Origin of the sequence: uncultured Clostridium sp., from assembly GCF_947039605.1 — a bacterium.
Classification (GTDB): domain Bacteria; phylum Bacillota; class Clostridia; order Clostridiales; family Clostridiaceae; genus Sarcina.
In genome coordinates, this window is the sequence record NZ_CAMQZG010000029.1 from 1 (window position 1) to 43490 (window position 43490).

General features: G+C 27.4%; 41 protein-coding genes, 1 tRNA gene and 1 pseudogene. 14 read left to right on the plus strand and 29 right to left on the minus strand.

Features of this window, described 5'->3' with window-relative positions; translation table 11 throughout:
- From Q0V24_RS11335 to Q0V24_RS11345, 3 genes and pseudogenes are all read left to right on the plus strand, one after another.
- Window positions 1-207 (plus strand): annotated as a pseudogene (locus Q0V24_RS11335) (hypothetical protein); the annotation flags it as partial.
- A gap of 217 nt (window positions 208-424) precedes the next feature.
- Window positions 425-1813: a tRNA (N6-isopentenyl adenosine(37)-C2)-methylthiotransferase MiaB gene (gene miaB / locus Q0V24_RS11340; RefSeq protein WP_297521557.1), complete on the plus strand. Its 1389-nt coding sequence runs from the start codon at window positions 425-427 to the stop codon at window positions 1811-1813.
- A 79-nt stretch (window positions 1814-1892) separates the two neighbouring features.
- Entirely contained in the window at window positions 1893-2495 is a 603-nt protein-coding gene (locus Q0V24_RS11345) for a Uma2 family endonuclease (protein ID WP_297521559.1), read from the plus strand.
- 71 nt (window positions 2496-2566) lie between these two features.
- On the opposite strand, the gene Q0V24_RS11350 is transcribed toward Q0V24_RS11345, so the two are convergent.
- Window positions 2567-3262, minus strand: coding sequence for a hypothetical protein (locus tag Q0V24_RS11350; protein ID WP_297521561.1), 696 nt, complete (start codon window positions 3260-3262; stop codon window positions 2567-2569).
- Between the two features lie 189 nt (window positions 3263-3451).
- Between Q0V24_RS11350 and mutS the strand changes: the two genes are divergently transcribed.
- From mutS to Q0V24_RS11375, 5 genes are all read left to right on the plus strand, one after another.
- Window positions 3452-6154, plus strand: a complete 2703-nt coding sequence (gene mutS / locus Q0V24_RS11355; protein ID WP_297521563.1) for a DNA mismatch repair protein MutS — start codon at window positions 3452-3454, stop codon at window positions 6152-6154.
- A 17-nt stretch (window positions 6155-6171) separates the two neighbouring features.
- Window positions 6172-8136: a DNA mismatch repair endonuclease MutL gene (mutL, locus tag Q0V24_RS11360; RefSeq protein WP_297521564.1), complete on the plus strand. Its 1965-nt coding sequence runs from the start codon at window positions 6172-6174 to the stop codon at window positions 8134-8136.
- A gap of 14 nt (window positions 8137-8150) precedes the next feature.
- Window positions 8151-9080, plus strand: a complete 930-nt coding sequence (gene miaA, locus Q0V24_RS11365; RefSeq protein ID WP_297521565.1) for a tRNA (adenosine(37)-N6)-dimethylallyltransferase MiaA — start codon at window positions 8151-8153, stop codon at window positions 9078-9080.
- A gap of 108 nt (window positions 9081-9188) precedes the next feature.
- Complete coding sequence (locus tag Q0V24_RS11370) at window positions 9189-10469, plus strand: methionine gamma-lyase family protein (protein WP_297521566.1); 1281 nt, start codon at window positions 9189-9191, stop codon at window positions 10467-10469.
- A 22-nt stretch (window positions 10470-10491) separates the two neighbouring features.
- Complete coding sequence (locus Q0V24_RS11375) at window positions 10492-10854, plus strand: YccF domain-containing protein (protein ID WP_297521567.1); 363 nt, start codon at window positions 10492-10494, stop codon at window positions 10852-10854.
- Between the two features lie 75 nt (window positions 10855-10929).
- Here Q0V24_RS11375 and lexA read toward each other — a convergent pair whose 3' ends face one another.
- Window positions 10930-11541, minus strand: a complete 612-nt coding sequence (gene lexA / locus Q0V24_RS11380) for a transcriptional repressor LexA (RefSeq protein WP_297521569.1) — start codon at window positions 11539-11541, stop codon at window positions 10930-10932.
- Between the two features lie 196 nt (window positions 11542-11737).
- On the opposite strand from lexA, the gene Q0V24_RS11385 reads away from it, so the two are divergent.
- Window positions 11738-12631 carry a hypothetical protein gene (locus Q0V24_RS11385; RefSeq protein WP_297521571.1) on the plus strand — a complete coding sequence of 298 codons (894 nt, stop codon included), beginning with the start codon at window positions 11738-11740 and terminating at the stop codon, window positions 12629-12631.
- Window positions 12632-12712: 81 nt separating this feature from the next.
- Entirely contained in the window at window positions 12713-13093 is a 381-nt protein-coding gene (locus Q0V24_RS11390; RefSeq protein ID WP_297521572.1) for a hypothetical protein, read from the plus strand.
- A gap of 31 nt (window positions 13094-13124) precedes the next feature.
- Here the strand turns inward: Q0V24_RS11390 and Q0V24_RS11395 are convergent, their stop codons facing one another.
- From Q0V24_RS11395 to gshAB, 3 genes are all read right to left on the minus strand, one after another.
- Window positions 13125-14102, minus strand: a complete 978-nt coding sequence (locus Q0V24_RS11395; protein WP_297521631.1) for a tyrosine recombinase XerC — start codon at window positions 14100-14102, stop codon at window positions 13125-13127.
- Window positions 14103-14699: 597 nt separating this feature from the next.
- Window positions 14700-15596 (minus strand): exonuclease domain-containing protein, encoded by an 897-nt coding sequence (locus Q0V24_RS11400; protein WP_297521574.1) that lies wholly within the window; start codon window positions 15594-15596, stop codon window positions 14700-14702.
- A gap of 62 nt (window positions 15597-15658) precedes the next feature.
- Window positions 15659-17992, minus strand: coding sequence for a bifunctional glutamate--cysteine ligase GshA/glutathione synthetase GshB (gene gshAB / locus Q0V24_RS11405; protein WP_297521576.1), 2334 nt, complete (start codon window positions 17990-17992; stop codon window positions 15659-15661).
- A 259-nt stretch (window positions 17993-18251) separates the two neighbouring features.
- On the opposite strand from gshAB, the gene ilvA reads away from it, so the two are divergent.
- Window positions 18252-19454 (plus strand): threonine ammonia-lyase, encoded by a 1203-nt coding sequence (gene ilvA / locus Q0V24_RS11410; RefSeq protein ID WP_297521578.1) that lies wholly within the window; start codon window positions 18252-18254, stop codon window positions 19452-19454.
- A gap of 63 nt (window positions 19455-19517) precedes the next feature.
- Here ilvA and Q0V24_RS11415 read toward each other — a convergent pair whose 3' ends face one another.
- From Q0V24_RS11415 to Q0V24_RS11440, 6 genes are all read right to left on the minus strand, one after another.
- Window positions 19518-22751 (minus strand): DEAD/DEAH box helicase, encoded by a 3234-nt coding sequence (locus Q0V24_RS11415; protein WP_297521580.1) that lies wholly within the window; start codon window positions 22749-22751, stop codon window positions 19518-19520.
- Window positions 22752-22848: 97 nt separating this feature from the next.
- Entirely contained in the window at window positions 22849-23769 is a 921-nt protein-coding gene (locus tag Q0V24_RS11420; protein ID WP_297521582.1) for a S8 family peptidase, read from the minus strand.
- Window positions 23770-23888: 119 nt separating this feature from the next.
- Complete coding sequence (gene purB / locus Q0V24_RS11425) at window positions 23889-25319, minus strand: adenylosuccinate lyase (protein ID WP_297521584.1); 1431 nt, start codon at window positions 25317-25319, stop codon at window positions 23889-23891.
- Window positions 25320-25477: 158 nt separating this feature from the next.
- On the minus strand, window positions 25478-26572 hold the full coding sequence (locus tag Q0V24_RS11430) for a 6-phosphofructokinase (protein WP_297521586.1): 1095 nt from the start codon (window positions 26570-26572) through the stop codon (window positions 25478-25480).
- A 157-nt stretch (window positions 26573-26729) separates the two neighbouring features.
- Entirely contained in the window at window positions 26730-27611 is an 882-nt protein-coding gene (locus Q0V24_RS11435; protein WP_297521588.1) for an undecaprenyl-diphosphate phosphatase, read from the minus strand.
- A gap of 222 nt (window positions 27612-27833) precedes the next feature.
- On the minus strand, window positions 27834-28811 hold the full coding sequence (locus Q0V24_RS11440) for a type I phosphomannose isomerase catalytic subunit (protein WP_297521590.1): 978 nt from the start codon (window positions 28809-28811) through the stop codon (window positions 27834-27836).
- A gap of 229 nt (window positions 28812-29040) precedes the next feature.
- Here Q0V24_RS11440 and Q0V24_RS11445 point away from each other — a divergent pair, with 229 nt between their 5' ends.
- On the plus strand, window positions 29041-30396 hold the full coding sequence (locus tag Q0V24_RS11445; RefSeq protein WP_297521592.1) for a Mur ligase family protein: 1356 nt from the start codon (window positions 29041-29043) through the stop codon (window positions 30394-30396).
- Window positions 30397-30422: 26 nt separating this feature from the next.
- Window positions 30423-31154 (plus strand): type 1 glutamine amidotransferase, encoded by a 732-nt coding sequence (locus tag Q0V24_RS11450; protein ID WP_297521594.1) that lies wholly within the window; start codon window positions 30423-30425, stop codon window positions 31152-31154.
- A gap of 28 nt (window positions 31155-31182) precedes the next feature.
- Here Q0V24_RS11450 and Q0V24_RS11455 read toward each other — a convergent pair whose 3' ends face one another.
- The 3 genes from Q0V24_RS11455 to Q0V24_RS11465 all read right to left on the minus strand — a co-directional run bounded on the left by Q0V24_RS11455 (window position 31183) and on the right by Q0V24_RS11465 (window position 33463).
- Window positions 31183-31470, minus strand: a complete 288-nt coding sequence (locus Q0V24_RS11455; RefSeq protein WP_297521597.1) for a hypothetical protein — start codon at window positions 31468-31470, stop codon at window positions 31183-31185.
- Window positions 31471-31747: 277 nt separating this feature from the next.
- A complete protein-coding gene (locus tag Q0V24_RS11460) occupies window positions 31748-32746 on the minus strand; it encodes a GGGtGRT protein (RefSeq protein WP_297521599.1) in 999 nt (332 codons plus the stop codon).
- Between the two features lie 24 nt (window positions 32747-32770).
- Window positions 32771-33463: a hypothetical protein gene (locus tag Q0V24_RS11465; RefSeq protein WP_297521633.1), complete on the minus strand. Its 693-nt coding sequence runs from the start codon at window positions 33461-33463 to the stop codon at window positions 32771-32773.
- A 230-nt stretch (window positions 33464-33693) separates the two neighbouring features.
- Here Q0V24_RS11465 and Q0V24_RS11470 point away from each other — a divergent pair.
- Window positions 33694-33775, plus strand: a tRNA-Leu gene (locus Q0V24_RS11470).
- A gap of 112 nt (window positions 33776-33887) precedes the next feature.
- On the opposite strand, the gene Q0V24_RS11475 is transcribed toward Q0V24_RS11470, so the two are convergent.
- The 15 genes from Q0V24_RS11475 to Q0V24_RS11545 all read right to left on the minus strand — a co-directional run bounded on the left by Q0V24_RS11475 (window position 33888) and on the right by Q0V24_RS11545 (window position 42734).
- Window positions 33888-34229: a hypothetical protein gene (locus tag Q0V24_RS11475; RefSeq protein WP_297521601.1), complete on the minus strand. Its 342-nt coding sequence runs from the start codon at window positions 34227-34229 to the stop codon at window positions 33888-33890.
- A gap of 3 nt (window positions 34230-34232) precedes the next feature.
- Window positions 34233-34487, minus strand: coding sequence for a hypothetical protein (locus Q0V24_RS11480; protein ID WP_297521603.1), 255 nt, complete (start codon window positions 34485-34487; stop codon window positions 34233-34235).
- Between the two features lie 16 nt (window positions 34488-34503).
- A complete protein-coding gene (locus Q0V24_RS11485; RefSeq protein ID WP_297521605.1) occupies window positions 34504-35319 on the minus strand; it encodes a hypothetical protein in 816 nt (271 codons plus the stop codon).
- 226 nt (window positions 35320-35545) lie between these two features.
- Window positions 35546-36466 (minus strand): hypothetical protein, encoded by a 921-nt coding sequence (locus Q0V24_RS11490; protein ID WP_297521607.1) that lies wholly within the window; start codon window positions 36464-36466, stop codon window positions 35546-35548.
- The gene (locus Q0V24_RS11495; protein WP_297521609.1) at window positions 36453-36629 is read right to left on the minus strand and encodes a hypothetical protein; all 177 of its coding nucleotides are present in this window, start codon (window positions 36627-36629) and stop codon (window positions 36453-36455) included. Before Q0V24_RS11495 ends, Q0V24_RS11490 begins: the two co-directional genes overlap by 14 nt.
- 230 nt (window positions 36630-36859) lie before the next feature.
- A complete protein-coding gene (locus Q0V24_RS11500; RefSeq protein ID WP_297521611.1) occupies window positions 36860-37063 on the minus strand; it encodes a helix-turn-helix transcriptional regulator in 204 nt (67 codons plus the stop codon).
- Between the two features lie 83 nt (window positions 37064-37146).
- Window positions 37147-37410, minus strand: a complete 264-nt coding sequence (locus Q0V24_RS11505) for a hypothetical protein (protein WP_297521613.1) — start codon at window positions 37408-37410, stop codon at window positions 37147-37149.
- Window positions 37400-37738, minus strand: coding sequence for a hypothetical protein (locus Q0V24_RS11510; RefSeq protein WP_297521614.1), 339 nt, complete (start codon window positions 37736-37738; stop codon window positions 37400-37402). Before Q0V24_RS11510 ends, Q0V24_RS11505 begins: the two co-directional genes overlap by 11 nt.
- On the minus strand, window positions 37738-38169 hold the full coding sequence (locus tag Q0V24_RS11515) for a hypothetical protein (protein ID WP_297521616.1): 432 nt from the start codon (window positions 38167-38169) through the stop codon (window positions 37738-37740). The genes Q0V24_RS11510 and Q0V24_RS11515 overlap by 1 nt, the downstream gene beginning before the upstream one ends.
- Window positions 38162-38734, minus strand: coding sequence for a hypothetical protein (locus tag Q0V24_RS11520; protein ID WP_297521618.1), 573 nt, complete (start codon window positions 38732-38734; stop codon window positions 38162-38164). Before Q0V24_RS11520 ends, Q0V24_RS11515 begins: the two co-directional genes overlap by 8 nt.
- A 294-nt stretch (window positions 38735-39028) precedes the next feature.
- Window positions 39029-39715 carry an N-acetylmuramoyl-L-alanine amidase gene (locus Q0V24_RS11525; protein ID WP_297521620.1) on the minus strand — a complete coding sequence of 229 codons (687 nt, stop codon included), beginning with the start codon at window positions 39713-39715 and terminating at the stop codon, window positions 39029-39031.
- Window positions 39716-40129 (minus strand): phage holin family protein, encoded by a 414-nt coding sequence (locus Q0V24_RS11530; RefSeq protein WP_297521622.1) that lies wholly within the window; start codon window positions 40127-40129, stop codon window positions 39716-39718.
- A 133-nt stretch (window positions 40130-40262) separates the two neighbouring features.
- Window positions 40263-40616, minus strand: a complete 354-nt coding sequence (locus Q0V24_RS11535) for a hypothetical protein (RefSeq protein WP_297521624.1) — start codon at window positions 40614-40616, stop codon at window positions 40263-40265.
- Window positions 40617-40757: 141 nt separating this feature from the next.
- Entirely contained in the window at window positions 40758-42254 is a 1497-nt protein-coding gene (locus Q0V24_RS11540; protein ID WP_297521625.1) for a phage tail spike protein, read from the minus strand.
- Window positions 42255-42263: 9 nt separating this feature from the next.
- Window positions 42264-42734, minus strand: coding sequence for a hypothetical protein (locus Q0V24_RS11545; RefSeq protein ID WP_297521627.1), 471 nt, complete (start codon window positions 42732-42734; stop codon window positions 42264-42266).
- Between the last annotated feature and the right edge of the window lie 756 nt (window positions 42735-43490).

Consider the following 43490-nt stretch of genomic DNA (forward strand, 5'->3'; position numbering starts at 1 on the left):
AAACTTAATATAAAAATCTTTGAAAGTTATAATGATGAATATTTTGAATTTATAGATAATTGTAAACAAGGTAAAATACATTTATATGATGTAATAATTACTCCAATAACTGATTATAAAGTCGGTGAAGTAAGTTTTCATACAATTAGAGCATTAGATTCTATTAATTTTTTAACAAGTTATAAAGTGTATAAAGCTATAAAATAAAGGTTTTTTCACTACTTTATAGAATTTATTATATAAACTAAAAATAGGTAAATGTGGTTAAAGTGGTGAATGAAATAAAAGAAGGAATGAGTGTATCAGAGATTCAAGCAGTTTTAAAAGTTAGTGAAAAAACTATATATGATAAATTAAATGTAATCTTTAATTTTAAAAATGCATATTAATATATAAATTTAAAAGTTATGGTGAGGTATATTATATGAATTTAAAGTTTAAAGAAAATAAAAAAATAGAATGTTTAATTAATGAAAAAAATATAAAAATTGATACTAAATACTTCTTTATTGAAACATGGGGATGCCAAATGAATGAAGAGGATTCTGAAAAACTTGCTGGTATGCTAAAGATTCTAAATTATAGTAGTACAAGTATAAAGGAAGAGGCCGATATAATTATTTTTAATACTTGTTGTATTAGAGAGAATGCAGAGAATAAGGTTGTAGGTAATCTTGGAGAGCTTAAAAGGTTGAAGGTTAAGAATCCAAGTTTGGTTATTGCTATTTGTGGTTGTATGATGCAGCAAAAGGATAGTGCTGATAAGATACTTCAAAAGTTTCCTTTTATTGATATAATTTTTGGAACTCATAATGCACATAAGTTTCCTGAGTATTTAAATAGGGTATTACAACATGGGACAAGTATAAAAGAGATTGTAGATAAAGAAGAGGGTATTATAGAGGGTATTCCTATTGAAAGAAAAAGTTTAGTTAAGGCTTTTGTTACTATTATGTATGGATGTAATAATTTTTGTACTTACTGTATAGTTCCGTATGTTAGAGGAAGAGAGCGAAGTCGAAAGTCTGATGATATAGCAAATGACATTATTAAACTTGTTAGTCAGGGTTATAAAGAAGTTACTTTACTTGGGCAAAATGTTAATTCATATGGTAAGGGACTTGAAGAGGATATAGATTTTGCTAGGCTTCTTAGAAGGTTAAATGAAATTAATGGACTTGAGAGATTAAAGTTTATGACTTCACACCCAAAGGATATTTCTATGGATGTTATACGCGCTATAAGAGATTGTGATAAAATTTGTGAGCAAATACATCTGCCAGTTCAAAGTGGCTCTAATGGCATTTTAAAAGCTATGAATAGACATTATACAAGAGAACAGTATTTAGATATTATAAATAACATAAAAAAAGAAATCCCAAGGATAGGAATAACTACTGATTTGATTATTGGATTCCCTGGTGAAACTGAAGAGGATTTTAAGGATACCCTAGCTTTAGTTAATGAAGTTAAGTATGATTCATCATTTACTTTTATATATTCTAGAAGAAATAATACACCTGCTGATAAAATGGAAAATCAAATCCCAGAGGATATAAAACATGATAGGTTTAATAGAGTAATTGAGGCTATAAACAAACACTCAAAAACTATAAATCAATCATACTTAAATGAAGAGGTTGAAATATTAGTAGAAGATTTAAGTAAAAACAATGATGAGAACCTAAGTGGAAGAACAAGAGAAGGTAAACTTGTTAACTTTAAAGGAGATAAATATTTAATAGGAAGTTTAGTTAAAATAAAAATTGAAGAGGCTAAATCATTCTCTTTATTTGGAAGTTTAATACAGTAGTATACTTATAATAGTTAAAGACAAGAATAAGATATTAAAGTATAATTTATTTAAAGAATAATCTATAGGAGGTACTTTAATGTCTAATTTAGATAGAGATTATGAACTTGAATTTCTTGTTGATGGAAATTTAGAGGCATATAAAAATTTAGAAAAAACTCATAATGGTAAAGTTGAATATGCTAATGGTACTATACTATTATCTTCAAATACTTCAATAAACCATAATTTAATTATAAAAAGACTTTTAATAGAAACAGATAGATATTTTAGAAAAATACCATGCGAAACATTTTCAGAAGCCATAGAAATTATTATGGATAAGTCAAATAGAAAATATAACTTCAAGCCAGATGTCTTTGTAATGTGCAAAGAAGAGGGAAAAGATGATTTTAATAGAAAAGGTCAATCTCTTATTGGTATCCCAAGTCTTGTATTTGAAGTTGTATCACAAGGGAATGCTAACCATGATACTTTATACAAAAGAAAAGCCTATGCAGAATGTGGGGTTAAAGAGTATTGTTTAGTTTATCAAGATGGAAAAATAGAACAACTTGAGCTAAAAAGTAATGAATATTATGAGATAAATGCAATTTATAATATAAAAGATACTTATAAATCACTTGTATATGAAGGCTTGGAATTTAATCTTGAAGATATATTTTATGATTTAAAATATTAAAAAGATTAATTTATATAGAAATTAATAGTTAAAAGCAACATTAACGATAATAAATGTTAATGTTGCTTTTTTTATTTTTTTAATGATTTTATTTTGAAATATTCTTTTATAAGGCAAACTATAGAATAGATAAATGCACTTATACCTATTGTTGGAAAGAATATCATAGCTATAACTGGTGGGTTAATAGTTAGTAGTTTATTTTGGAAATATAGTGAATTACACAAACCTAATATTCCTAGAATAAAAGCTGGGAATAGATATAATGAAATTAATTTCCTGTTTTTTAAATTATATTTGTCTATTGAATTACTGAATAATATTTTTGTTAATCCAATAATTCCAAGCATCATTATTGAACTCATTATATCGCTTAGATGAGACCTTTTATAAAACTCATTGTCAATTACAATACTATCATTTGAATATCTAATACTCACCTCATCCCCTATATAATTTGCCATTTTTTGTGCTTTAGCACTATATATAGGAATCTCTATAACCTCATCTGAATTTGTGACACTAATAATAGGTATGTAGTATGTAGATTCTCCACCTTTACTTGAATATTCTTTAACTATTTCATAGTGAACAATTTTTCCATTTATCTTTTCTCCAAAGTATGTAGTACCTAATAATTTTAGTGATGTTAGTATTGATGGAATTAATATAATCAGCATAAATATAATACCAAAATTATTTTTAAGTACTGTAGCTTTAGTTTGTTTTCTAGGATATTGTGGCTCTAGTGAAAAAATAGTAATCAACTCCTTTTAGAACTAGTATAAAATATTCTTTCTAAGATAAGACTTTATTTAAAAGTAAGTTAATATTTTTTATTGTAACTTATAAAAGTTCTTTTATAATACATCAAATTTTGCATTTACATAGAAATTAGATTTTATTTAGTGTAAAATAAATTATTAGTAAAGAAAATAGAATGGAGGCGGATTTTAATGGCTTTAACTCCTATGATGGTCCAATATTTTGAGGTTAAGGATAGATACAACGATTGTATCTTATTTTATAGATTAGGTGATTTTTATGAAATGTTCTTTGATGATGCAAAGGTAGTATCAAGAGAACTTGAGCTTGTTTTAACAGGTAGAGAATGTGGGCTTGATGAGAAGGCAGCTATGTGTGGTGTTCCATATCATGCAGCAAAAACTTATATATCAAGACTTATAGCAAAAGGTTTTAAGGTTGCTATATGCGAGCAAATAGAAGACCCTGCAAAAGCTAAGGGAATAGTTAAAAGAGATGTTGTTAAGGTTATAACTCCTGGAACATTTTCTGATGAGAATGGTTCAGAGTACAAAAATACATATATATCAACAGTCTTTATAGGGAAAGATGCTATATCAATAGCCTCTTCTGATATATCTACAGGAGAGTTTAAGGTTACATCATTTGATAATAATATATCTATTATGCTTGATGAATTATCTAAAATATCGCCAAAAGAAGTTATTGTTGATTCAAATATCTCTGATGAAGATTTAAAACAGATAGAGATAGCAACACTTGCTCTTATTACAAAGAAGAATTATATAGATTTTGCTTGTGATAAAAATGATTTAGTAAGTACATTTAAAAATATAGATATGGAAGAACTAGATGCGGCTGGTATTGTATCATCTAGTGTTTTACTTAGTTATATATATGATACTCAAAAAATGAATTTATCTAATATTAATACATTAGATATTTATTATGTTGTTAACTATATGAGTATAGATAGTAACTCTAGACGAAATTTAGAACTTGTTGAAAATTTAAAAGAGAAGTCAAAAAGAGGTAGCCTTATATGGGTTATGGATAAATCTGCAACAGCTATGGGTGGAAGAACTCTTAGAAAATGGATTGAAGAGCCTCTTATAGTTAAAAAGAGAATTGAAACTAGACTTGAAGCAGTTGAAGAACTTACAGGAAATGTATATTTTAATGAAGATTTAAGAGATGTTTTAAAGAGTATTTATGATATAGAGAGAATAGTTGGTAAAATATCTACTCAGAATGTAAATGGTAAGGATTTAAACTCACTTAGAATATCTTTAGATAAACTGCCTATGGTAAAAGATTTCCTATCTAAATGTGAGTCTAATGCTTTAAAAGGCTATCATTCAGCATTAGATGTTTTAGACGATATAAAAACCCTTTTAGAAGAGGCTATATTAGAAGAACCTGCTATTTCAATAAAAGAGGGTAACATAATAAAAACTTCTTATCATGATGAAGTTAAGTCACTAAGAGAAGCAAAAACTAATGGTAAGCAGTGGATTGCAGATGTAGAAGCTAGAGAAAGAGAATTTACTGGTATTAAATCTTTAAAAGTTGGTTTTAATAGAGTATTTGGATATTATATAGAAATATCTAAATCAAATTATGATTCTATACCAGAAGGTAGATATGTAAGAAAACAAACTCTTTCAAATGCTGAAAGATTTATAACTCAAGAACTTAAAGAGATGGAAGAACAGATACTTGGAGCAGAAGAGAAACTTGCTTCTTTAGAATATGATTTGTTCATTGATGTTAGAGATAAGGTTGAACTTGAAATACTACGACTTCAAAAAGCTGCAAAGCTTGTTGGTGAACTTGATGTTCTTTCAACCTTTGCACTTATTGCAATTGAAAATAATTATATAAAGCCTACTATAAATAATAAAGGTTTTATTAATATAGTAGAGGGTAGACACCCTGTTGTAGAGAAAGTAATTAATAAGGGTGAATTTATTTCTAATAATACAGATTTAGATACTAAAGATAATCAAATGCTTTTAATTACAGGACCTAATATGGCTGGTAAATCAACTTATATGAGACAGGTAGCACTTATTACTATCATGGCTCAGATTGGTTCTTTTGTACCTGCTACAAGTGCTGATATATCTATATGTGATAAAGTATTCACTAGAATTGGTGCATCTGATGATCTTGCTGGTGGTAAATCTACATTTATGGTTGAGATGTGGGAAGTTTCTAATATTCTTAAAAATGCTACATCTAATAGTTTAGTTTTATTAGATGAAGTTGGAAGAGGTACTTCTACTTATGATGGACTTAGTATTGCTTGGTCTGTTATAGAGCATATTTCAAATAAGATAGGTTGTAAGACTTTATTTGCAACTCACTACCATGAGCTTACAAAACTTGAGGGTATTATAAAGGGTGTTAAAAATTATTCTGTTTCTGTTAAAGAGATTGATGATAATATAATATTCCTTAGAAAAATTGTAGAGGGTGGAGCAGATCAATCTTATGGAGTTGAGGTTGCAAAACTTGCTGGTATACCACAAGATGTTATATTAAGAGCAAAAGAAATATTATTTGGTTTAGAAGATCACTCTATACAGATTAATGTTGTTAATGAACCAACTGTAGTTTATAAAGTACCACAAGAAGAAGTTGTTAGTACAAAAGTAATTGAAGTTGAAGAGATTGTTGAGAAAGTTATTGAAAAACCTAAAGTTGAAGTAAAGAAAGCTAAAAAAGAAGAAACTGTTCAAGAAGCTTTTAATTTACAACTTGGTTTTGATCAGATAGAGAAAGATAATATCATCAATGAAATTAAAGATATAGATCTTACATCTATTAATATGATGGATGCTATGAATATACTTTATAAATTATATGGTGATGCTAAAAAGATAAAGTAATTTAAGGAGGGTTTAATTTGGGAAGAATTAATGTATTAGATCAACATACATCTAATCAAATTGCAGCAGGAGAGGTTGTTGAAAGACCCTCTTCTGTTGTGAAAGAATTAGTAGAGAACTCAATAGATGCAGGTAGCAAAAACATTACTATTGAAATTGAAGAGGGTGGAACTTCTCTTATAAAAATAATAGATGATGGTGTTGGTATTTTTAATGAAGATGTTAAAAAAGCCTTTTTACCTCATGCTACATCAAAAATTCAAAATGTTGATGATATTTTTAGAATAGATACTCTTGGTTTTAGAGGGGAAGCTCTTCCATCTATTGCTGCTATATCTAAAGTTAATATGAAGTCTAAGACTGCTATGGAAGAAACAGGTTGGGAAGTTAATGTTGATGGTGGTACTTTTACTATAGATAATGAAGTTGGAGTTAATAATGGTACTGTTATAGAAGTTAGAGATTTGTTCTTTAATGTTCCAGCTAGAAAGAAGTTTTTAAAATCCTCTTCTAGAGAGGGGGCTACTATAAATGATATTGTAAGTAGAATAGCACTAGCTCATCCTGATATATCATTTAAGCTTTTTAATAATAGTAAACAAGTAGTTCATACTTATGGTACAGGAAATCTTCTGGATTCTATAAGAAGTCTATATGGTAAGAACACAGCAGATGAAGTTCTTTATTTTGAATATGCTACTGATACAGTAACTATTCATGGATATATAGGTAAAGATACTCTTGCTAGAAAATCTAGAAATAATCAAACTGTCTTTGTTAATAAAAGATATATAAAGAATAGAACTATCTCTGTTGCAGTAGAGAATGCGTATAAATCATTTAACACTGGTGATAAGTATCCTTTCTTTGTTTTATTTATAGATGTATACCCAGAGTTTATAGATGTAAATGTTCATCCTACTAAATCAGAAATTAAATTTAGAAATGATAGAGAAGTTTTTTCTACTGTTTTTAAAGGAATACATGATGTATTAAGTAAGGATATAAGAGATGAATTCAATGGTGGAAATGATTTCTTAGAAGATACTAGAGCAAAAGAACTTGAGAGTGAGCAATTTTCATTTGAAAAAAGATTAGAAGAGTTAAATGCTATGGAGCTTAAACTTAAAAACACAGAAAGTTTATATAAAGAAAGAGTACCTGTAGATGTTCCTGTTAGCATAAATGCTAATGACTCTATAGTGCCTTTTGTATATAGTAGTAATATCTCTGAGGATGCACCTAAGGAAGATTTTAATGCAACTGAGCATATAAATACTTCTGAATTTTCTAATGGTTTAGAAGTAGATAGAGCAAATCTAACATATGAATTAAATAGTTCTGGTGAGTATGTTAATGAGAGTACTGATACTTACACAAAAGAAGATGCAAGTACACCTAAATTTCCAGTGCTAGATATTATAGGTCAATATAATAAAACTTATATAATAGCTCAAAAAGAAGGGACTTTATATCTTGTAGACCAACATGCCGCGCATGAGAAGTTTTTATTTGAGAAGTATCTTAAATCTATAGAAAGAAATGACTTATTGATTCAACCGTTAATGGTTCCTTTAGTTATAGAATTATCTTTAAATGATTATGGATACTATGAAGAGAATAAAGATATCTTTGAAAATTCAGGATTTAAAGTAGAAAGTTTTGGTATGAGTTCTATAAAACTTAGTGAAGTACCCTATTTCCTTGGGAAACTTGATGCAAAAGGATTCTTTTTATTAATATTAGATAACCTTAAAAATCTTGGTAGTGGGAAAACAGTAGAAGTAAAGTATAATAGAATAGCAACTCTTGCATGTAAGGCAGCTGTAAAGGCTAATGATATATTATCAGATAGTGAGATGAAACAATTACTATATGATATAAGATTTTTAGATGACCCTTTCCATTGTCCTCATGGAAGACCTACAATTATTAAATTTACTAGCTATGAAATGGATAAGATGTTTAAAAGAATAGTCTAAGGAGAATACAACAAATGAATAATAAAATATTAGTTATAGCAGGACCTACTGCTGTTGGTAAGACAGATATCTCTATACAACTTGCTAAAAGACTCAATGGAGAGATCATATCTACTGATTCTATGCAAATATATAAAAAGATGGATATAGGGTCAGCTAAAATATCTATAGAAGAAATGGATGGAGTTCCACATCATTTAATAGATTTTATAGACCCAAGTAATGAATTTAGTGTTTCAGAATTTCAAAAACTAGCAAAAGAAGCTATAGAGGATATACATAGAAGAGGGAAACTTCCTATTCTTGCTGGTGGTACAGGGTTATATATAAACTCTGTAGTATGTACTATGAATTTTGCAGAGGGTGAGAAAGATGAAACTTATAGAAGAGAACTTGAAGAGTTAGCTTTAGAAAAAGGTAATGACTATATACACTCATTATTAAAAGAAATTGATATAGATAGTTATAACTCTATACATCCTAACAATGTTAAAAGAGTTATTAGAGCTTTAGAAGTATACAAACAAAGTGGAAAGCCTTTTAGCGCATTTAAAGAAGAAAATAGCATTTATAAATGTGATTATGATGTTTACTATTATGCTCTTAATATGGCTCGTGAAAAGCTTTATGAGAGAATTAATAGAAGAGTTGATATAATGATGGATAAAGGGCTTATTGAAGAGGTTAAGATGCTTTCTGATATAGGATTTACATCAGATAATCAATCAATGAAAGGTATAGGTTATAAAGAGATTCTAGCTTATATCAATGGAAATATTGAACTTGAAACTGCTATTGAGATGGTTAAACAGGGAAGCAGAAACTATGCCAAAAGACAACTTACATGGTTTAAAAAAGACCCAAGAACTGTCTTTATAGATAAAGATTTATTTAATAATGAAAATGAAATAATTAATAAGATTATTAATGAAATAAATGATTAATTTTCTAATTAACCTAAAATAGGTAAACTTTCTACAAGTTTGCCTATTTTTATTGGCTATGATAATATTAATAAAGAATTAAAATAATATTTTTCGGGGGTGTTTCTTTTGTTAAAGGAGACTATTAACTTATTAAAATCAACTTATAATCTTAAAGATGAAACAGTTGATTTATATGATAGAGCAATGAATGATGTAATCGAAAGTTTTAAAATTTATGATGATATACGAGAGTATAATCAAGTGAAAGTTTTAAATGCTTTTCAAAATAATAGAGTTTCAGATACTCATTTTACAAACTCAACAGGATATGGATATGGGGATACAGGTAGAGATACTTTAGATCTTGTATATGCTGAAATATTTAAATGTGAAAAAGCGCTTGTAAGACCTCACTTTGTTAGTGGTACTCATGCTATAGGAGCAGCTTTATTTGGAAATTTAAGACCAGGAGATACTATACTTGCATCTACTGGAAGTCCATATGATACTTTACATACTTTAATTGGTATTAACAAAAATGAGAGAGTTGGTTCGCTTAAAGAATACGGTGTTTCATATAAGCAAGTAGATTTAACTGAAAATCACAAGATAGATATCGAAGCTGTTAAAAAAGTTTTAACAGAGGACAAATCTATAAAACTTGTACATATGCAAAGATCTACTGGTTATGGATGGAGAAATGCATTTTTAGTTGAAGAGTTAGAAGAGGCTATTAAGGAATTTAAATCAGTAAATCCAGATGTAATAGTATTTGTAGATAACTGTTATGGTGAATTCTTAGATATCAAAGAACCTACAGAAGTTGGTGCAGATTTAATGGCTGGATCACTTATAAAAAATATAGGTGGTGGAATAGCTCAGACTGGTGGATATATAGTAGGTAAAGCTGAATATGTTGATCAGGCTTCATATAGACTTACAACTCCTGGAATTGGTGGAGAATGTGGTGCTACTTTTAATATTATGAGAGAATTCTATCAAGGATTATTCATAGCTCCTCATGTAGCTATGGAAGCAGTAAAAGGAGCTATATTCTGTTCTAGAATAATGGAACTTGCTGGATTTGAGGTTCTTCCTAAATATAATGATAGAAGAAGTGATATAATTCAGGCTATAAAGTTTAATGATAGAGAGAAATTAATTAAATTCTGTAAGGGAATTCAAAAAGGGTCACCTATAGATTCATTCGTTGAATGTGAGCCATGGGCAATGCCTGGTTATGAAGATGAAGTTATAATGGCTGCTGGGGCATTCATTCAAGGTTCTTCAATAGAATTATCTGCTGATGCACCAATTAGAGAACCTTTCATAGCATATTTACAAGGTGGTTTAACATTTGATCATGCTAAAATAGGTGTTTTAATCGCTTTAAATAATATTCTTTAGTCCTTAAAGAAAGGAGATTGTTATGAATTTTATTGGTAATATTCTTTGGTTTATTTTTGGTGGCTTTTGGCAGGGGCTTGGTTGGCTTGGAATAGGTTTATTATGGTGTATAACTATAGTAGGTATTCCTGTAGGGCTTCAATGCTTTAAACTTGCAGGCCTTCAATTTTTCCCATTTGGAAAAGAAGTTGTAACTATTGATGATGGTTCAACAAGTTTTCTATTGAATGTCTTGTGGTTAATTTTTGGTGGACTTGGTCTTGCATTTGCAAATCTAGTAAGTGGTATTATTCTATGTATAACAATAATAGGTATACCGTTTGGATTGCAATCATTTAAGCTTGCAAAGTTATCTTTAATGCCATTTGGAAAAGAAGTACATTGATTTAAAAAGCTCTAGCATTTGCTAGAGCTTTTTTGCACAAAAAAACATGGGATATTTTGCACCCCATGTTTTCTCTTAATATTCTCTATAAAGGCCAGCAAGTTTTCCAAGTACAGAACATTCAGTAACTATAATTGGATCCATTGTTGAATTTTCTGGTTGTAATCTGTAATAGTTTTTTTCTTTGAAAAATCTTTTGATAGTAGCTTCACTATCAATAAGAGCAACTATTATATCCCCATTTTCAGCTACATTAGTTTTCTCTATTATAGCAAGATCTCCATCGTGTATTCCAGCTTCAATCATACTGTCGCCAGATACTCTTAAAATGAATAAATCTTTATTTGTACTTTTCACATAGTTTAATGGAATCTGAAAAGTATCTTCTATATTTTCAACCGCAAGTATTGGTTGCCCAGCAGTAACTTTACCAACTATAGGAATATCAAGTAATTCTTTTTTTCTTTCAGTGAATTCTATTATTTCTAAAGCTCTAGTTTTAGTGCTCTCTCTATTAATATAACCCTTTTTTTCTAATGTTTTTAAATGTCCATGAACTGTTGATGTTGATTTTAGTGAAACAGCAACACAGATTTCTCTTACTGATGGTGGAAATGATTTATCTTCTACATATGATTTTAAAAAATTATAAATTTCCGTTTGCTTTTGACTAATTGGTTCTGTCATATCATACACCTCTTCGTATTATTGTGAACATTATAACATAATAAATATTATATATCAAACCTATGTTCGGTTTTAAATTTGACTATTATGTTTAAATTTATTAGTTATTGCTAATAATTAAATTGTGAAATATAATATTAATAATAAGTATTACATTACATATTATACAAAAAGTAATACATAAAAAGGAGTTTTTATGGCTAAAGTTGAAAATAAAGAATTAAAAGTTAAATCGTTTAGAGTTGATGAGGGCACATTTGCTAAATTCAAAGATATAGCTTCAAATGAATTTGGTAACCAATCACAATGCCTCGAAGCACTTGTGAATATTTATGAAACTGAAGAATCTAAATCAGTATTAGTTGGAAGAGAACTTGAAATAGAGAGTTTTCAAGATTATATTAATAAAATAAGCAGATTATTTGTCACTTCATTACAACTAAGTTCTGATGCTGAAGATAGAGCAAAAGAGGGATTTTTAAAGAAACTTGATGCTAAAGATGAAGCTTTAACTATATTAAAAGCCAAACTTGATAGCACTAAAGAGGATTTTATAGAGTTAAAAACTTCAAATAAAAATTCTAAATTAGAATTATCTGATAAAGAAAAGAAAATCGAAGAACTAGAAAGTGCTAAAAATATACTTTCACAACTTTCTAATAGAAATTATGATTTAGTTATCAAATTAGAAGGTGAACTTGATGAATATAAATCAAAAAATGAAGAGCTTAGTTTACTTAAAGAAACTTTTAAACTTAAAGATAAAAGTATTACAGATTTATCAAAAAAACTAACTGATATAACAAGTGAAAATAATTTATTAGAAGTGAAAGTATCAAACTTAACACTTAATATTAATGAATATAAAGACTTAATTAATACAAAAAATATAGATATAAAAGCATTACAAGCCCTTATAGAGTCAATTAAAAGAGAATATTTAACTGAAATTACAACATTAAAATCTAACTTTGAAGAAGAACTTTCAAAAAAAATTATAGAAAATGAAAGTTTACTTAGAAGAGAATTTGAATTAGACAAAAGAGAATTAGAGCTAAAAATCAAAGAATTAGAATTGAAAATAAAATAAACCTTTTATAAATATTGTTTTTTTGTTATAATAGATATTTCACAGAAATAAACCCAATTATAAAAAAGGTGGTTTGATAAGATGAGTAGAGATTCAAAAGTAGAAGACTTAAATGAATATATAGATACTAGTGATTTATCTAGTAGAGCGATAACTATAGATGCTATAGCTACAGATCAGTTAGAAAGTGAATTTTTAAACGATGAAATAACTAGTGATGTTGAAGAAATTAATGTTGATAGTTCAAAATATCAAGAATACGAAAAAGCTTTAAAAGACTTACTTGGCGATACAGAAGAAGAGTATGTAGATGCCTTTGAAAATATAGTTTACTTAGCTGATTTAGATGGAATAGAGGAGTATGATTTAGATGGATCAACTCAAGAAATATTCCCAGGTGTTAGAGCTTTAAAGAAAAAAGATAGTGAAGAAGAAGTAGATAACGATACAGATGAATGGTAAAAAATAAGAGTTTGGATATATATCCAAACTCTTATTTTTTTATTTTTGAAAGAGGATTTGAGTTAGCCGCTTTTCTAAGTTGTTCATCATCAACGTGGGTATAGATTTGAGTTGTTGATACATTTTCATGTCCAAGAATTGATTGCAATGCCCTTATATCAACTTCTCCATACTTATACATCAAGGTTGCAGCTGTATGCCTAAGCTTATGTGGTGTTATTTTTTTAGATTGTATATCTGAATTCTTAACATGTTTTTTCACTAAAAGTTCTACAGTTCTTTTATTTAAAGGTTTATTCTGCTGTGATATAAATAAATATTTCTTATCTATTAGTGAAACTTTAGTTAAATCTCTAACTAGAATATAATCATCAATAGCTCTAATGCAAGAGTCATTTAAATAAACAGTTCTCTCTTTATTTCCCTTTCCGATAACTAATAGTGTATCCTTATGTATTTTGTCAGTTTGAATATTACAAAGTTCAGAAAGTCTAAGTCCACAATTTAAAAAGAGTGTTATTATACAATAATCTCGATTATAATGTTTAGAATTTTTATCTAAAGTATTCAAAAAATCTAAACTTTCATTTAAATCTAAATATATTGGAAGTCTTTTTTCAATTTTAGGACTCTCAAGTTCATCAGCTGGATTATTTTTTATAACCTTTAATTTTGAATGTAAAAATTTAAAGAAAGATTTTAGTGTAGCAACTTTACGCGCTTTTGCATATGAACTATTATTTCGTTCTTTATCTACAAAATTTAAAAAAGCATATAAATCCCTTAATTTTATTTTATTTATAACATCTATATCTACATCTGAAATATCAATGTTTTGAAACTCTGAAATATCTTTAATTTCTATCAACTTAAAATGAAGTTTTAAAAATTGAAAGAATAATCTTAAATCAGATTTATAAGCTATTACTGTATTTTTAGATTTGCCTTTTATATTTTCTAAGTAATTAAGAAAATCATCCATTTCTTCTGGCAATTCATTAAAAATCATTTTTTTAGTTCTTACCACTTTTATTGTCGGTATATTTTTCTTTACTTTAGTTTTAAGTTGTTTTAGGTTTAGTTCTTTTATCCATTTTTGAATACTTCTAACTGAAATATTATAAACATTTGATAAATCGACTGTAGTGAAATTTTCGATTTCAAAAAGAATGAATACATCAGATAATATACTTTCATAATTTCTTGAAATTTGTTTTTTCTTAAAATCGATTAGTATTTCTTCGAATCTTTTTGATTGTTTTTCAGTAAAGTTTGTTTCATCTAAAATTATTTGAATCTCTTTTATATAGTTATAATTAGCAAATCTATTTATTTTAGTCATAAAATCCCCCAGTTCGTTATGTTATTAATATTATATCATAACGAACTATCTAAATATAGTATTTTAGCTATTTAAGGTTACTTTTTTACATATATAAATAACTTCGTGAAATGTATATTTCACGAAGTTATTTAAAAACGAACTAATAAGAAAAATGAGTTATTCTCTATTTAACTCATTTTTCTTATATAACTCCCTATAATACAAAAACATGTAACACTTATAGTATTACATGTTTTTGTATTACGTAATTTTATTTTTAAATCATTTTATATATTCTAAAAATTCTTCTTCAGTTAATATAATTAATTCTAATCCAGATGCAATTAACCTTTTAGCATTTCTAAGCTTAGATGTTAAAAATTCTTGATTTAGAGATAAGTTAGTTACTAATATATCTGTTTTAGCATTTACAGTGCTAGAAACCTTACCTCCTAAAAAATTAACTTTTGAAGTTGCCTTAGCTCTAGACATAGATTTTAATTGACCAGTAAAAACTAATGTTTTATTTTCAAAAAATTTTGTTGTTAGATTCTCATTCTCAATTAGAGAAACGTGTTTTTTTATGATTTTTATGTCATATTTAACTGGAACTGAATTATTGTTATCAAATACTAATCCTGGCATTATTCCTAATTTGTTTTTAATGTCTGAAAATTTTTCTATTTTTAAATACTCACATACATCAATAAATATTTTTGCAGCTATCATAGAATCATCATCTGCTCTATGATGTGTAAAATCTAATTTTAGCATTTCTCCAAGTGTAGAAAGTTTATTATCAGGAAGTCCTTCATACACTCGTTTAGATATATCCACAGTACATAAATAACTACAGTTTTTTAATAAGATTCCTGATTCTCCAAGTGTTGATATTAAAACATCAATATCAAAATAAGCATTATGTGCTATTACTAAATTATTTTCTATATATTTTTTTATTTGAGGCCAAATAGCTCTAAACTCTAACTCCTGCTCTACATCTTCTTCGGTTATTCCATGTATCCATATATTCATAGGTTTAAATTTATTATCTCGTGGTTTTATTAATCTTTGAAATTTTTCTACCACCATATTATTTTTAACTACTGTTATTCCTATAGAACATGCACTTGTTCTTTTTTCATTTGCTGTTTCAAAATCTATAGAAACAAAATCCATATAAATCCCTCTTTTCTTTCCAAAATAAATACACAGTCAATTAAGACTGTGTATTATAAGTTTTAATCTTCAAATAATAATTCTAACACTTTTTCTCCTGCATATCTATTCTTACCTTTATAAGGGAAACAATGTATGTGTATAGCAGGATTGAAATTCATTTCTATAATCGCATGATTTTCTTCACTTGCCTCTTCTGATATATTTTTTATCATTATATCAATACCTGTAATTTTAGCACTTGCCGCTAGTGCAGCTTTTTTAGCAATTTCTTTGTATGATATGTGCATTTCATCTGTAAAGTCTACACTATCACCACCAGTGCTTATATTTGAATTTTCTCTCAAATAAATAACTTCTCCACTTTTTGGTACATATTCAAAATCTAAGCCTTGAGATTGTAAGAACATTTCCTCACTCTCTCCAAGTTTAATTTTTTCTAGTGGCTTAACATAACCTTTACCTCTTAAATAATCTTTATTCTTTTCTATAACTAAATCTCTTATATTTGAATTACCATTACCAAGTACATTAGCTGGTACTCTATGTAGTATTCCAACAACCTCATCATCAATCACTAAGAATCTATATTCTTTTCCATGTACAAATTCTTCTATCAAAATTGATTTATCTTCTGAAAATGCTATATCTATAGCTCTCTCAAAATCTTCTTTAGTAAAATTATTTTTGAATATAGTAATTCCAAGTCCAAAGTTTGTTGATTTAGGTTTTATTACAATCTGAGTACCTTTTACTAATCCATAGTTATCTTTTGCAACATCAATATTAGTAAATACATCTCCCTTTGGAACTCTTATGTTACTTTTAGTTAAAATTGTTTTAGTAACTTCTTTATTTTCCATAAGTAATGCTGTAATATAAGTATCCTTTGATGTTTTTGTTGCCTGTTTTACAAATTCAGTTTTCTCATCTTTTTTAAGCCCTACAAAGTTTTCAAATCTATCTAGTATTTCAACTGCAATACCTCTTTTCATTGAATCTCTTAAAAGTATTTGTGTTGAAAGTTCCATATCTGCAAAACCTCTTAATGCAAATTCATTTTCTGAACTATAAGCTAATCCTTTTTCTGCTCTTTCTATATGAAAATCTACATATGAACTATCCTTGATTTTCTCTACTATTTTATGTGCTATTGTCTTATCTGGATCTTTTACTCTATCTATAGCTAAATCTAAAATCCTTGTGTATTCAGAATCTAAAATCCCAACCTCATCTAATACTGATTTTATTTTCCCTAATATGCAAAGACTTCTTTTTTTAAATGAAATTTCCTCACAACAATCATAAACTTTTATATTTCGTTTTCTACCATATGAATGTATAAGTTCATCATTGTAGTTTGACTCACTATAATCTTTTGTTGTCATATTACTATTTGGTGTTAATGCCATATATACTAAAAATGCATGTATTAATTTTAATGTGTCTTTTGAAACTCCAAATTCACTTAATGGGTCTAAATCTAAAATTCTTATTTCAAGATATTCAATACCTTTTTTCTGTAATGATTCAATTGTTCCATTACCAGCTGATGACTTTAATCTTATTGGACTATAGTATTCTTTCTCACAACTAATCAATCCTTTATTTATAGCTACCGCTAAATCTTTTGAATATTCTTCTACTGAATTATAAGAAACAAAGAAATCAACTATATTCTTATAGCCACAATCACTATTTCTTAATGAATAAGTATCATTAAAATAAAAACTATCTTTAGTTAAATTATTAGCTGAATTAACACATGAACTTACATATGTTTCATGAAAAATAGGACTTGCTCCTGTTAAGTAAACTAATAACCATCTATACTTAAAGAAATTTCTTGAAAGATTTAAATATAGATCATTTTTAAATTCTTGTAAACTTTGTCCCTTATTTTCTGTTTGATATAATAATTCTAAAAACTCATTTTTAAAAGAAAAATTAAAGTGAACTCCACTCATAAGTTGTTTTTTCTTGCCATATTTTTTTGCAAGTTGTTCTCTATACTGTTCTTCTTCTGCACCATCAAACTCTGATACTGGTATTATCTTCTCTTCTGGTAAAATTGGTGGATTACTTTGAGGCCATAATAGTTCATCTTTTATCTCTAATGATACAATATCATTAAGCGCACCTATAAAGTCGTAAACTTCATCTATAGTATCACATGGTGGTGTTACCATCTCTACCTGACTTTCTGAAAAGTCTGTTGTTATATATGGGTTTTTCTTTTTATCGCCAAATATCTTAGGATGTTTTGTAAGTGCTAGACTTCCATCTTTATTAACTCTTACATTTTCTTTTTCTAAACCAAAGTTACAAAAAGTTAAATATCTATTTAACTTCTCATTTTTAATTTTATTTTTTATATTATCTTGTAAAGTATTCATATTTTTATACCTCTTATATTTCATATTATATTCTATATATTTTAAACTACTTTTAAATTATCATACAAATTTGAGTTTCTTTTGAATTTTTATATTATGATAGTATATTATATCTTATTTAAATTGAATTTTAAATATATGCACTAATAAATTAATAAATAACAAAGGTTTTATTAAATTTAATCTATTTCACAAAAAATGGAACTTATTTTGATATAATTTTTATAATGAATAAAGTTTACCAAAGGGGGGTATCTACTTGTATTTAGATAAAGTTAAGAAGGTCCGTGAAAAAATAAATGATAAAATAATAAAAACACCTTTAATGTATAGTAAAAGTTTTTCAGAAATATGTGAAAATCAGGTTTATATAAAATGTGAGAATCTTCAAATAACAGGTGCTTATAAACTGCGTGGTGCTCTTAATAAAATCTCAACATTAAGTGTTGAGGATAGAAAAAGAGGTGTTATTTGTTCATCTGCTGGAAATCATGCTCAAGGTGTAGCTTATGCAGCTTCTTTGTATAATATTAAATCAACAATTGTAATGCCTAAAACAACACCACTTCTAAAAATTAATTCTACTAAAGAACTTGGTGGAAATGTTGTAATTCATGGTGATATTTATGATGATGCATACAAAAAAGCTAAAGAACTTGAAAAAGAAAAAAATCTTAAATTTATTCATCCATTTAATGATATAGATGTAATACTTGGACAAGCAACTATTGCTTTAGAACTCATAGAAGATTTAAAAGATATTGATATTGTACTATGCCCTATTGGTGGTGGTGGATTAATCAGTGGTATTGCTTTAGTATTAAAAGAATATAATCCTAATATAAAAATAATTGGTGTTGAAGCACAAGGTGCTTGTTCAATGAAAAAAAGTATTCTTAATGGTATGGTTACTACTTTAGATAGTGTTAGAACCATTGCTGATGGAATTGCGGTTAAAACACCTGGCGATCTAACATTTACCATAGTAAAGGATTTAGTTGATGAAATAATAACTGTATCTGATAAAGAAATTGTTGAAGATTTTGTATTATTGAGTGAAAAACACAAATTAATAGCTGAACCTTCTGGAGTTGTATCTTTATCTGCCTTAAAAAAATTGAATAATGTAAAAGGTAAAAAGATTGTTTCTATAATAAGTGGTGGCAACATTGATATGATAACAATGTCTTCTTTAATTAAAACAGGACTTGTATCTAAAGGTAGATTATTTGCATTTTCAATGGAACTTCCTCATATGCCTGGTGAACTAGTAAAAGTTACTACAATATTATCAAAACTAAATGCTAATATTGTAGAATTAGAACACAACCAATTTAAAGCTACTGACCACCTTAGAAATGTTTCATTAGAAGTAACAGTAGAAACAAACGGATTAGATCATATAAGTGTTATAAAAAGAGAACTAGCTAAAAATGGATATTTGATAAAGCAAATTTATTAAATGCACCTAAATATATAATGCCACAAAGGCAACCAATTTATTAATTGATTGCCTTTGTTTAATTTATTTTAATAATTCTAATATATCATCAAATGAATCTTTAAATACTAACTCATTATTATCATCTTTGATGATTCTAGAAATTAATTCTCTTTTTCTATTTTGTAGGTTTACTATTTTTTCTTCTATAGTATCCTTTGCAATTAATTTTATAACCTCAACAGCTTTAGTTTGCCCTATTCTATAAGCTCTATCTGTTGCTTGATCCTCAACTGCTGGATTCCACCAAGGATCAAAATGTATTACTATATCTGCACTTGTAAGATTAAGACCAGTTCCACCAGCTTTTGTACTTATTAAAAATACACTAGCCTCTTCATTATTAAATCTTTCAATTTGATCACAACGTTTATTAATATTAACACTTCCATCTATATAGCTAAATTCTATAGCTAAATTCTTTAATTTTGCACCTATACTTTTTAATACTGTTGTAAATTGTGAAAACACCAATATCCTACTACCATTATTTATTTTTTCATCAATTAATTCTAATAATGTTTCTATCTTACTACTCTCACCAGTATAATCTTCTAATACTATTTTAGGATCTAAACATAACTGTCTTAATTTAGTTATATAAGAAAGCATTTCTATGCTATTTACTTGTGTTCTTGTTGTATCTGTTATATCTTCTTTATTCATGATACTCTGAACATATTTACTGTATATACCATAAGCTTTCTTTTGTTTAGTATTTAAAGGTATATACAATTCTTTAATTATCTTATCTGGTAATTCATCTAAAACATCTTTTTTTAGTCTTCTAAGAATAAATGGATTTATAAGTCTATTTAATTCTTCTAAAACATAATCATTTTCTGTTAATCCTTTATTAAACCTAGTATTAAAATTGCTCTCTGTCCCAAGATACCCCGGCATCAAGAAATCAAATATAGACCAAAGTTCTAATGTTGTATTTTCAATCGGAGTTCCTGTTAATGCAAATCTATTAGTAGCTTTTAATTCTTTTATACATTTTGTAATTTGAGATTTACTATTTTTTATATTTTGAGCTTCATCTATAATAATATAATCAAAGTTAATCTTTTTATATAACTCTAAATCTCTTTTGATAAGACCATAAGTAGTAATGATTATATTTTTTTCTTTATCATTCATAAAATCTGTTAAATCTTTTTCTCTATCTAGTTTAGAACCTATATTTAATGTACAAAAATCTTCTGTAGTAAACTTTCCAAATTCACTAAGCCAATTATAAACTAAAGAAGTTGGAGTTATTATAAGTGTCTTAATATTTTTTCTCTCCTCAATTTTAGATGTTATAAATGCTATAGTTTGCAATGTCTTACCAAGTCCCATATCATCAGCTAAAATCCCTGATAATCCAAGGAAATCTAATTTTTTAAACCATTTAAAGCCATCATATTGATAATCTCTAAGTGTTGCTGTTAATTTATTTGGCAATAGATACTTAATACTCGCTGCCTTCTCCATCCTGCTTTTAAGTTCTTCTAAAACATCTCCACCAGTATTCAGGTCTATATTATTTTCTATAATATAATTATCTAAATACATTAATTTATTAGTACTAAGGCTACATTCACCTTCTTTAATACATTCATTTTCAACACATGAATTTATAAGAAGCAATAATCTTTTAAGTTCTAAATTTTCTAAATCTAAAAACTCACCATTTTTAAGTTTATAATATAGAACCTTATTTCTTAATGCTTTTATTATACTTAGAATTTCCGAACTTTCTACGCCTTTAATATTAAATTTAAAATCAAAATAATTTTCTTTTCCTTTAGAAATATCTAATGTGTAATTAGAACTGCTTATATTTTTTATACTTTTAACTCTATCTGAATAAAAAACTTCACCATACTTTTGAAGAGTTAAAATTTCAAATTTTAATAATTTAAATAAATTATCATCTGAACTATTATAATAAAATTTATCTTCTTTTGATATAAATCCAATTCTATTTGATAATGCTAATAATTCTTTTTCTTTCATTGAATCTCTAAATATATATTTACCTTTAAAATCATCTGAAAGTAAGTTGAATTTAAATTCTGAATAGCATACGTTAATATCCATAACTATATCATCATCTAATCTATCTATATAAAATTCAAATGTAGGTTTTCCATCAATAATTAGATCTAATATATTTTTTGATATTTGTAGATTATTTGATACTTTCTTTAAAAAAGGTATTAATTGTGTTATAACTATCTCCTCTTCTAATAAATCAAATGTTATATCTTTTGTTTTATCAAATATATTTATAAGGTTATCTATATTATGTGAGAATTCACTAGTAGGAATATAGATACTAGCCCCACTTTGGAACACATCATTTTTATATGTAAATCTCTTTGGTAAATCTCCACTTGAAATTAACCTAAAAACATCTTCTTCTAATTGTAAATTTAGTTTTATAGTTGGATTTTCTAATCTTATATCAGCTAAAACCTCTCTTTGAAAAAATCCACTACATAAATATACTCGTAGTTTATTTACTCCTTCAAAAAATGATTTAAGTAAAAAATCTGGAATGTATAAATATTTTCCCTCTATATAATCTAAATTTCTTTTCTTAAGTTCAAAAACTGTATCAAGAAAAGAAATTAAATTTTTACTTTGATTCGAGAATATTTGCTCTTTTAAATTGAAAATATAATTTTTTCCAAAATGAAGAGGTATATTATTTATATAATGGACCCAAAATTGCTCTAAATCTCTTATTACATACATATTAGATTTAGACCCTATTTTTAGAAATGCCCTTATTCTATTTTTCCAAGGTTCTTTTTCTAAATAAATTTCAAAACTTATTTTTTCTTTCCCATTTAAATCTAATAGTAGGGGTAAATAACTAGACTTTGTAATTGCTATCTTTTCCTCAGTTTCTGCTTTGCTATTATCATTTTTAAAAGTCTTTAATATATTATCTATATCATTATAAAAACTTGCTACTAAATGCTTGCAGCAATAATTTTTTTTAGTAAATTCATTTTTCTCATAATCTGAACATGTGCAATGTGATGCTATAACCTCTTTACTTATATTATCTAATTCTAGCGCACAAGAATATGAACTCATTAAATTCTCAGATATAACACTAGCCTTTATTAAAACTATATACTCATCTTTTTCAGTGCTATAATCACTAATTAAATCATTTTCTAAAACTCTTAATGCTTCTATATGTTTTTTTCCTGTTATGCTTTTATTGAATATTTTTATTAATTCTTCTTTCTTCACTTGAAACTCCTATTCTTTTACTTTTTTATAAACTAATTTTATTTTAACATAAATTATGTAAATAAAAAATGCGAGCAAAAAACTCACATTTTAAAATTTATTTTCTATTTAAATCTAATACACCATTACCCTCTATTCTAGAAGATAATCCTAAACTAGATGTTCTTTTAATAAGTTGTGCAAATAACTCGGCTTCTGTTAATTCACGCCCAAAATAATCCTTACTCCAATTTTTTATTAATGCTAAAGCCCCTGCTACATGAGGTGCTGCCATAGAAGTTCCTATTAATTCGACATACTTATTATTAGGTGCTAAAGAAATTATCCCTCTACGCCCACTACCTTGACCTGGAGCAACTAAATCTACTTCATCATTTGATGCAGAGAACCTTGATTCTTCATCATCATATCTAACTGATCCAACAGATATGCATTCATTATATGCACCAGGATAGTTAATTTCATTAGTTTCCCATTCACCATCACCATCATTTCCTGCTGCAACCACAACTAATATATTATTTGCAACAGCTTTTTTTATTGCATAGTGCAATTGCACTGAATTATACTTTCCACCAAGTGACATATTAATTATATCTACTTTTTTAGTAATTGCATAATTAATAGCATTTATTATCCAACTATAAGCACCACCTTTTGATGTCAAAGCTTTTAAAATTAAAAGTTCTGCTTTAGGTGCTACTCCTATAATTCCTTTATCATTCCCACTAGCTGCTATTATTCCAGCAACATGTGTTCCATGTCCATCATAATCTGTTACGTCTTTATGATCAAATTTATTTTCATTTGTAAAATTTTGAGTATCTATTATTCTATCCTTAATATCAATATGATTAATATCACAACCTGTATCTATTATAGCTATTTTTATCCCTTTTCCATAATTACCATCTTCAAAAAAAGCTGGTGCATTAATACTAGATACACCCTCAGGTATTTTATCAAATATCTCTACTTCTTTTATAATAGTGTTTTTAACCAATTTTAGTAGTTCCAAAACTAATACCTCCTAAAAAAATTAATCTCTCACTACTATATTTATGTATTATTATGTAAATGCGTTACAGTTTTCAAATAGAAAACCCCCAATTTAAAATAAATTGGGGGTTTTGTGAATTAAACTGATATTTCACCTTTAATCTTTGAGTATCCTTCATTTTCTTTTAAAATAGGATCTACATAATCTAAAATAAAATCTACTGTTTGGCTTGGTGCTCTACCTATAAAGTTTTTAGGATCAATTATATCTAAAATTTCATTTTCTGTTAGATTAAATCTAAAATCATTTATAATCCTAGCAATTAAATCATTATTAAGTCCATCTCTTTTTACTCTTTGAGCTGCTGCCATTGAATGTTCTCTTATAATTTCATGAAGTTCCTGTCTATCCTCACCTTTTTTCACTGATTCCATCATTATATTCTCTGTTGCCATAAATGGAAGTTCATTACTTACATGACTTGCTATTACCTTATCATATACAACTAAACTCTCTGTTATATTTATATATAAATTTAAAACTCCATCTAAAGCTAAAAATGCTTCAGGAATAGATATTCTTTTATTAGCAGAATCATCTAAAGTTCTTTCAAACCATTGAGTTGCAGCTGTAATAGCAGGATTCATACTTGTAACAATAACATGCCTTGCAAGAGAACCAAGTCTTTCACTTCTCATAGGATTTCTTTTATATGCCATAGCAGATGAACCTATCTGATTAGCCTCAAAAGGCTCCTCAATCTCTTTTAAATTTTGCAATAATCTTATATCATTAGAGAATTTATAAGCACTCTGTGCAATCTCTGACAAAGTATTTAGTATTATTGAATCAACTTTTCTAGAATATGTTTGCCCTGTAACTCCATAACATTTATCAAATCCAAGTTTGCTTGAAACCATTTTATCTAAAGTTTTAACTTTTTCTTCATCACCATTGAAGAGGTTCATAAAACTAGCTTGAGTTCCTGTAGTTCCTTTTACCCCTCTTAATTTAATATTATCTATAACAAAATCTAAATTTTCCATATCTAAAACCAAATCTTGCATCCATAATGTTGCTCTTTTACCAACCGTTGTAAGCTGAGCTGCTTGATAATGTGTAAATCCAAGTGTTGGCATATCTTTATATTCTAAAGAAAACTTTTTTAAATTTTCTAATGTAGCGAGTATTTTATTTTTAACAATTATAAGTGCCTCTTTCATTATTATTAAATCTGTATTATCACAAACATAACAACTAGTAGCCCCTAAATGAATTATTCCTTTTGCACTAGGACATTGAGTTCCATAGGCATATACATGACTCATTACATCATGTCTTACTAAATTCTCTCTCTCTCTTGCAACATCATAATTGATATTGTATATGTTCTCTTTCAATTCATTAATTTGATTCTCTGTGATATTTAACCCTAACTCTTTTTCACACTCTGCAAGTGCTACCCAAAGCTTTCTCCATGTTGAAAATTTTTTATCATCTGAAAATATAAATGACATATCTTTTGATGAATACCTTGAATTTAATGGATTTTCATATAAATTACTCATAACTTTTTACTCCCCCTAAAAAAACCTTTTCTAATATAGAAAATTATACCATAAAAAGCTATTAGTAAGAACATTTTTATTGAATTATTATTTATCATTCGTTAAAATGCAGAAAAATGCGAGGGAAACAAAACAATCCCCCGTTAAATAATTCGTATTTATTCTCCAAAACTTATTCCTATTTGTTTTGCTGCTTTAACTTTTTCATCATCTAAAGATACAGTTTTAGTATTTCCAATAACCTCTTCTAGGCTAACATACTTAATATCTTGTCCTTTTAAACATACCATATTCCCATATAAATTATCTTTTACAAGTTCTGCTGCTCTTGCACCATATCTTGTAGATAATATTCTATCATATGCAGATGTAGTTCCCCCACGCTGTAAATGACCAAGAACTGTGCTTCTAACTTCATGATTTTTTATGAGTTTCTCTAAATCTTCAGCAAGTTTATTAGCTATACCACCAAGTCTTATAGGATCTGGGCTATCTTCTACTATCTTAGCAATAACAACATCGCCATCTTTTGGCTTAGCCCCTTCTGAAACAACTATTATTGTAAATTGCTTCCCTGACGCTTCTCTCTCTCTTACTTTATCTACTATTTTATTTATGTCATATGGAATCTCAGGTAATAATATAACATCTGCAGAGCCAGCTATCCCAGCATCAAGTGCTATCCATCCAGCATTTCTCCCCATAACTTCAAGAAGCATTATTCTATGATGAGATGCCGCTGTTGTATGAAGTCTATCTAAAGCTTCACAAGCTATTTCTGTAGCTGTATTAAATCCAAAGGTAGTATCTGTAGCTAATAAATCATTATCAATAGTTTTAGGCACTCCAATTACATTGACACCTTTTCTAGCAAAATCTCTAGCTGATGTTAATGTACCGTCTCCCCCAATAACAATTAAAGCATCAACACCTGCTTTTTTTAAATTTTCAACCCCTATGTTTGAAACATCCTTTTTAACAAGTACCCCATTCTCTTCTACTTGATAATCAAACAAATTATCTTTATTAGAACTATGAAGAATAGTTCCTCCTCTATGAAGGATACCTGAAACAGCATTTAAATCTAAATTTACATAATCATTATTATATAGTCCTTTATAACCAAATTTATACCCTATAACTTCATAACCATATTGTAGTATAGCTGTTCTAGTTACTGCTCTTATTACTGCATTTAATCCTGGACAATCCCCACCACCTGTTAATAAAGCTATTTTTTTCTTTGCTAACATAAATAAAATCCTCCCCTTTTTAAAAATTATCAATAAATTTTCCAACTAATTTATTGTATTCGTTTATTTTTATAATTAGACTATTATTCTTTTGAAAAGGTTTATCCCTTGATATAAAAAATCCCTTGATATATTTAATATATCAAGGGATAAACCTTTAAGAAATTAAACCTTTGTAAATCATAACTGTTAATACAATACCTGCTATTACTCTATAAATAGCAAATACTTTCATAGGCTTTTTCTTTAAGTATGCAATAAACTTATCTATAACAACTAGTGACACTATAAATGCAATTACAAATCCAATTACAAGTGCTGTCCAATATGTTGAGTTCATTATACTATAATCAAATTTCAATAAATCCATTGCTGATGAACCTACCATTGCCGGTATTGCTAAGAAAAATGTGAATTCTGTTGCTACAGTTGTACTAAAACCTGCAACCCATCCTCCCATTATTGTTGATGCACTTCTTGACATTCCTGGCCACATAGCAAGGCATTGGAATATACCAACTAAGAATGACTGCTTATAACTCATTTCATCAACACTATTAACAAGTTTTTTTGATGGTTTCTTTCTATACCAAGATTCTATAACAAGTAAAAGAATACCACCAACTATAAATGCTATTCCAACCGCTTTAACTGTGAAGAGGTTTTTTATATCATCATAAAAAGTTAAACCACATATCATAGCAGGAATACTTCCAAGTATTACATTTATTCCAAATCTAAAACCTGTTTCAGATTTTTTCATCTGAGTTTTATTTTTTGTAAAGAATCCCATTATATAAGTTATAAACTCAACAATTGAACCAAAAATTTTCTTTCTATATAATACTACAACTGCAAGAATTGCTCCAAGTTGAATAACTACTTCATACATGCTAGAAAATTCTATATTCTCTACTCCTCTAAATTCAATAAGATCCCCCACCAATATCATATGCCCAGTTGAAGATACAGGAACAAATTCCGTAAGCCCCTCAACTATAGCAATTATAATCGCCTTAAAAATAAATATAAAATCCATAATTTTACTCCTTAATAATTAAATTTTGTAACGCTAACATTATACTAAAAATAGTTCTTTTATATTTGATATTAGTAATTAATTTAACAATCTTTAATCAATTATACTTAAAATAGGCATTTGTTTTAATATATAAATAAATTAACTACTAAACATAACTATATAAAAAATACTATATACTAAGTTTATTAACAAACTTTTGTATATAGTATTAACTTATCTTTAAATAATTATATTTTTCATAATTTCATCTTTAATTTTTTCTTTATCAGGTACATAAGATTTTAAAAGTTCTAAATTCCCTTCTATAGTATATTCACCAAGAGTTGCTGGTATAAATATACTATCACCTTTAACTATACTAACAGAAGAGGTTGCTGTTTTAATACAGCCATTTCCATCAACACATGTAAAGATATAAAATCTCTCTAAATCACTTTTTTCTGTGCAAGATTTTCTAACATCATATTTTTCTAATGAGAAGTAATTACATACATTTAAAATTGTTCTATCATACCCAGCATTAGATAATTTTACTCCACTTGATATTTTACCAATTAATGAGAAATCAATACAATCCATAGCTTTTTCAACATGAATTTCTCTTCCTCTATTATAATCAAATACTCTATATGTTGTATCACTATTCTGTTGAATTTCAGCAATAACTACTCCCTCTCCGATAGCATGTACAAGACCACTATTAACAAAGAAAACATCACCTTTTTTTACCGGAATTCTATTTAATAATTCTTCGCATGTTCCGTTATTTATAGCTACTGCAAATTCTTCTTTAGTGCATCCATTTGTTCCTACTACTAAATTTGCACCTTCAAATGCATCAACTACATACCAAGCTTCTGTTTTTCCTAAATCATTTTCAACTTTTAAACCATATTCATCATCAGGGTGCACTTGTACAGATAACTTATCATTAGCATTTATAAGCTTTACTAATAACGGAAATCTTTCTTCTGAAATAGCTACCCCAAGTAAATCTTTACCCCTAGATTTTATCAAATCATCAAATCTCATTCCTGCAAATTCACCATTTTCAACAATGCTCATACCATTTTTATGACATGCTACATCCCAACTTTCACCTATCATTCCCTCTGGAATATTATTTCTAAACTGTGCAAAATCTCTTCCACCCCATATTTTATCGTAATATATATTCTCAAATTTTATTGGATACATAATAAATCCCCCTTTTATTAAATGTTTTCATTCAAATTTCTACTTATATTTTACTAATTTTGTTCTTTAAAGTCTATATTTTTAACAATTTACTAACTTATGTAGAATTAAAATATACATTATTAATATATTGGTAAATTAATGCGTTTATGATATACTATAAATATTGTTTTAATGATTATTTTTATGCATATTATGGCAATAATTTGTAATAATGACTTTTAAGGTGGTGTTTAAAATAGGTATTAAATCTGTTTTCACAATAATAATAACTAAAATGACTAAATTTCTAGCAGAAAAACTATTTAAAGGTGGGAGTTCATTCCCCGGAAAAGTAGCTTTAAAATTAGATAGTAATATACTTAATAAAGTATCAAAAAATTACAAAGTAATTTTAGTAACAGGAACTAATGGTAAAACAACTACAACATCTATGATATATAATGTTCTAAAAGAAAATAATTTTAATGTAATTACTAATAGTACAGGTGCTAATTTATATACTGGTATTGTAGGTACATTTATTGATAACTATAAATTTTCTGATAACGAACTTAAATATGCTGTCATAGAAGTTGATGAAGCAAATGTTAAGTTTATAACTGAACATCTTACTCCAGAAATTATAACAGTAACAAATTTATTTAGAGATCAACTTGATAGATATGGTGAAGTTTACACAACTCTTAATAAAATATTAGAAGGTGTAAAAAAAGCGCCTAGTACAACTCTTCTTTTAAACGGAGATGAATCACTACTAGTTAACTTAGATGTTCCAAATCCAGTTAAGTATTATGGATTCAAAGTATCACCTAATAAAGATGAGCATGTTGATACAAATTCAGATGCTAAATTCTGTAAATTCTGTCAAAGTCCATATGAATATAACTTTATAACTTATAATCATTTAGGAGATTTTTATTGTCCAAACTGTGGCTTTAAAAAACCTAAATTAGACTTTGCAATGAATGAAATTTTAGAATTAACATCAGAAGGATCTAAAATAAAAATTAATAATTCTACATTTACTGTAACACAGGCTGGATTATATAATATATATAATGCCTTATGTGCATATGGAATAGCTAAAGAATTTGATGTAAAAGATTCAGTAATAGAAGATTCATTTACAAAACAAGATTCTAGCTTTGGAAGACAAGAAAGTTTAAATATAAATGGAAAAGACGTAAAAATTATACTTGTTAAAAACCCAGCTGGATATAATCAAGCATTAGATACATTATGTCTAAATACTAGTTCATTCTCATCAGCATTTCTTTTAAATGATAAGTATGCAGATGGTAGAGATGTCTCTTGGCTTTGGGATGTTAATTTTGAAAAATTAACTAATATGGATATGAAGGAAGTATTAATATCAGGTGTAAGAAAATATGATATGGCGGTTAGATTAAAAATTGCTGGACTTGACCCTTCTACTTTTAAAATATCAGATGATTTTGAAACTTTAACTAATAATATAACTAATTGTACAGAAAATAAAATATATGTATTAGCTACTTATACAGCTATGATTGATTTTAGAAAATATCTACACGCAAAAGGGTTTATACAAAAACTTTGGTAAGATATTAAGTAAAGGATGGTGTTTTTATGGAATTAAATATATGTCATTTATATCCTGACTTATTAAATGCATACGGTGATATTGGTAATATACTTGTTTTAAAACATAGAGCCGAAGCAAGAGGAATAAATGTAAATGTAATAAATATATCTTTAAATGATAAATTTGATAAAGATAAATATGATATCTCTTTATTTGGTGGCGGACAAGATTTTGAACAATCTATAGTTTCTAAAGATCTTATAGATAAAAAAAGAGATGATATCAAAGACTATATAGAAGAAGGTAAAGTTCTAGTTGCTATCTGTGGTGGTTATCAACTACTAGGTAAATATTATTTAACACCAGAAGGTCAAAAACTTGCTGGATTAGATATATTAAATCTATACACTGAAGCTGGCGATACAAGATTTATTGGAAATACAGTAGTTTATAATGAAGAATTAAATGAAACTTATGTTGGTTTTGAAAACCACTCTGGTAGAACTTATATTGGAGAAGGTTTAAAACCAATAGGAAAATCTATTGTTGGATATGGCAATAATGGTTCAGATGGATATGAAGGTTGTATATATAAAAATACTCTTGGAACATACTGTCATGGTTGTTTACTTTCAAAAAATCCTGAAATAGCTGATAGACTATTAAAAGCTGCTCTTGAAAGAAAATATGGTTCAGTTGAATTAACTAAATTAGATGATACAATTGAAATGCTTGCTAAAAAGCATGTTATAGAGGCTAACAAAAAAGATAAATAGTAAAAAAGATAAATTTCAATATTGAAATTTATCTTTTTTTTATTCCTAAAAATTTAATAAGTGCTATTATTATTACAAAAGCAATGCATGTAACTGCAATACAAATAATATAAGTAAAAATATCTTTCATTGTTATTCCTGTAGTTTCAAAAAAGTTACTAGTAAGATTATATATATAATGAATAATAAAAACTACTATACAGATTCCACCACCAATTACCGCTGCAAACATTCCTTCTTTTATTTGTTTAACAAAACTTAAAACACCTAGAATTAATAAGGTTATTCCAATAATTAAATATATTTCAAATGGCATTAATCTCACCTCCACTTTATATAATTATTAATTGATTTAAATAATTATGAATTAATATGTGTTTATTTATTTTTGATTAACTTTTATTTTTTTGTATTTCAATACTCTTTTACGAGTATTTCTTTTAGAAGTATATTTAATATAATCTCAAGTAAACTATATTAAAATCCTCTAATAAACTATTTATACCACCTTAACTTTTAACATTGTTTTTATATCACAAAAAGCCACACAGAATCTCAAATGAGTTTCTGTGTGGCTTTTTTAAAAGAATGAATTATTTTTGAGCTTCTTCTATTGCAACTGCAACAGCAACTGTAGCTCCAACCATAGGGTTGTTACCCATTCCTATTAATCCCATCATTTCAACGTGAGCTGGAACTGATGATGATCCTGCGAATTGTGCATCTGAGTGCATTCTTCCCATTGTATCTGTCATACCATATGAAGCTGGACCAGCTCCCATGTTATCTGGATGAAGAGTTCTTCCTGTACCACCACCTGATGCTACTGAGAAGTACTTTTTACCTTCTAATTGACATTCTTTTTTGTAAGTTCCAGCAACTGGGTGTTGGAATCTTGTAGGGTTAGTTGAGTTTCCTGTTATTGATACATCAACGCCTTCAGCATGCATTATAGAAACACCTTCTCTAACATCATCTGAACCATAACATTTAACTTGACCTCTTACTCCTGTTGAATAAGCGATTTCTTTAACAACGTGTAATTCACCTGTAAAGTAATCGAATTTTGTTTGAACATAAGTAAATCCATTAATTCTTGAGATTATTTGAGCTGCATCTTTTCCAAGACCGTTTAATATAACTCTTAATGGTGCTTTTCTTACCTTGTTAGCTTTTTCTGCTATTTTAATAGCACCCTCAGCTGCAGCGAAACTTTCGTGTCCTGCAAGGAAAGCGAAACAATTTGTTTCTTCTCTTAAAAGCATAGCTCCTAAGTTTCCGTGTCCTATACCAACTTTTCTGCTATCTGCAACAGAACCAGGAATACAAAAAGCTTGTAATCCTTCTCCTAAAGCTTCAGCAGCCTCAGCAGCATTTTTGCATCCTTTTTTAACAGCTATAGCAGCTCCTAAAACGTATGCCCAAGCTGCATTCTCAAATGCGATTGGTTGAGTTTCCTTAACTATTGTATAAGGATCTATTCCTAAATCATCACAAACCTTTTTAGCATCGTCTAATGTTTTCATTCCGTACTGCTCTAATACAGGTGTGATTTGATTAATTCTTCTTTCATAACTTTCAAATAATGCCATTTTAAATTTCTCCCTTCTAATTAATTATTCGTGTCTTGGATCAACTGTTTTAACTGCTTCGTCAAATCTACCGTATTGTCCAGTAGCCTTTGTCATAGCTTCTTCAGCTCCCATACCTTTAGCAACCATTTCCATCATTCTACCTAAGTGAACGAATTTATATCCGATAATTTGTGAATCAGCATCTAATGCTACTTTAGTAACATATCCTTCTGCCATTTCTAAATATCTAGGTCCTTTAGCTAAAGTTCCGTACATTGTACCAACTTGTGATCTAAGTCCTTTTCCAAGGTCCTCAAGACCAGCTCCGATTGGTAATCCGCCTTCTGAGAATGCTGTTTGAGTTCTTCCATACACTATTTGAAGGAATAATTCTCTCATAGCAGTATTTATAGCATCACAAACTAGGTCTGTGTTTAATGCTTCTAATATTGTTTTACCAGGTAATATTTCTGATGCCATAGCAGCAGAGTGAGTCGCTCCTGAGCAACCTATCATTTCTACTAGAGCCTCATGGATTATACCATCCTTAACATTTAATGTTAATTTACAAGCTCCTTGTTGAGGTGCACACCAACCTATTCCGTGAGTTAATCCTGAAATATCAGATACTTCTTTAGACTGAACCCATCTTCCTTCTACAGGAATTGGTGCAGAACCATGATTAGGTCCTTTAGCAATTACACACATTTCTTGAACTTCGCTTGAATACATCATATTCATTTCTCCTCCCTAAAAAATAACTTATACTTATCATCCCTAAATGCATCGTATACTTATATTCTTAAAATAGGCTTTACCTATTTCGGTATTTCCTACCGAATTCTATTCTAACAAAATTATCTACTACTAACAATAGTTTTATAGAAAAATGTTTATTTTTTAGTAATATATCATTTATATATTGCTAATTAGTATAAAATGTGTTATATTTTTATCATAGACATGCCGGAGTGGTGGAATGGCAGACACATCAGACTCAAAATCTGACGAGAAATCGTGTGGGTTCGAATCCCATTTTCGGTACCAAATCGCTTTAATAAAAGCATAAAGAGCACTTAGATAGTAATTATCTAAGTGCTCTTTTTTTATTTTGGTCACCTATTGGTCACCTTAAATTAAATTTCAGTTATTTTTTTCATTAAAATTCTTTTAATAATTCACTAAGTTCTGTAATATATCCACCAATACTAAATTTACTATCCAAAAACCCTTGAAAATCATCTTCATAGTTATGATTAATATATTCATCTAATTCACTACATAAAACTAATGATAACTCATACATTTGTTTATCTATTCTATCTTCAATATCTTTCTTTTCAACTACTCCTATGAAGCTTTTTAAACATTGACTACATACTAAGTTATAATACTCAGTATTTTTTCCATTTTCATCTGTGCAAGTATCAAATAAACTTAATTGTTCTAAATGACCAACCTCACCTTTTCTTTTACATTCTTCACATTGAAATTCACTCATTTCTTATATTGCTCCAATCTCTTTATTAATTGCTGCAATTTCTAATTTCAGACCATACTTACCACTTGTAAGCTTTAAATCTATATTGTACTTCTTCATTGGTGTAAGTTTCATCATTACCTCTATATCCTTCTCTATTATCTCAAATAAATCTCCAGCTACTAAATCAAGCATACTAACCATTAAGTACTTTTCTGTACTATCTTTCTTCTGTTTAGCATCAATTTTTGTTATCAATAAATCACTATTTATTATCATAATTTAATTAAACCTCCTATTTTTTACGCTTTAAATCTATATATGTCATTGTACCTTTTCGGGCTTTATAATCTGTTTTATATCCTATCTCATATGAATTACTATAAATTATTTCATAATCTTTTTGAAAATATTTTATTATATCCTCTAAATTTTCATTTGTATAATCATTTAATATTTGTGGTTTATCTAGAGTTTTGTTGCTATAGCCATAAATTCTATACCCTTCTAATTGCCTATCAAGTAAATCTTTAGTTATATAACAACTAACATACAATGCTATATTTGAATTTCCTTCCTTATCTAATGCCCTTATATCTATAAAACCTTTCTTCCAATATTTTTTCATAAAATCATTTTCATACTCTTTATGTTTTTTGCCTTTTCGTTTTCCACTTGCTGCAAATTCTATATTTGGAAGTTCTAAGTTGCAAAGCATATGATAATGTATTCTATCTGTCTTTTCTCCAAATTCTAACACCCAAAGATATTTAAACTCACTATAATGTCTATTAAGTTTTAAAAACATTGCCTGTAAATATTTTTTACTTTCTTTATAATTTGTATCAATATTAAATGTTAAAGTAATAAATGTTTTCATATCTTCATTACTTTTAATTAGCCTTATGATATTATTTCTTGCATTTACTAAAGTTGTTTTTCTACTTCTTTCTTGATTTTCTTCTTTTTCTTCTATATTTAAAATTTCTTTTCCTAATCTACCATCTTTATTGTTACTTTCATTATTTATAAAAATAGAATATCCACTAACTTTATAAACCTCTACTCTATTTTCACCAGAACTTATTATCTTTAAGTTATATTTTTTCAAATCAGAAATAACACTTCAGTCCCTGTAATAGTACTCTTTTACTTTAGTTATTGTTTTTAATTTTGATATAGTTAAACTGCTACTATCAAGTTATAGAAGTTTCTCATTCATTCACTCAATCATTTCACTTAGTCGCTATGCTCCACTAGAATTAAAAATTCGTTCGCTACGCTCCTTCATTGCATTCAACCGTTCATTCATTCTAAACTTTAAATTCACCTATTTACTAATATTCTAATGTATAAGTAATACCTTTCTCTAACCCATTACTTCCTTTACTATAAAACTCTCTTTTTTTTAGTTCTTCCATCTCACCTGTACTTCCAAGTGCAACACCATAACTACTTCTATCCATTTGCTTAAAGCTAACTCTACTATTAAAGAATGTTTTCGCTTTAAAATCTTCTGCTCTACATACTTGAATTAGCCCAATTATGAATATATTATAATGTCTACACACACATAAGAATTCTTTAATTAACTTCTGGATTTTCTTATCTTCACTTAATGTCATAAGTTCTTCAAAAACTAAATAAATAGGTTTATCATGTTCTTTAAATTTCTTTTGTTTAAAGTCTTCTAAAAAATTTAATATCGCTTCATTACCGTTTATAAAGGATATCTTATTAAACCCTATAAAATCATGACTAAAACAATTTATAAGATATATCTCAGCTACACCAACTAAACTCTTCACAATAATTCTCAATTGACCTGTTTTCCCTTGTCCTGATAAACCACTTATAAGTAGATGTGGTGATATTTTCATATCCGTTGTAACAATACCATCATAGTCATACCCTAGTAGCAACTTATAAGCTCCTAAATCTTGTTTAGTAAATAAACTTTCTTCTAATATATCATCATAAATAATTAATATAACATTCCCTCTATCATTTGATGCTTTAACGCTATAAGCCCTAAAACAATTATTAATAAAGTTTAAGTTCTTTTCTATAATCCCAAATTCTTTTATTCCTGCTATATCAAAATATAATTCATAACCATATTCAACAAATTTAATTTTTAATTTATCTGGATAATGATTGGAGGTATTATATATTTTTAAATTCAATATCATTTTTATATAACAGTTTTTAATGAACTTTTTCTTTCTTTTTCTTTCAAAATATTTAGATATTCTCATAGCAACCCTCTAATATTTTTTCAACCACTGTAAATGGAACCCTATTGCATAGCACATCTTTAATAATAGTTCCTGGATAAGTTATACTTTTTAATTTTTCAAAAACCTCAAACTCTCTACTATCTTTAGGATTAAATTCAATTATTATCTTCAATCTTGACATATAGCCCCCTTAATATTGTTCATTTCCAACTTAGCTGTTACTTTTGTACTTTTCAAAAAATTTGATAATTAATTATCATAAAAAAACTGTTGTACCTCAAACAACCTTGTTTTACATTCCTAGTTTATCTATATGTAACGGACTCTAAAAAATTTCCTATTATTCTAAAAAATATTTTAAAATTCTTTTTTCTTTCTTACTGGGATATTTAAGCACAAAAAAGGAGGAGCCTACTGCTCCTCTTCAAATACAATTTCATTAATATCAATATTAAGTTTTTTTGCTATTTGAAATAATGTATCTACTGTCATAACAGATTTATTATTCTCTAATTTATTATAGTAACTTTCACTTATTCCTAAGAATGCTGCAAAGTCTTTTTGTTTTTTATATTTTCTTTCTAACCTTAAATTTAATAAGTTGTTTTTTATCAAAAAAATCACCTCTTCATATATTTATTTTCGATTTATTAATTAAGGTAACAAGCTAATAAAAAAAGCTGCAAATTAATGCAGCTTTATTTAAATGAAAATCTTTTGAAATATTTTTTTATAATTTTTTCTATAGTAAAAACTATAGTATTAATTTCTGTAGTTTTACTAGTTCCATATACTGATAATCTAAAAAGATTATCCAGTGTTACAATAAATCCTTTGAACTCAAGAGAAATTTCATTCCCTAAATCTGTGAAATTACCATAAACTCCAAGTATATCATCTTTGATATTATAAAATTTATTAGATATATAAATATCATTAGGTTTATAATTATCAACTACCATGATTACCACTTCCCATCAATATTTCTTTCTGTTTTATGATATTCTGAAAACTTTTAAAAAAGACTATAGTATTATTTGTATCACAATCTTCTCCAGCACATTTTATTATTATCTCAAGCATAGCCTCATATTGGTTATTTACTATGCTTTCCACATATGGCTTTTGAACAAAATAATTATCATCTTTTAATTTTTTTATGATTATAATAACTTCATCCATAGCTTCTGACAATTTAGAAAATTGACCAATTTGGGCAAAAGATGTTTCTATATTTTTATATTTTTCCAAGCTATCATAACAGGTACTCGTATACGTTATGTTATCCATTAAACAATCTCCTTGTTAATTTCTCTAAATACCTTTGCTAAACTTTTTAAATGATTTTCCAACTCATCTTTAGCTTCTTGTGTAAATGCCTGTCCTTGTAGTAAAAGTTTTTTATTTATTTCTAATACAATATTCCTATTTTCTTTTTCTAATAAATATACTGTATTTATATTTAAACTTACCTCTTGTCTTAGTTCACTCAAAGAAATTTTTACAAAGTTAGATTCTGCATCTAAAGAAGCTTTAACTAAAAGAGGATTTATCAAGCTATAATTTTTCAAATTTTCGAATCTTCTATTTTGACTTTCTCTTTTCAAAACTCTTTCCTCTGTTTTTCTTGTTGTATATTCTGTAAGAATCCAAGTTAATGCAACTAACAGAACCTCTTTTATACTCTCTAAAAAATCAAAAAAAATTTGTAAATCATTCATTTCCTTTAATATTTTCAACTATATTTCCAACTATATTTTCTAGTTGTTTTAAACCTTGCTCCAAAATATGTTTTTGATTTATATTTAATTTGGAATTTTTCGATAAAAGTTCAATAACTAAAAATAAATTTGTTCCTAGTGCTAGGAGATCTTCGATTTTTGCAGTTCCTTGTAAATATACATTATCATTTCTTGATATTGTTAAATTTGAAACTCCAACTTCATCAACAGCACAATCAAACTTAGTTATTCTAAATGGATCTTTGCTTTTAATAATACTTTCCTTAAAGAATATACTATATTTAAATTTAAATTCATCTAAAATATTAAGTATTTTTTCAAAATCATTAAACCCTTCTTTATTTATTTCACCATTGATAGTAATGTAATTAATTATTATGTTACTATCAATTTTAAAAGTTTCTGACAACTGTGCAGATAATAAATTTATAGATAGCTCTTCATGTCTTATTACATAGAACTCTAAAATATTTTTCAAAATATTTTCATTGTTCTTTAGTTCTGATATTTTACTTAACGTATGATATAATTGCTCGTTATACATATAAACTCCTCCAAATCATATAATTCTATATAGGTATATATTACAATAAAATTAAGTTTTTTCCATTAAAACAATGAAATATTAACTAAGATTTAATATTTATTATGTTGTTTATTTTTTAAAATCATACTATCATTTACGAGTATAGTATTTAAAAGTATTAAATAGTTTTAGACAAGTAAAAAGGCTAGATAAGATTTTACTCCTATCTAGCCTAAACTTTATATTTTGAATAACACTAATAATATTAATGCTATTATACCTAATATTATTATTAAATTTATTTTTATATAGCTATGCCTTTTCATATGGTACTATACTTGCGTCTATTCCCTTACTTATAGCCTCTTTTTGTTTCTTTTTAGCATTATTTATATCCTCAAAATAACCTATACTAACTCTCCATCCACTCATCTTCGTTGTATTATCTATTTCTTTAATTGGTATATTTAAATAATCAAGAATACCATATGCTATTGCCTCTCCAAACGCTACTTGCTCATGATATTCATCAATTATATATCTATCAATACTATCTAAAAATGCACATTCAACTATTATTGCTGGTGGAATTGTTTCTCTAATAAATCCATAATAGTCATTACCTTGTGAATTTAATCTACTTTTACACCCTCTTGAATTTTGTCCTAACTCAACAACTCTTTTTTCTATGGCCATTGCTAACTTTTTAGAATTCCCACCTTTATAATGATGGAACACTTCAAATCCATCTCCGCCCCCTGCATTACAGTGAACATCTATTGCAAATAAAGGATTAAATTTATTACATTCTTTTATTTCTTCCTGTAAAGGATCATTTTCATCTATATTCCTTGATAATAATATATTTAAATTATGCTCCTCTAATTTATCTCTACAAGCCTTAGAAATTACCAAATTAACATCAGCCTCTTTAAGTTTATTTGCAACTGCTCCTGGATCACTTCCACCATGCCCTACTCCTATAAATCCTTTTTTCATTTATTTCTTCACCTCTTCCTTATCTATTTCTTTCACTAATAAATCTGCTAAGTTCATATCATTTAGTTTATCTGTGTTGATTTGCAAGCCTTTTATGAGCCAACTAGGTAATTTAGCTCCCATCTCAATAAGATTCTCTACAACGCTAGTTAATTCTTTTAGAATCATATAGATAAGTATCGCAAATACTATAAAATTAGTAGGTGGTACTAATTTTGTTGCTAACATACAAAGGATTAATGATAATATTTCTGCCATACTTCCAAATAATCCATCTCTCAAAGTTCTACTTTTTAACCTCCCATACTTCCAAGCCTTCCCCATACCTGTTGCTACATCAAACACTACTAAAATAGTAAAAATATAATATAGCACCTCCATTGTTATTTGTTGATAAACATCTGATAAATTCATCTTTTTATTACCCCTTTATAATTTATTTTTATAAAGTCTTTGCTAAAAATGTCTATAAAAAAAGAGCTATTCAATTTAAATACCCCCTACTAAGGATTAAATTAGATTAGCTCTTTTATTTTTACTATTAGATTTAAATATCTATATATTTTGTTAGATTCACTTTTAAGCTCTTTTTTAAATATTTACACACAGTCAACCTATGCTTTCCATCATTTCCTATATAGTATTTCCCTTGATATTCATAAACCACTGGAAAATCACCACCACTTGGCTTATTTAATATCTCTTCTAATTTTTTAAAAATTTTATCAATTAAATACATTTTTTCCACTCCATTTAAAGCTTCTAACCAATTATTATACGGTTCTCTTGAACTTCCACTTAATAATGTGGCATCAAATATTTCTTCAGACTTTACTATTTTTATATTTGGTGAATTTTCTAAAAGTATAAAATCCTCTGTCTCATACGGTTCATTTTTCAATTCTTTTTGTCTATTAGAAGTTAACTCTAACTTATTACATTTCGCCTCAATACTGCGGTCAATGTCTTTCTCACATCCTTTGAATTTTTTTAATAACTCTTCTATCTCTCTTCCTCCTCAAAATAATATATATTATCTCCATTATACTGGATATATCCCATTTACTTTTAATAAATCAATTATTTTTTGCTGTTCTTCATTTAAAGATATGACTACTTCACCCAATTTAAATATAGTATTTACAACTTCTTCATTTAAACTATTATTTTCTTCTGTATATAAACTAAACTTTGTTGATAACTCATTTATAGCACTAACTAAATCAATTTTTGTTATAGTTTCTAATCCAGCTAACTGACCAATTTCTTTATTAGTTGCTGTAATATCCTTGTTTAAGTTTTCAGTAAACTTTTCTACTGCCACTATTTGTGCCGTATTTTTAGAAACTTTATTTTTCAAATCTTCAGTTGTTTCAATTTCATTTTTTGTTTTTTCTTCTATACTACTTGTTTTTTCTTCTAGGTCCGTAACTTTACTTCCAAGCGAAGGTGCTAAAACCCCTAGTGTTATAGATGTTTTAATACCTGTATATCCATTTCTTTTAACTGCAACAACTCTCATTTCATCATCTACATTCAAATCACTATCAAATACAGTAACAGTATCACCTAAATTCATTCTTATTGCAGCTTTTAAGTTATCATACTCTTTATTATTTTCTAAATCTAATAAATTTACTGTTATGGTCCTTTTAGGTACTTCATATTCTTTTAAATAATTTAAACCTGCCTGTTTAAGTTCCTCCGATGTTTCTGCTTTATCAAAACTAACCTTTTTATGATAAATAATGGGATATTCATTTATTTTTTTAGAATCCATATAACTAAAACCATTATTAGCATCTTCAATTTGAACCTTATTATTTTCAGGATATATTTTAGTACATAGTTGGCTATAATCAACTTTCAGATCTATCTTGGAAATATTTTTTCCAAATCTGATATATAAATTAGGTTTATACTCACCTTGTCGTTGTTTTATTGTGAAGGTAAAATTATCTCTAATAAGTTCCCCTCCCCAATTTTTTAAAACTTTATTAAATAGAGCATCTATAAAATTTTCTTTTAAAAATTCAGCACTAGATATAGTAGTTAAATCTGTTACACCAATCGAATATTTATTTTTTGTATCTGCTTCTAATAATCTTGATAAAGTCTCATAAGCATTTTGCTCTTTAACAAGTCTATCTATTGTAAATACTTCTATAGCATCATAACTGATATGCTGAGCGTATATTTTAAGACTAAATCCATTATCTTTAATTCCTGTTATTTGTGGTATTCTAAACAATTGACCTTGTGCTTTTATTATAGCTAAAGGTTTAATCCTTTTATATTTTCCTATATTATCTTTTATAACATTAAATTCTAAACTATAATCACCATTAGTTTCTTCATTAATTACTGGATCTATCGCTGTATCTAAAACAGCTTCTCCAAAATGCGAAAAATCTATTTCAAAAGGATCATATAAAATTAAATATTCTCTTTTGAGAGTAAATGCTTCTGATTCAAGTTCTTTATAAGTAAATCTTTCAAGGTCTTTATATTTATAGGTTTCTATTTTATTAAACTTCATAGTATCCCCTTATATCATTTGCCCTAATACCAAGCCATCATTTAAACCTCTATCATATTCCGTCGATATTTTAACGGCTATAGGTTTATAAATAGTTTCTATTTCCACTAATTCTTCTAATACATCTACCGATATTGGAGTTTGACTAGTTAAAATCTTTATACTTTCTAATGATGGTATTAATTTTAATACTTCACATTTTGAGGAGATTATATTATCTGTAACATCTATTTTTCCAAAAGGTGCTGAAAAAATCTCTAATAAAATATCTGAATCAAATATTATTTGAGTTGATATATTTTTACTTGCTGCAATTGGAACTGTTATATCAATAAAATCTTCATTTTCTTTTTTTGAAAAACTTTGTTCTGTTCCACCAACCTTTACTATTAATTCAGTTATATCATCAGAAACAAAAAAAGAATAAAATATATTATCATTTGCTACATTAATATTTGTAGATTTTAAATGTACCCACATCTATGTTAACCTCACATAATAGGTATCTTTTATTTTTAAATACATTGCTCCACCAACATTTATAATTCCACCTTCACTGCATCTAACTTCTGGAATAGAATAAGCTTCTTCAACCGTTCCTATTATTGTTCCATCTGTTATTCCTATAAAAATATCAAACGAATAAAATTTACCAGTTAATATATCTCCATCTTCTGGATGAATAGCTCCTTGTATAGCCGAAGATAAACTATAATTACTTAAAGTTTTCACTAAATTTTTATGAGTTGGAAATTTAGTTGCTTTGAGATGCTTTAAATTAATAATCGAATCTTGATAATTTAATATATTCTGACCTGCATACATATTATAACTACTCGTATCTTTACCTTTTACCCAAAAATGGAATCCTACTGAAGTTTTTCCAATAATAAATCTATCTGGAATATTATCAACTCCAAAATAAATATAACTATTACTGTAATTACAATGAGTGCTTATTAAAATCATTTCTTTTGAACCTAATGTTGAAGTTTCTACATCCATATTCTGAACTAATGTATCTAATAGCCCATAAATATAAGAATTTCTTCCACCACCTATAAAGTATGAGTATTTAAATTCACCAACTTCCCAATATATACATGCAACACATTTCTCTCCTGCATTATATCCGCTATTAACATTCATAACTACAGTCCCTTTATCTTTATCTGCATTTGAAGCTATAGATCGGAAGAGCGTCGTGTAGGGAAAGAGTGTCTTCGCCTGTGTAGA

What these genes read in the sequence shown, in the direction of transcription:
- Q0V24_RS11385 (WP_297521571.1), top strand. Translation starts at nt 11,738, where the DNA reads ATGGCTAAAGTTGAAAATAAAGAATTAAAAGTTAAATCGTTTAGAGTT.
- Q0V24_RS11435 (WP_297521588.1), bottom strand. Translation starts at nt 27,611, where the DNA reads ATGGATTTTATATTTATTTTTAAGGCGATTATAATTGCTATAGTTGAG.
- Q0V24_RS11515 (WP_297521616.1), bottom strand. Translation starts at nt 38,169, where the DNA reads ATGAATGATTTACAAATTTTTTTTGATTTTTTAGAGAGTATAAAAGAG.
- Q0V24_RS11505 (WP_297521613.1), bottom strand. Translation starts at nt 37,410, where the DNA reads ATGGTAGTTGATAATTATAAACCTAATGATATTTATATATCTAATAAA.
- mutS (WP_297521563.1), top strand. Translation starts at nt 3,452, where the DNA reads ATGGCTTTAACTCCTATGATGGTCCAATATTTTGAGGTTAAGGATAGA.
- miaB (WP_297521557.1), top strand. Translation starts at nt 425, where the DNA reads ATGAATTTAAAGTTTAAAGAAAATAAAAAAATAGAATGTTTAATTAAT.
- miaA (WP_297521565.1), top strand. Translation starts at nt 8,151, where the DNA reads ATGAATAATAAAATATTAGTTATAGCAGGACCTACTGCTGTTGGTAAG.
- Q0V24_RS11375 (WP_297521567.1), top strand. Translation starts at nt 10,492, where the DNA reads ATGAATTTTATTGGTAATATTCTTTGGTTTATTTTTGGTGGCTTTTGG.
- Q0V24_RS11455 (WP_297521597.1), bottom strand. Translation starts at nt 31,470, where the DNA reads ATGCCATTTGAAATATATTTAATTATTGGAATAACCTTATTAATTCTA.
- Q0V24_RS11395 (WP_297521631.1), bottom strand. Translation starts at nt 14,102, where the DNA reads ATGATTTTTAATGAATTGCCAGAAGAAATGGATGATTTTCTTAATTAC.
- Q0V24_RS11545 (WP_297521627.1), bottom strand. Translation starts at nt 42,734, where the DNA reads ATGTGGGTACATTTAAAATCTACAAATATTAATGTAGCAAATGATAAT.
- Q0V24_RS11525 (WP_297521620.1), bottom strand. Translation starts at nt 39,715, where the DNA reads ATGAAAAAAGGATTTATAGGAGTAGGGCATGGTGGAAGTGATCCAGGA.
- Q0V24_RS11490 (WP_297521607.1), bottom strand. Translation starts at nt 36,466, where the DNA reads ATGAGAATATCTAAATATTTTGAAAGAAAAAGAAAGAAAAAGTTCATT.
- Q0V24_RS11510 (WP_297521614.1), bottom strand. Translation starts at nt 37,738, where the DNA reads ATGGATAACATAACGTATACGAGTACCTGTTATGATAGCTTGGAAAAA.
- Q0V24_RS11475 (WP_297521601.1), bottom strand. Translation starts at nt 34,229, where the DNA reads ATGAGTGAATTTCAATGTGAAGAATGTAAAAGAAAAGGTGAGGTTGGT.
- Q0V24_RS11520 (WP_297521618.1), bottom strand. Translation starts at nt 38,734, where the DNA reads ATGTATAACGAGCAATTATATCATACGTTAAGTAAAATATCAGAACTA.
- Q0V24_RS11390 (WP_297521572.1), top strand. Translation starts at nt 12,713, where the DNA reads ATGAGTAGAGATTCAAAAGTAGAAGACTTAAATGAATATATAGATACT.
- Q0V24_RS11450 (WP_297521594.1), top strand. Translation starts at nt 30,423, where the DNA reads ATGGAATTAAATATATGTCATTTATATCCTGACTTATTAAATGCATAC.
- lexA (WP_297521569.1), bottom strand. Translation starts at nt 11,541, where the DNA reads ATGACAGAACCAATTAGTCAAAAGCAAACGGAAATTTATAATTTTTTA.
- gshAB (WP_297521576.1), bottom strand. Translation starts at nt 17,992, where the DNA reads ATGAATACTTTACAAGATAATATAAAAAATAAAATTAAAAATGAGAAG.
- Q0V24_RS11430 (WP_297521586.1), bottom strand. Translation starts at nt 26,572, where the DNA reads ATGTTAGCAAAGAAAAAAATAGCTTTATTAACAGGTGGTGGGGATTGT.
- Q0V24_RS11540 (WP_297521625.1), bottom strand. Translation starts at nt 42,254, where the DNA reads ATGAAGTTTAATAAAATAGAAACCTATAAATATAAAGACCTTGAAAGA.
- Q0V24_RS11465 (WP_297521633.1), bottom strand. Translation starts at nt 33,463, where the DNA reads ATGATGTATTCAAGCGAAGTTCAAGAAATGTGTGTAATTGCTAAAGGA.
- purB (WP_297521584.1), bottom strand. Translation starts at nt 25,319, where the DNA reads ATGAGTAATTTATATGAAAATCCATTAAATTCAAGGTATTCATCAAAA.
- Q0V24_RS11400 (WP_297521574.1), bottom strand. Translation starts at nt 15,596, where the DNA reads ATGGATTTTGTTTCTATAGATTTTGAAACAGCAAATGAAAAAAGAACA.
- Q0V24_RS11345 (WP_297521559.1), top strand. Translation starts at nt 1,893, where the DNA reads ATGTCTAATTTAGATAGAGATTATGAACTTGAATTTCTTGTTGATGGA.
- Q0V24_RS11460 (WP_297521599.1), bottom strand. Translation starts at nt 32,746, where the DNA reads ATGGCATTATTTGAAAGTTATGAAAGAAGAATTAATCAAATCACACCT.
- Q0V24_RS11495 (WP_297521609.1), bottom strand. Translation starts at nt 36,629, where the DNA reads ATGTCAAGATTGAAGATAATAATTGAATTTAATCCTAAAGATAGTAGA.
- Q0V24_RS11530 (WP_297521622.1), bottom strand. Translation starts at nt 40,129, where the DNA reads ATGAATTTATCAGATGTTTATCAACAAATAACAATGGAGGTGCTATAT.
- Q0V24_RS11440 (WP_297521590.1), bottom strand. Translation starts at nt 28,811, where the DNA reads ATGTATCCAATAAAATTTGAGAATATATATTACGATAAAATATGGGGT.
- Q0V24_RS11480 (WP_297521603.1), bottom strand. Translation starts at nt 34,487, where the DNA reads ATGATAATAAATAGTGATTTATTGATAACAAAAATTGATGCTAAACAG.